Genomic DNA, 46,024 nt, shown 5'->3' with positions numbered 1-46,024 from the left:
CGTGTTAGCGCCGATGGTAGTGTGGGAGTTCCCATGTGAGAGTAGGACATTGCTAGGCTTCTATTTAGAGAAACCCGTAGCTGACGCTACGGGTTTTTTGCTTTCTGGGATTTGATAAATAAAGCTTGAGATTTGAACATTAACTTGCTGCAATCTCAAAGCTTACAAAGCTTTAAGAAAACCCTCCAACCTCAATCAATAGCTGGTTTTGAATATCTTATATCAAGATATTAGTGCAGAATAACTTGATTATTTAAGTACTAATTTTTATTATGTATCGTGATTATTTAAGCGCTATTTTTCAATATAAAAAAGTACATCAAAATAGTTTTATAGTCCATATAACCTATGTAAATGACGTTCTTCTACGTGAAACTTCTCAATGAAAGTATTATATTGTCAACTTTATGAATAAAATTTTAACTCCTGAACATCCATTTATAAACTCAAGTGTAAAAGTCGGTATTATTGGTGGCGGGGTGGCGGGCTCAACTATTGCCTTACGTTTTGCTGAACTAGGCATCAACACTACGTTGATAGAAAAAGGCAAAAGTTTGGTGAATGGACCACCTTTTTGTCATTTGCATGCCGGTGGTAATTTATATCGAGAGATTTCTGAACAACAATGTATAACACTGTTGGATCAGTCGATAGACACGGTAAAAGTTTTTCCGCATAGTGTTAACTATCGCCCAACCATTATTGCCTTACCGAAAACAGATCAAGGTGAGGTCATTGATCTATTACCTCGCTTAATTAAACTGCGTGAACGTTACGCTGAACTCGTACAACAAAATATTAGTAATAAAGTGCTGGGTGATCCTGAGCAATATTTTCTGTTATTTGACCGCAATGCTTTAGAGAGCTTAGCGAAACGAGTTTTACCAACTCAGATTAAAGCCAATGAAGACTGGTTGGTGGCTTTTGCTCAACAAGTGGATTTAGACAAATTAAAATTTCCCGTTCTGCTTGTGCAAGAATACGGTTGGTCTGCTTTTCGTATGGCTGCTATTGCCACACTCGCTATTGAAAGGTTAGCTTGTTGTCAGTTAAAACTTAATAGCCAAGTCATCAATATTGAACACCAAGCTAGCGTAAATAAGTGGCGTATAACTTATAAAAACCCTCAAGATGACAATCAACAACAGACTGATTTTGATTATGTTATTAACGCCTGTGGCTTCAAGAGTGGTGAGATTGATGACATGCTGCATGCTAAGCGTGAACGCATGGTTGAATTTAAAGCTGCATATGTTGCTCATTGGGAACAATGCCAAGGCTTGTGGCCGGAAGTGGTTTTTTATGGTGAACGTGGCACACCCAATGGCATGGCACAGCTAACGCCTTATCCTGATGGTTATTTTCAATTACATGGTATGACACAAGACATTACTTTATTTGACAAAGGTTTAGTGGCCAGTGTCGAGCAGAGTGCACAGCCTAGATTGTTGTCGCGGTTTATTAAAAAAATTGAGCAACAATGGCCTGAACAGTTAATAAATGATAGAACAGTTGGCTCTATTGAATACCTTGCACAATACATAACTCATTTTTCGCAAGCAAAGGTTGCGGCTAAGCCTATGTTTGGTGCACAACAAATTCCTGGCGATGATGCCACCTTACGTGCGGCAGATGTTTCTTTTCATGGTAAGCATTATGCTCGTACCGAAATAGTAAAAGCATCTTCTGCATTGACAGCCGCTGATGTTATTTTACAAAATTTGCTTGATGTTGGTTTAGTTAGCTCAGCGCAAGTGGGCGAGCATTTATATGAGCATTATTTTCCTGTCACTTTACAATGTTCAGAAGCAGAGGTGACTAATAAAGCGATTATGTTTGCTCGTCAACGCGATTATCCTGCAGCCTTAGCAAAAAATTTTATGTTAGCTGATTTGATGTTATCTGAGTAAGTCTAACAACTCAGCGAAAGTATCTAAGCACCAGTTAGGCTGGTTTACTCTAATATCTTCGCCATAGTTATATCCATAAGTTAAGCCAATGCTTTGTATGTTTGCCGCCTTTGCCGCCAAGATATCGTTTTTAGAGTCGCCTATCATTATACATTGCGCTACTGAGACTTTTAATGTTTCACAGGCATGTAAAAGTGGTAAAGGATGCGGTTTGCGTTCGACTAAACTGTCGCCACCCAGTTGTAACTCAAATAAACCCTTAAGTCCAAAACCTGTAACAATAGGTTCGATAAACTCTTTGGGTTTATTGGTGATAATCGCTAACCGATAGCCCTGACTCTTTAAGGTTAATAAGGTTTCTCTTACTCCCTTATATAAGCTTGATTCAACGCATAAACACTGTTGGTAGTAATTTAAGAAAATCGCCAAAGCTTTGTTTACTTTTGCTTCACTTAAGCTTTTATCTAAAGCTGCATTGTTGTTCAAAGAGTGATGTAAAGCACGTTCAACTAAGGTTTTTGCACCATTACCTACCCAACCACGGATAATTTCTTGGGGAAATGTCGTTAAGTTTAATGCTAGCAGCATTTTGTTTATCGCTGCAGCAAGATCGGGAGCACTATCAACTAAAGTGCCATCAAGATCGAATAACAGTACGGTTTTATTTTCTGGGCTCATCTGAACCTCTCCTGTAATAAAGTGATTTATCGCGCTGATGCATCACTTTTTATATAAAGATGTGTTTATTGATCAATGTATTATTTGATTTTCACACGGATTACTTCTACTGATCTCTCCGCTGTATTGATTTTCTTAAGTTATTGGCCACTTGTACCAGTTAAAGTTATCCAAAGCTGCATTGAAGCAAAGTTACAATTAACACTTCTGTACATAAACAGAGTTGATGAGTGTAGATATATCTTTAATTATGTAGTTTACTAACTCAATGGTCGCAAAGCTTTATTTTAACCAAATTCGAGGGTATCGATTACCCTTCTCGCTTCCGCTATTGTGCAGTCGGTGCGTTGCATCAGCTCAGAGACTGTTATCTCAGGTTTTTTTTGAGCAATAGTTAATAACATGTCAAAGCCTAAATTTTTACGCTGCTGGGATAGGTGTGTTGCTAGCCATTGCCAACTTGTTTCTTCACTTTGTTCTATCAGGCTAATGGTTTGCTCTAGTTGTTGAAAAGTTGCTTTTAACTGCCAGTTCCTTGAGCGACCAATACGGCTAATTTCGCAGCCTTGCTCACGGATTAAGGCTTTAAGTGCGTAGGCCTTTAGCACCCGCCGCAAAAAAGAGGGTAGTGCAATATAAGGGAGATGATTTTTTGGCGTTTTCATCAGAAGTTAGTAATAACAACGGGTATTGTTGACAGCTGTTTGCCACAGATAACAGATTACCATTTTTTCTTTGGTTGAAATAGTAAGTCTAAGTCATCTTCTTCTTTTTTGGATTTTTTAGCGGCATCTTTAGCATTTGTATTGTTCAACGAAGAAGTAATATCATCTAGTACGTTTTGTATTTCCTCACGCTTTTTAAGACAGTACTCAGTTTGAATAGAGCTTTCTGATATCGTTTGTAGGCCTTTTTCTAAATATTGTCTTGCCGACCCCAGCATTTCTTTTTGATAGGCTATTACGCCACGTTTTTGCAAGGTTTCTACGCCAATTTTAAGTTGCATAGCGGATAATTTATGCTCTTCTTGAGCAAAGGTTTGTGCATCTAGATTACCTTTTGACTGTTCTGATTTTAATATCACTCGCAATTTTTTTATGCATTGCAAAGAGGCGACCAATTGTTGCTCATTGTCAGGCAAAATAAAGACTTGCTCACCCGCTTCATGGCTAGTGTTAGATGTGCTAGTACTGACGCGTTCTTGCATTTCTCTGATGCGTTTAATTAACGGCTTATCATCTGGCAATATTTTCGCCATAGATTTTGCTGCATTTAAACTGCGGTTATTAAGAATCAGAACTAAATGAGGATTATTTGGTAGGTTGGCAATACTTAACAGTAATTCTTCCGTTTCATCGATTATGGCTTTTTGTTTTGCTGCTTTAGTTCGCTTTTCTCGTTGTACTTTTTCTTTGTGCTGTTGAATTGCACCCAGTACCACGACAATGATAATTAAAGCGATAATTAAAGCGAAGATAATACCCATGTTTAATTCTCTATTATGATAAATATAAATTACTAATACGCCAGTCTACAAAAATTGTTCGATGATGCAAAGGATAAAGCGGCTTCTTTTAAGTATTTGGCTACATTAGCTTGTTTGTTACATTTTAAGTGCTCGATTCTACTGACCGATTAGCGGCTTATTTTGTGAATAAATGGATAATCAGTAAGTTATTTGTATATAATGTAAAAAATAATATGGAATAAATGTCTATTTAAGTATATATTTTTCGTCTAAGAAAATTCTGAATGGTAATTATGAAGCTGCAACAACTCCGCTATATCGTCGAAGTACTTAATAATAACTTAAATGTTTCCGCCACCGCTGAAAGTCTTTTTACCTCGCAACCTGGTATTAGTAAGCAAGTACGAATGCTGGAAGACGAGCTCGGCATTCAAATTTTTGGTCGTAGTGGGAAACACTTAACTCATGTTACGCCTGCGGGTAATGAAGTGATTAACATAGCGACAGAAATTTTGTCGAAAGTTGAAGCGATTAAAGCGGTTGCTCGAGAACATACGCAACCCGATGAGGGCAAGCTACGTATTGCAACGACTCATACTCAAGCGCGTTACGCTTTGCCTGAAGTTATTCAAGGCTTCATGAAGAAATATTCAAAAGTTTCATTACATATGTACCAAGGCACACCTTCTCAAATCAGCGATGCGGCAAGTAAAGGTAATGCTGACTTTGCTATTGCGACCGAGTCTTTGCATTTGTACAACGATTTAGTGATGCTGCCTTGTTTCCATTGGAATCGCAGTATTATTGTAAAAGCGGATCATCCACTCGCTAGTAAACAAAATATCACTATTGAAGATATCGCTCAATACTCGTTAGTGACTTACGTTTTTGGCTTTACTGGCCGCTCAGAACTAGACGCCGCTTTTAATGAAAAGGGTGTCGAACCTAAAATTGCTTTTACAGCAACAGATGCTGATGTGATTAAAACTTATGTCCGGCTTGGTGTAGGTGTTGGAGTTATTGCCACCATGGCGATGGATCCAAAAATAGACCATGATTTAGTGACTATCGATGCAAGTCATTTATTTAGTCCAAGTACGGTTAAAATTGGTTTTAGGCGTGGTACTTTTTTACGGGGTTACATGTTTGACTTTATTGAGCGTTTTGCGCCTCACTTAAATCGAGATTTAGTCACCAAAGCTATTTTATTGAAAAATAATGCTGAGATAGATGAAATGTTTGCCAATATTAAGTTACCTATGCGTTAAACGTTAAAGTAGCTATAAAAAAACCGTATTATTTAATACGGTTTTTTTGTTTTTAAGAGCTTATTTTTACATGAAAATGAATACTAACACTCGGTAATATTAACTGCTAAGCCACCACGAGAGGTTTCTTTATATTTAGTTTTCATATCATTACCTGTATCCCACATGGTTTTGATCACTTTATCCAATGATACCTTTTGCTTACCTGTACCTCTAAGCGCCAATCGAGAAGCGTTGATTGCTTTTACTGAACCCATGGCGTTACGTTCGATACAAGGAACCTGTACTAGACCTCCTACGGGGTCACAAGTTAATCCTAAGTTATGTTCCATACCTATTTCCGCGGCATTTTCTACTTGCTCTGGTGAGCCACCCATAATTTCTGTTAATGCACCGGCTGCCATTGAACATGCAACACCTACTTCTGCTTGGCATCCGCCCTCTGCACCGGAAATAGTAGCATTGGTTTTATATAAAATACCGATGGCGGCCGCGGTTAATAAATAACGAATACAGTCTTGGTCATCTACGGGTTTAATAAATTTATCATAATAGGATAATACCGCAGGAAGTATTCCTGCCGCGCCATTGGTTGGCGCGGTTACCACGCGACTGCCGGCTGCATTTTCTTCATTTACCGCTAAGGCAAATAAATTAACCCAATCCATGGCTGACAGTGGATCGGTATTTTTTTCAACGCATAGTGCTCTATGTAAAGCGGGAGCTCTTCGGATGACTTTTAAACCGCCAGGCAATATACCTTCGGTGACTATGCCACGTGCAATACTTGCTTTCATGGCATCCCATATTTCTATGAGACCCGAGCGAATACTGGACTCATCTTGCAAACACTTCTCGTTATCCATCATGATGGTACTAATACTTAAGCCTTTTTCGTTGGCTATTTCTAACAGCTTATCAGCACTAGAAAAGTGGTGAGGACGATCAATGTTGGCATGGATTGATAAGGCTTTGTCTTTTTCTTTTTCAAAATCGCAATCTTTAACAATAAAGCCACCACCAATGGAGTAATAGGTTTCTTCAAAGATCACAACATCACCACTATAAGCAAAAAATGTCATAGCGTTAGCATGTGCGGGCAGGGATTTTCTGCGATGGTAGATAATGGCATTCGCTTTAGGAAAAGCGACAAAACTTTGCATATTCAGGTTTATTTTTTCGCTCGCTACAACCTCAGCTAAAATAGACTCTATAGAATCAACTGGAATGGTTTCAGGGCTTTGCCCAGTTAACCCTAGAATAACGGCTTTACCGGTACCATGACCAATACCTGTTTGACCTAATGAGCCAAACAGTTCACATTTTACGCGATCTGTCTTAATTAATTTATTATCTGCTATAAGATTTTTAACAAACAATTTTGCTGCTTTCATTGGGCCAACGGTATGAGAACTGGATGGGCCAATTCCGATTGAAAACATATCAAATACACTAATCATAAGAAAACCTGAATAAATACTGTTATAAGTGGATGGAAGTAAAATTTTGTTCGGTTATTGTAGCTGAAAGCTTTCAGTATGCAACACAAAATATCGCTTCAATGCGTACAACTATAGCTAATGTTTTTATCGCTTGGCTCAAGAGTGATACGTATTAATTGACTATTCATTTAATGCGTATCACGCTAGTTTCTTTGGTTTAATAAAATACTCAAGTCATGCAACATAGCGGCGGTTGCCCCCCAAATATTGTAGTCTTGATAAGGCATATAGTGCACATTGTGTTGTTTGCCTGCATGATAAACTGGCACTTGAATATGATGTTGTCGTTGCAAAAAGTGTGATAAAGGCACATGAAACACTTCTGAAACTTCATTTAGGTCAATTTGATAGCTGCTGTTATTTGATATAATGGCGACAATCGGCGTTACTTCATAACCTGAAATAGTTTGGTAAGGCTTAAGTTGCCCAAGTACATCAATGCAGCTAGCGTGTAGGCCTATTTCTTCTTGTGTTTCACGCAGTGCCGTTGCGATCATATCATCATCATAGCGCTCTACTTTGCCACCTGGAAAACTGATTTGTCCTGGGTGATGGGTAAGATGACTGGCACGCTTGGTTAACACCACTTCAAGCTGGCCTTGATGACTGGCAATGGGGATCAACACCGCGGCACTTTTAAGCTTATGTTGGTAGCGAAATTTATGTGCTGAAGCGGGTAACGCTTGCAGTTGAAAGCGCTGTATAAATTCTTCTCTAGTCATACACACCTTAACGTTACTTTAAAAGTGCCTAGTTCTCAGGGGCTACTTGGCGTTCGGGGGGACTTTATGTTGGATACTCGAGCCTAGATTATACCAAGTTTAGTTGGCTTAATACTGGCAAAATTTTACGCACTTTATCGTAAGTTTCTTGATACTCGCTGTCAACATTTGAATCGGCGACTAAGCCACCACCAGCCCAACAATGTATTTGCTGATTGTGACAAACTAAAGTGCGAATGGTGATGCTAGTATCCATATTACCGCAAGCTGACAAATATCCAATGGAGCCGCAATAAATACTACGTTGGTGAGGCTCTAATTCTTCTATGATATCCATGGCTCTTATTTTTGGCGCACCGGTAATAGAACCGCCAGGAAACGCTGCACGTAATAAATCGCTGCCATCATACTGTGGGTCTATCTTCCCTTCAACCGTGCTAACTAAGTGATGCACAGCTGGAAAGCTTTCAATGGCAAAAAGTGCTGGCACGGTTACTGTACCGGGTAGACAAACACGACTAATATCATTACGTAACAGATCAACTATCATCAGGTTTTCGGCTTTATCTTTACTGGCCTGCTGCAGTTCAATAGCATTAGCTTGATCTTGGACTGTATCATCGCTGCGTGGGCGCGTACCTTTAATCGGCTTACTTTGTACCTTATTATCCACCAATTGTAAAAATCGCTCAGGTGAAATACTTAAAATAGCACTCTCCTCAAAACGTAAAAAAGCTGAGAAAGGAGCTATGTTTGCTTGTCTCAAGGCGCAATACGCTTGATATTCGCTACCGGCATACTGGGCGGTAAAACGCTGGGCTAGATTAATTTGATAACAATCGCCAGACAGCAGGTAGTCATGCACTTGCTTAAATTTATCACGATATTGTTCAGGCGCCATATTTGATTGCCACGGCGTAGTTAACTTGAAATTATTTTCTGGCGCTTTTAGCTCAACGACTTGTTCAGTAGCTTGCGCTTTATTTTGTAAAAGGGCGCGGTTAAAAAATGCAATAAAATCCGCTCTTTGTTCATCAAGACATAACAACCAAAATTGTTGTAATTTTCGATCATAGATTACCGCATGTTGGTAGATACCAATGGCCATTTCAGGTATATCAATATCTTTACTGTTTTTCTGTTTTATGGCCTCAAAACGTTTACCTAAATCGTAGGCGAAATAGCCGACTGCACCGCCTTTAAAAGGCAAGTCGTGTTCAGTAATGTCGAAATGACTAAAGCTCGCCTTTTGTTCACGTTTCAATAACAATAATGGGTCGTCATGACTATGATACTCACTGTTGTCGATTTTATGGATAATGTGAGTCACATTACCCACAGTGGTTAGTGTGGTATTAGGTTGCCAAACCATAATGTCATAGCGGCTATCAACATGGCTGCTTTCACAGGAGTCTAGCCACATTGCCCAAGGTTGCTCAGCAAGTGTGGCAAAAAGTGACTGACTATCAAAGCTTAGATCAAGCTGAAGTAATTTAGCGGATAGCTGCGTTGGGGAATTAGTCGGCAAAATATTCTCACAGGTTTTATGTTAAGTCATTATATTCAAACTACCTTGAGTTATTCAATGCTGCAGTTCGAAGTGGGGTTGCTATATTTGATCGCTATTATTAGACCATTTGATACTAGTAGGTCTTTAACAAGCAAGGTATGATATCGGCAAATTTATAACTTTCAACTCTTCTCTCGCCCAATTAATAAAAAAGAGACCGTTATGGCCATTATTAAACAAAAAGATTTAATCGAAAGTGTTGCAGACGCGCTGCAATATATTTCTTACTACCATCCGCTAGATTTTATTCAAGCACTTGAAAAGGCTTACCACAAAGAAGAAAGCCAGGCAGCTAAAGATGCCATTGCGCAAATCTTAATTAATTCGCGTATGTCGGCTCATGGCAAGCGACCTATTTGTCAAGATACCGGTATTGTTACCTGTTTCGTCAAAGTGGGTATGGCTGTGCAGTGGGATAACACGGATATGACAGTGCAGCAAATGGTGGATGAAGGTACTCGTCGTGCTTATCTTAATCCGGATAACCCATTACGTGCATCTATCGTTTCTGACCCGGCAGGTAAGCGCATCAACACGAAAGATAATACGCCAGCGGTTGTGCATATTGAGATGGTGCCAGGTGATCAGATAGACGTGATGATCGCGGCCAAAGGCGGCGGCAGTGAAAACAAATCTAAAATGGCGATGTTAAACCCAAGTGATTCTATTGCCGACTGGGTTGTTAAAACTTTACCCACTATGGGCGCTGGTTGGTGTCCGCCCGGCATGCTGGGTATAGGTATTGGTGGAACGGCTGAAAAAGCGGGTGTATTAGCTAAAGAAAGCTTAATGGAACCCGTAAATATTCAAGACCTTATCGACCGTGGTCCAGAAAATGCGGAAGAAGAATTACGTTTAGAAATTTACGATAGGGTAAATAAACTCGGTATTGGCGCGCAAGGCTTAGGGGGTTTAACAACGGTTGTTGATATCAAAATCATGTCAGTGCCGACTCATGCGGCGTCAAAACCCGTAGTGATGATCCCAAATTGCGCGGCAACTCGTCATGTACACTTTCATCTTGACGGCTCGGGTCCTGCCGACTTAACGCCACCTAAATTAGAAGATTGGCCAGAAATTACCTGGGAAGTGGGTGAAAATGTTCGTCGTGTTAACGTTGATGAGTTATCAAAAGCGGATATAAGTAGCTGGAAAACCGGCGAAACCGTTTTACTTAGCGGCACCATTTTAACCGGTCGTGACGCGGCCCATAAACGCATTCAAGACATGTTAGCTGCCGGAGAGAAACTGCCGGTTGACTTTACTGATAAATTTATTTATTACGTGGGTCCGGTTGATGCGATAGGTGATGAAGCAGTAGGCCCAGCAGGACCAACAACAGCAACCCGTATGGATAAGTTTACTGAAATGATGCTAGCAGAAACGGGTTTGCTAGGCACTATCGGTAAAGCCGAACGTGGCCCTGAAACCGTTCAGTCGATTAAAAATCATAAGTCGGTCTATTTAATGGCGGTGGGCGGCGCAGCCTATTTAGTTTCTAAAGCTATTAAGAAAGCAAAAGTAGTGGCTTTTGAAGATATGGGTATGGAAGCTATTTACGAATTTGTGGTTGAAGATATGCCAGTCACTGTCGCCGTGGATAGTTTAGGTGAATCAGTTCATGTTACTGGTCCAGCAATTTGGCAAGTAAAAATTGAAGAGCTAGACAGAAAATCAAAAGAAAAATAACCCGTTAGATTAGTCTAAACGCCCATTAGGGCGTTTTTTTTGGTCAAAATAAAGGCAACTTAATATCAATACAACTAGCCAAAAACACCAAAATTTAAACGTGTCTTTTTAGGTTATTGATAAATTGTTTATATTGGCTAAAGATGTCTTCATTAACTGACCCGAGTTGATGTTAAATAACGATTAACCTTATTAATAAAGTATGCTTTAATAACTGTTAATATTTACAGTATTTGGCTTTACAATGAATTCACTATCCAACTCTTCACTCACTTCTTCACTTAACCCGCCACTTAACTTCCCATTCAATTCACCTTGGTTAGCTTTAGATAATTTTCCTGTCTTGGTTTTGATGGTGTTAGTGTTAATTATTAGTTTAATTATCAGTGTTTTAGTTTTATTTCGCCAAGTAAAAAATAGCCAAGTATCCTCTTTAGCACAGCAGCAACTTTTGCAGCAGTTAGTTGAAAAAGTAAACCTTAGTTATGAAGTTAACGGCAATAATCAGCAGCAACTACAACAACAATTAAGTTTTAATCATCAACAATTAGCTCATCAGCAAAGTGAATTGAAAACTTACTTTGAGCAGCAAATTTCCGATTTTAAATTAAAATTATTACGCCAACATGGTGAGCAAGGTGAAAAACAAGCGCAGCAACTGTATAGCCATAGTGAGCAACTTAAAAAGACCTTATATGAACACCACGTTACTTTTAATGATAATCAACGCAACGCCACAGAACAATTATCTAGCCAACTTACAGCAACCTCTAAACTTGGCCGAGAAGAAATGGCAAAATCACTGCATTTATCCAGTGAGCAAATGGCTAAAAGAATTGATGAATTAACGATTTCAACTGATAACCGTCTAAAAGATATTAGTGGTCAGGTCGAAAAGCGTTTAGCCGACGGCTTCGAAAAAACCACCAAAACCTTTAATGACATTTTACAACGATTAGCCTTAATTGATGATGCACAGAAAAAAATTACTGAACTGTCCACTAATGTGGTGAGCTTGCAAGAAGTACTGTCAGATAAACGCTCACGTGGTGCTTTTGGCGAAGTACAGTTAAATGCTTTAATTCGTAACGTATTACCGGAACAGCACTTTTCACTGCAACATACCTTGTCAAACGGTAAAATTGCTGACTGTATTTTATTTCTACCTAAGCCAACCGGTAATGTGGTGGTTGACTCCAAGTTTCCGCTAGAAAGCTATAAAAAAATGGCTGACAATACCTTAGGTGAATTTGAGCGCAAAGCAGCAGAGCGGCAATTTAAAATTGATATTAAGAAGCATATTAATGATATCAGTGATAAATATTTAATTGAAAAAGAAACTGCCGATGGCGCAATAATGTTTATTCCAGCAGAAGCTATTTTTGCAGAAATACATGCACACCACGGCGACTTGGTTGATTATGCCAATAAAAAACGCGTTTGGTTAGCCTCGCCAACGACACTTATGGCAATTTTAACCACCGCACGTTCAGTGTTAAAAGACGAAGCAACCCGCAAACAAATACATGTTATTCAAGCGCATTTATCGCATCTTTCGACTGACTTTTCTCGCTTTAAGGGCCGTTTTGCCAATTTAGCAAAACATATTGATCAAGCGGCAAGTGACGTAAAACAAATCCATACCTCAGCGGATAAGATCAGCAACCGTTTTGATAAAATAGAGCAGGTAGAATTAAAGCAAGAAGAAACTGAAAAAGAAGCCGAGGAAGAGGAGAGTGTAGCGATAACATAGAATTAAATAAGACTATAATTTCAGTGTTCTAGCAGCAGTAGGTTAATGCTCAATCAATATCAGGACTATAAATTATTTGCTCATGGCTGACAGTAAGTGTTAACAGTGAACGCTAAATACCAAGTTGCCCTCGTCGATATTTTACTTCGGTATTATGCCTGGGCAATAATCTTAAAGCTCAATACTCAACAAAGTGTAAAATTAGCCAAGCCAGTATTATACCAACCAGTAAAAATAGCTTGAAATAATATGAGCCAATAGGTGAGCTAGTAAACGCTTATAGGTATATCTTTATATGCCTAGCGGGTTAACAAGGCTTTCAATGAAAATAGGCTTTAAGCCACATAAATTTACGGCATAAATACCGAGCTAGAGTTGGATGATGATGCTTTAAAAAACGCCCCTACAGCCGTGTATAGTGACGTTTTTTAAATGATGGTTTTACGCTAATAGCGCTAAAGTAAAGTTAATCGCGCCATTAGCATTTCATCTATTTGACTTAATTTAATATAGCCACATTGACAAATACGACCGTTAACAATAACGGACAAACAAAGCGTAAATAATTGCCCCATATGGGTAACCATTTCCTGCCTTCTTGCAAAGAAACATCGCGTAGCTTGTTACCGCGTTTCCATAACCAGCCAACAACAATAAAGTAAAACAAACAGCTCAGTGGCTGTAAAATAGTCGTAAGTACACGAATAACCATGCCAAACAGGCTATCAAAAAATGTGATTATGGTCATACTGGCGGTTAATACAATAGCTGATACCAACCAAGTTGCCTTAGAGCGGCTAAGATTTTTATCTTCAACAAGATAAGAAACAGGTACTTCTGTTGAAGAAATGGTTGAGGTGAGGGCTGCAATCGATAATAACGAAAAAAATCCTATGGCTACTACCATGCCTATGTTACCCATAGAGTTAAAAAGCTCAGGCAATATGTTGAAAATAAGTTGACCTTCACCAATTAACTTATCATCTTGAAATACTTGCTGTCCGGCGGCTTCGGCAACATACAGTGCTGGAATAATTAATAAACCAGCCATAAAAGCAATAAAGGTATCGAGTGCGGTAATAGAAATAGCGAGCTTACCTATATCGTCATCTTTCTTCATATAAGAGCCGTAAACCATCATGCCACCAACGCCAATAGAGAGTGAGAAAAAGGCTTGGCCCATGGCAGAAATAATTAACTTTGGATTGGTGACCTGTGAAAAATCGGGTATTAAATATGTTCTTAAGCCTTTTTCTGCACCAGGTTGTTGCAATATGTAAGTAATTAACGCGACTAGCATGATCAATAAAACTGGCATTAATCGCGCAGACCATTTTTCAATGCCGGCGTTAACCCCTTGATGAATAATAGCCGCGCCAAGTAATATAAAAACGGGTGTAAACAATAAATTTCTTAACGTGCTTGATGTAGCAAGCCACTGAGCAATGTCATGATAACCCAATAACTCTGCAAGTGGTGATATTGCATGTGCGAGCATCCATCCAGCTACAATGGTGTAGAAACTTAACATCATGATGGCGCCACCTAAACCAATCAGACCGGCATATTTACCAAGCCTTGGTTCGGTGTCGCGACAAGCATCTTCTAATGCTGAAACTGGATTTTTCTGTGCTTGATTACCAATATAAACTTCGGCATAAAGTGCCGGTAGGGCGAGTAATACGGTAACGACTAAATAAACAAATAAAAAGGCGCCACCACCATTATTGGCGGCTTGAGTCGGAAAACCCCAAATATTGCCTAAACCAATGGCCGAACCTGCGGCAGCGAGAACAAAACCTATTCTCGAATGAAATGAATCTCTGATATTACTCATAAATGATAATTATTATTGTGGTTGTTAATGCTTTGGTTTGAGCTTACCTAGTTCACACAGGTTAGCAAAGTTTTTTTAACGATTTGTTGGTTTTGATTTTATGTTTTTATCATTTTATTTTTGCAGGGTGACTTATGGGGTGTTAAGTAAGCAATAGTTAATAAAACGTTAAGGATTAAAGATTTTAAATGTACAATAATGGTAAAAGAACATAAACCGTTTTAAAAAATAAACTGCTAAGACACTTTTCTATTTCAGCATCTTATCAAAATCTATGGTTTGCAAATAGATAAAGTAAAACACAAAGCTCTTAATCAATAGCGATTAATAGCTTTGTGTTTTACTTAGTTCATCTTGTGCTTAGGATTAAGGACGAATTTGTCCTTGGCCAGCAACACGATATTTAAATATGGTTAGTTGCTCAAGACCTACAGGTCCACGTGCGTGAATTTTACCTGTAGCAATACCGATTTCAGCACCCATACCAAATTCACCACCATCTGAAAACTGGGTTGATGCATTATGCATCACTACCGCTGAATCAACTGCACGCATAAAAATTTCTGCTGTTTCTGCGTTTTCAGTAATAATAGCGTCAGTATGTTTAGACGAGTGCTGGTCAATAAAATCAAGCGCTTCTTCTAAGTCGGCTACAACTTTGACCGATAAAATAGCGTCAAGATATTCGGTGTCCCAGTCAGCGTCATTAGCGGGATTAATTCGTGCGTCACAGGCTTGAGCTGCAAGGTCACCTCGAACTTCACAATGCGCTAAGGTATTAAGCAATTTAGGCAAAAACTCAGCAGCTATTGCTTGGTTTACGACTAAACTTTCGGTCGCACCACAAACACCGGTTCTACGTAGTTTGGCATTTTTAACAATACTCAATGCTTTTGCTAAGTCGGCGTCTTTATCAATATAAATGTGGTTGTTGCCATCGAGATGTAACAATGTTGGCACTTGAGCTTCGTTTCTCACTAGCTCCACAAGGCCACGGCCACCACGAGGTATAACTAAGTCTACATATTCAGCACAACGTAGTAATGCAGCAACGGCAGAACGGTCATCGGTATCAACGAGTTGTATACAAGTGGTTGGTAAATTAGCTGCACGCAAGCCTTTCGCCATACACTCAACAATAATGCGAGTAGAATTAAGACTTTCAGAGCCGCCGCGCAATATTACCGTATTACCTGATTTTAGACATAAGGCACCGGCATCTGCACCAACATTAGGGCGAGACTCATAGATCATGCCGATAACACCGATAGGGGTTGATACACGGGTTATTTTTAGGCCATTGGGACGATCAAATTCTGCCAAGGCTCGACCAATAGGATCGGGTAATTTGGCAATGCTTTCTAAGGCGACAGCCATAGCTTCGACTCTTTCAGGGTTCAATTCAAGGCGATCAATAAATGACTCAGCTTTACCCGCTTTTCTAACACTTAAAACGTCTAAAGCATTTGCTTCGAGTAGTGCTGGCGTATTCTGACGTAACGCATCTGCGGCAACGGTTAATGCTTGGTTTTTTTGTTCGGTAGTGGCACTAGCCAGAATCTTGGCTGCGGCTTTAGCCTGCTTACCAAGATTTTCAATCATAGTTTCAGTATCGATAATTTTATTACTATTTGACATAAATGAGTTTCCTTTTGCTTATTTCGCTTCACTCTAAACTGTTTGGTAAATTCAAGATTATGGTATTGAATGGTTAACTTTTATTTTTATTGCCAATATTTATATTAAAAATAATATTAAAACAATAGTAAAAGTTCAGCTTAAAGCACTTAGTAGTATTCACTGTGCTCAATACTACTTTAGATGTTAATTTAATCGTTATTTATTTAACCTTGAGCCACTTCATCACCTTGGCGAAGAAGTATCAACGCAGCGCCACTGCATGCTGAATAGTGGCTAAAACGGTCGAGTTAATGAGTGTATCTCATTTGACATTTTGCTTAGACGCTGGCAATCCTGCTTCCATTGTACCATTTTTACGGATCACTTAGTTGCATCATATTTAGACGTGCTGTTCGTGCGTCATTACCAGTTCCATTGAACCACCAAGTGTATCGAGTACCCGTGCTTTGGTAGTGCGAGGTAAAAACCCCAGTGTTATCGCTGATTCAAGCCAGCAGCGCGCAATTTTAAAAGCATAACCGGAGCCGTTTTCTACCCATACTGTAACTTGGTTTAGCTCATCTTCGCTGGCAGCCAAATCCGTATAACCAAACCTTTCAGTTAATCCTAGGACAGTTTCTAATTGCGCTAACACCTCGACCAATTTGAGCCAGCACATTTTGCATCAAACAGTTAATCGTTTGTTTGCCAACCCGCTTTTCTATTGAGCATACCGAGTAACCCTCGGCGATAGAAATAAGGTAACCTGAATCAGCAAGGTAGCGACAATAGGCTAACCATATTTTTTCAAGAAGTGCGCTTTAATCGCCATAACGTTGATTAGACAGCTCTTTAATTGCTTGTGTGACACAATGCCGGGAGGCGTTTTGACTAAAGAAGGATTAATGATGGTCATTGTCTGATCAGTAGAAGTTACCCAGTGAGTCAACAATGAAGCACAATCGTCCGACAACCAATCATAATTAATGACATAAAACTCCAAATGCTTTTAGTTTGCTGTTGAATGAAATACAGCCTGTTTTGCAAGTGTTCAATATAATCTTAAAAACTTGTTTTACATTTGTTTTACATTCGTTTTGCATTCGTTTTGCATTCGTTTTGCATTCGTTTTGCAAAGGTGATTTTAAGTTCAATTGAAAAAATAGGGTTTTTAGTATATAATCTCCCAACTCATTTGTCGATTGTTGTCAAATTCTAACGTTTTTTTAAACGTTTCAGCAATTTTTTATCTATTATCCCCAAGGCAATATATTGCTAGCAAAACTGATGTTTTGATAATAAGATAATCGCACAACGACAAAAAATATTACGGAAATATCTGTAGACTTATGCACCAAGTTTTTATTGGTTCAGCCCAGATATTTAATTATATTAATCAGAAAACGGAGTCATTTTGCCCTCATTCGAACAACCAAAATCAGAAAAAGTTTCACGAATTAAACCTCGTATAGTCATTAAAGTTGGCTCGAGCCTTTTAGCAAACGTTAAGAATTTAACACCTAGTTTCGCCTTCATGCATGGCTTGCTTAGTGATATTTCTGCGTTACGTGATCAAGGATACGAAGTTGTACTTACGTCCTCAGGATCAGTTGCATTAGGTCTTAATACCGTTGGCTGCACCATTGAAAACGCCAGCGTTCAAGACAAACAAGCAGCAGCAGCTTGTGGACAACCCATCTTAATGCATGCTTATAAGCAAATTGCATTAGAGTATGGTTTTGATATTGCACAGGTATTAGTTACCTTAGATGATCTCGAAAATCGACGTCGCTTTCTTAACGTCAAAAATACGGTACACCGTTTGATAAAACAGGGTGTAATGCCGATTGTCAACGAAAATGATACCGTGACCACCGAAGAAATTCGTGTTGGTGACAACGATAGACTAGCAGCGAAAGTCGCTCAAATGATTGGTGCTGAGTATCTGTTTATTTTAACTTGTATCGATGGCGTTTATGACCGAAACCCTTCAGAAGAAGGTGCGATATTTGTTGAGTCTATTGAAGATGTGAGCAGTTACATGGAAGCGGCAAGCAGTACCAGTTCTTTAGGTACCGGCGGTATGCTAACTAAATTGCAAGCAGCAAATATGGCACAGAATGCCGGTTGCACCACCATTATTGCGAGAGGAACAATGGAAGATCCTGTTACTGCAATACTACGTGGCGAACGCAAGCACACCAAATGTATTGCCCATTCATCTCCTTCATCGGCATGGAATATTTGGTTAACAGATCGCTTACAAATGGCTGGTAGCCTAGTGATAAAACAAGATGTAGCTGACTCATTATATGGTGGTGACGATGGTTTTACCTGCCATGATGTTGTTTCTATACACGGAAACTTCGAACGCGCAGACGTGCTTCACGTCTATGATGAAAAAGGTGAAGAAATAGCACGTGGTTTGTGTAATTTCTCATCAGATGAAACGGCTATTATTTCAAGCCGTCCAGAAGAGACTGTTGAGAATATACTTGGCTACGCTGCATCACATCGTTTGATTAACAGTGAAAATTTAGTCGTATTGGCTGAACATCATCTTTCTTGGGATGAACCTGTTCAAGGTGAATAGTTAATCACTTAGATATAACAACAAGGGCCGCTGTTGAATACTACTTTCGCTATATCTGCGTTACTGTCGTATTTAACCGGCCTTATTTTAATTTAAAAATTTTTACTCCCCCCTCATTTATCTTCACTTCGAAAAATTTAATAAAATTGATATTTACTCTTAGCTCAAATGCTTCAGTGATAATTGGCATAACTGAGTTTAAGTTTTAGCTAGGCTGTTAAGCACTCTATTTTTTTTGCACAACAAGATCACAAACTTAATCAAACTGCTATAAACTGTTATTCTAGAATTTTTTATTAACGTCATCGTTAGTATCGATTTGATTAATGAGCAGCTCAGCTTTTTCATAACAGAAAATGAATAATTACTAGCCATAAAACTGAGTCAGTAGTTAGGCTACTTATCAATCTCATAACAGAGCAGCTGTTTATGTTGCCCCTTAAAGAGAGCAAGTAATTAATCAAATAAGTATATGTAGCTTTACTTATTTTAAGATCACCAGCACAGATCTCAGTTGACGTATTCCTTACTTTAATTGATATTCAATAACTCAACAGATGGCAATGGAGCTTAATATGCAAAATAACTCAGACCTTGGTTTACAAGATAGTCAGTTAGCTAAAAATTGTTCATACATTAATGGTAATTGGCATAGCAGTGAAGCTCAGATCATTGTGACCAATCCAGCTGATGGCAGTGAAGTAGCGAAAGTCAGTAATGCTGGTGTTGTTGAAACAGAATTGGCGGTAAATGCCGCTAAAGGCGCATTAAAAATGTGGTCGGAAAAATCGGCCAACGAACGAGCAAGCGTAATGCGTAATTGGTTCAATCTGATGATGCAACATCAAGACGATCTTGGGCGAATACTAACCTTAGAACAAGGTAAGCCACTTGCCGAAGCTAAAGGCGAAGTAGCTTATGGCGCGGCATTTATTGAATGGTTTGCAGAAGAAGGCAAGCGAGTTTATGGTGATACGATCCCAGGACCGTCAGGGGATAAACGTATTATAGTGATTAAACAACCGGTAGGTGTTGTTGCCTCGATCACACCATGGAACTTCCCCAATGCTATGATCGCCAGAAAAGCAGCTGCTGCACTAGCCGCCGGTTGTACCTTTGTTGTTCGTCCGGCAACACAAACACCACTTTCAGCTTTAGCTATGGCTGAGCTTGCCGAGCGAGCAGGCATTCCTGCAGGGGTATTTAATGTGGTTGTTGGTGACGATGCTAGTGGTATAGGCAAAGTGTTAACTCAGCACCCTGATATTGCCAAATTTACTTTCACAGGGTCAACGCCGGTAGGAAAAACTTTGTTGAGCCAATGTGCTACAACCGTGAAGAAAGTCTCAATGGAGTTGGGTGGCAATGCGCCTTTTATTGTTTTTGCCGATGCTGACATTGATGCGGCTGTACAAGGGGCGTTACTTTCAAAATATCGTAATGCTGGCCAAACTTGTGTTTGCACTAATCGTATTTTCGTTCAAAACCAAGTGCTGGAAGAGTTTACTGAAAAATTCACTGCTGGTGTGGCCAAATTAGCGATAGGTAATGGTTTAGATGACGGGATTATCATTGGTCCTATGATTTCTAGCCAGGCGGTTAATGACGTTGATAAATTAGTGCAAGCATCTATTGCCGCGGGCGCGAAAGTCATTTTGGGTGCTAAAAAAGACCCCGCGGGCGAAAACTTTTACCAACCGACAATTTTGAGTCATGTTACCCATGATATGCCCGTTGCTAAAAATGAAATATTTGGTCCAGTTTCTCCCATTATCGCCTTCGATAATGAAGCCGAGGTCATCGCTATGGCCAATGATACGGAATTTGGTCTAGCCGCATATTTTTATGCCAGAGATATTGGCAGAATTTGGCGTGTTGCTGAAGGGCTTGAGTACGGCATGATTGGTATTAACGAAGGCATTATTTCTAATGCTGCTGCGCCATTTGGTGGTGTTAAGCAATCAGGTAGTGGCCGTGAAGGCTCGAAATATGGCTTAGATGATTATTTAGAAATTAAATATTTATGCTTAGGTGGTTTAGATAAATAGCGCTATTGTGCCAGTATTATCACTTGCTTTATTGATAATGACGCCGCTGATATTCACTGGGTATTAACGATTTTCAGCCATGTAAAGTAGGGTTTGAATAGTTAAAAAATAGGGTTGAATTTGGTGTTACTTGTAGTAACATCAGATTTTCATGTTATTTATCTTGATAATTAAAAGTTGTCAATAAAGTTATCAGTTTGGCTACGCGCGTTAACTTTTAACGCGCGTAGCCAAAAGTCACTTAACTAGTGACCCTTTTTGTTATCCAGCTGCAAAATAAGTGTTTTTAATTCTGTTATCTCTTGTTTTAAGTCACTCAACGTTGGCTGATTTTTGTTCTTTACTTTTGAGCGCTCTTCTTCCATCACATTAACCACAATGCCAATGACCATGTTGAGAAAGGCGAAGGCGGTAAAAAAGATAAAGGTCATGTAGTAAATCCAGCTATAAGGATAAATTTCCATCGTCTCATATTGAATGTCGGTCCAATCTTCAAATGTCATCACCCTAAAAAGTGTTAGCATGGATATAGCAATGTCACCCCATAATTTAGGGTTAATGGTATTAAACAAAAAACTACCAACAGCCGCATAGATATAAAAAATAATAAACATCAACAACACGACATAGCCTAATTGAGGCATGGCCTTAACCAGTGAATTAATGAGTATTCTAAGTTCAGGCACAACAGATACCATTCTCAAAACACGAAAAACTCTAACTAATCTAGCCAATAAAGCCATTTCAGAATCATTTATCGGGATAAGGCTGATAACAACGACTAGCGTATCGAAGATATTCCAAGCTGATTTAAAAAAGTTTATTTTCTTTTCTTCTGTCAGAAAGCGTAACGAAATTTCGAATAAGAAAAAAAGAGTGATGAAAGTATCGAGCAGTGAGGTAATAGAAATAGCTGTATTTGAAAGCGGGAAAGTCTTAGCGCCAATTTCAAGTGCAGAAATTATAATGACACAGATAACACTTAATTCGAAAAATTTATTGTTTTTTAACTGGGTGAATGCAATTTTAGTTTTCTGATACATTGAGATAACTTTAATCATGGATTATGGGGATATTTAACCTCGGATTATAAGCCTTTTGTCACGCTCTTGGCTAAGCTTTTAGTAAAAGTTTTTAGTCACTATTTATGTTGAAATAACAGCTGGTTTTCTGGAGCTATTGTCGAGGTCGTACAGCTCTTATCTCAAAGTAAGTCAAGGTAAGACAATAAAATAAAATATAATAAAATATAAGGCAATGTAAGATAAGGTAAAAATCAATTACCCTTTGCATTGTGAGTAGAATAGTAAAATGCTATAACTAGCAAGCTCATATACTTTAATCAATTGAAATAATAGATTAAAGTATATGAGCTAATATAAGCATTCACTTGATAGTAAACAATCAGCGTATTTTAAGGTGTTATCGATGACGGTTCCCAACCGAACGTTGTTATTATTTTTCTTGATTTTATTTGCAAATCTACTCATCGGCTTTACTGTGCAAAGTAAAAGTCAAAGCCAAGACCCAAGCCAAGACGACGATAAAAATTTCGGTCAGAAGCTATCGACAATCGAAGCCATGGTGGATCAACACCAAGCTTTAGATTTAATCACCTTACTCAGAGCAGACAAAACCTTATCAACCTTAGATAAACTTTCCGCTTTAGCCAGTCAAAGTAGAATATATCATCAATTAGGTCAACTTGAGAACGCCATTGAAACTGCTCAAAAAGAGCAGCAACTTGCCAATAAATTTGACTTAAAAAGGCTTGCTGCTAATGCTTATAAAAGAGTGGGCGTTTATGCCTATTATAACGGTAAAAATAGCTTGGCTTTATACTCATACCAACAAGCACTTAATTATTACCTTACTCTCGACGAGCCTATTGCCCAAGCCAACTTATACAACAACATAGCTTTGGTTTATGGTAGAACAGCCAAAAATGAGCTTGAGCTAGCGATATATCAAAAAATTCAACCTATTTATCAGAGGTTTGGCAGCAAAAAAGATCAACTTGACGTCTTAAATAATATTGCCAATTTGCATTTGCGCTTAAAGCGCTACGATGCATCAATTCCAATGTTTTATGACATTATAGAAAAACGCAAAGAAATTTCAGATAAAATTGGTCTAGCAATGGCGTATAGTGATTTAGGCTCCTCCTATAAGTATGCTGGCGATTATCAACAAGCTGAACACTTCATGAAATTGGCACTGAGTTTACATCGTCAAAATAAAGATGATTATAATGCCGCGTCTACCTTACATAACTTGGCCGAACTTAATAATTCCCTTCACAACATCGACCAAGCGATAACTTATGCTAAGGAAGGTGTTCACTTAAGTGTTGAACAGGGACACAACAATGCCTATGTGGGAGTAAAATATAGCTTAGCTAAAGCTTATTTTTATCAAGGAAAGTATGATCTAGCATTGCAGCATCTTGAACAATCTACTGAAGTGATCAACCAAATCGGCAATAAAGAACAACTTAAGCACAACTTATCACTACAAGCCCTTATATATGCAGCGCAACATCATCCTTTGAAAGCCGTTAAAAGCCTAGGTGATTTTATGCAAACACAACTTGAATTAGCCAATAACCAACTTAACTCGCAATTAGCTATTTTTGATTCTGAGCAACTAAAGCAACAAGTTGAGCAGTTAAAGCAGCAAAAACGTTTACAAGTACTGGAAATGAGCCGTTCGTCACAAGTGCTTATTATTATTATTATTATGATTATTGCCATCTTACTGATTGGTTTTTTAATTGCACGTCGACTAATAGAGCAGCGCTCAAAGCAAGCACTTGAATCAAAAGTCAAACAAAGAACCACAGAACTTGAATATTTAATGCAAGAGCTACAAAGTGCTAACAAGATTAAAAGTCAGTTTTTAGCGAACATGAGTCATGAAATTAGAACACCTTTAACCACAGTTATTGGTCAAGCTGAGGCGATAATGGGTGGCGATGTTGAAGAAGAGTTTATTGGTAAAGAAGTTAAAATTATTCATGGCAATAGCTTACATTTACTCGAACTGACTAATAACATTCTCGATTTAAGTAAAATTGAAGCCAATAAAATAGAACTTGATATACAAACACAAAACTTGCACGACATTTTGCAAGAACTCGCGAATATGTTCAGCTTACAGGCAAGTTCTAAAGGCTTAACTTTTGACATTATTCATTGTTTGCCAGTGCCTTTTTTAATCAAGATGGATGGTTTTCGAGTTAAACAAATTTTGATTAACTTATGCGCTAATGCGGTTAAATTCACCCCAAAAGGGCATGTAGAATTAAACATTAGTCAAAGTGAAAATAACTTAATGTTTAAAATTACTGACAGTGGCATCGGCATGAGTAGTTCGCAGCTGCAAAGCCTATTTGAAAGCTTTACCCAAGGAGATAGCAGTATTAGCCGACGCTTCGGTGGTACTGGCTTAGGGTTATGTTTATCAGACCAGTTAGCTAAAATCATGGGCGGTAAAATTGAAGTTGAAAGTGAGCTAAATCAGGGCAGTGTTTTTGCCTTTAGCTTACCTTGTGCAGCCAGTTTCAGTGAGCAATGCAGTGAAAGTAAAATATCGTCCGCCGAAGTGACTATTGAGGAAGAATTCCCAAAATTGCAGGGCACCATTTTACTGGCGGATGATCACAACGATAACCGACGACTTATTGCTCGGTTATTAGCGTCATTGGGGTTAGAGGTGTTAACCGCCCGTAACGGTTTAGAAGCGGTCGCTTTATTTGAACAACACCAACCCGAGTTGATTTTAATGGATATTCAAATGCCAGAAATGGATGGTATTGAGGCGTTTAATATTTTGCGGCAAAAAGGCTGTAAAACCCCGATTATTGCCTTAACAGCAAACGCCATGTCGCATGAAATAACGCATTATTTATCCTTAGGCTTTAGTGGCCATTTATCTAAACCCATTGAACGAAATATTTTTATACCAACAATTATAAAATTTTATGACGGTAGCCTTTCGCACGAAAAAGCTAATGACATTTTCAGTAACCTTGATATGTCAGACTTAGTGCAAAAATTTAAATCGAACCTAGTGTTAGAGCAACAAGATTTAGTGTTACACATTAATAATAATGATCTTGAACAACTAGGTAAACTGTCACATCGCATTGCTGGAGCCGCGCAAATGTTTGGCTTTGCTGAGCTATCTAAATGTGGCCTGCAATTAGAAACAGCCATTAAAAACAATCAAAACAATCAAAGTTCGAGTGTTAGCCATCACATCCAAGAATTATTGAACGAGATAGACCAAGTACTATGGTAAACATATCTAAATAAGCTTTGTTATGTAAAATAAACGCTATTTTTTAACAAGTAATTTGTTTTTTATTGTTAATTAAATGTTGGTTTTATATCTGGTTAAGGCAACAAAAAAAATCACTTATCCTCAGCGTTGTTAGTCGAATACTAAAATGCTATAAGTAGCGGCTAAATAATATATTTATCAATCGAAATAATAGACTAAAGCTAAATGAGCAAAAAGAGCAACTTACTTGTTAGTAAAAAACACGCGTATTTTATGCTGTCATCGAAAGTAATTTTCAAGCGAATATTGTTATTACCTTTATTAATTTTATTGACAAATGTATTCACCAGTTCTATTGCGCAAAGTCAGAACCAAAGTCAATATATAGGTAAAAACTTTGGCCAACAGCTATCGGTAATCGAAGTTATGGCCGACAAAAAAAAAGCCTTAGTATTAATTACCTCGCTCAGTAAAGATAAAACCTTATCAACCTTAGATAAACTCTCGGTTTTAGCTAGTCAAAGTAGAATACTTCATCAATTAGGCCAACTTGACCATGCCATTGACGTTGCGCAAAAAGAGCAACAACTTGCTAAGGAATTTGACTTAAAAAAACTTGAAGCTGACGCCTATAAAAGAGTGGGAGTCTATGCCTACTATGAAGGTAAATATGCTTTGGCTTTACATTCCTATCAACAAGCACTTAATTATTATTCTATCTTCGATGAGCCCATTGCCCAAGCAAATTTGTATAATAATATTGCCTTAGTGCATGCAAAAACCAGTGAGTTTGAAAGTGCGCTGTTGAGCTATCAACTAGCGGAAAAAATATATCAAAAATTTGGTAGTGAAACCGATAAAATTGATGTGAAATTTAATATAGCCGATTTTAATTTAGAGCTAAAACGCTACGATATAGCGATATCTATGTATCATGAAGTAATAGAACGTCGGATAAAGATTTCAGATAAAAAAGGTATCGTTATGGCATATAGTGATATAGGTAAGGCTTACAAATATGCTGGTGATTATGAAAAAGCTGAGTATTACATGACACTGTCGCTTAACTCTTCCCGCAAAAATAAATATGATTTTTATACTGCCACTGTGTTATATCACTTAGCCGAACTACATAACGAGCTTCATAATATCGACCAAGCGATAACTTATGCCACAGAAGCTCTTCGCTTAAGTATTGAGCAAGAACACGACAATGCTTATGTAGGTGCATTATATAGTTTAGCTAAAGCCTATTTTTATCAAGGGAAATATGACTTGGCATTACAATATACTGAGCGTTCAAGTGAAATGGCTGAAAAGAGGGACAATAAAAATCAAATACAATATAACTTTTCACTACAATCACTGATATATGCCGCGCAGCATAAAAACTTTAAAGCAGTTAAAAGTCAACGTGATTTTTTGCAAGTAAAATTTGAATTAGATAATAACGAACTTAATTCAAAATTAGCCTTATTTAACTCTGATCAATTAAAACAAGAAGTAGAACAATTAAAGCAACAAAAACGTTTACAAGCGCTCGAAGTGGAGCGGTCTTCACAAACGCGTATTATTATTATTATTGTGATTGTTGCCAGCTTACTGATTAGTTTTTTAATTGCACGTCGACTAATAGAGCTGCGCTCAAAGCTAGGACTTGAGTCAAAAGTAAAACAAAGAACCACAGAACTCGAATACTTAATGCAAGAATTGCAAAGTGCTAATAATATTAAAAGTCAGTTTTTAGCGAATATGAGTCATGAAATCAGAACACCATTAACCACAGTTATTGGTCAAGCGGAAGCGATAATGAGTGGTGATGTTGAAGAGGAGTTTATTGGTAAAGAAGTTAAAATTATTCATGGTAATAGCTTACATTTACTCGAACTGACTAACAACATTCTAGATTTAAGTAAAATTGAAGCCAACAAAATTGAACTTGAAATACAAACACAAAATTTGCACGATATTTTGCAAGAACTCGCGAATATGTTCAGCTTGCAAGCAAGCTCGAAAGGTTTAACTTTTAAAATTATTCATTATTTGCCCGAGCCTTTTTTAATCGAGATGGATGGTTTTCGAGTTAAACAAATTTTGATCAACTTATGCGCTAATGCGGTTAAATTCACCCCAAAAGGGCATGTAGAATTAAACATTAGTCAAAGTGAAAATAACTTAATGTTTAAAATTACCGACAGTGGCATCGGCATGAGTAGTTCGCAGCTGCAAAGTATATTTGAAAGCTTTACCCAAGGGGATAGCAGTATTAGCCGACGCTTTGGTGGTACAGGCTTAGGACTTTGTTTGTCAGACCAGTTAGCCAAAATTATGGGCGGTAAAATTGAAGTTGAAAGTGAGCTAAATCAGGGCAGTGTTTTTGCTTTTAGTTTACCTTGTACAGCCAGTTTCAGTGAGCAATGCAGTGAAAGTAGCATATCGTCTACCAAAGTCACTGTTGAAGAAGCGGCTGCGCCATTACAGGGCTCCATTTTACTGGCTGAAGATCACAACGATAATCGACGACTTATTGCTCGATTATTAGCGTCATTGGGGCTAGAGGTGTTAACCGCCCGTAACGGTTTAGAAGCGGTCGCTTTATTTGAACAACACCAACCCGAGTTGATTTTAATGGATATTCAAATGCCAGAAATGGATGGTATTGAGGCGTTTAATATTTTGCGGCAAAAGGGTTGTAAAAGGCCAATTTTTGCCTTAACGGCAAACGCCATGTCGCATGAAATAACGCATTATTTATCCTTGGGCTTTAGTGGCCATTTATCTAAACCCATTGAACGAAATATTTTTATACCAACGATTACAAAGTTTTACGATGGCAGTTTTTCGTACGAAAAAGCGAGTGAAATTTTCAGTAACCTTGATATGTCAGATTTAGTACAAAAATTTAAATCGAACTTGGTATTAGAGCAGCAAGACTTAGTGTTACACATTAATAATAATGACTTTGACCAACTGGGCAGACTGTCGCATCGCATTGCTGGTGCCGCGCAAATGTTTGGCTTTGCTGAGCTATCTAAATGTGCCCTGCAACTAGACATGACAATTAAAAACAATCAAAACAATGAAAGTTTGCTGGTCAATCATCACACCCAACAATTGTTGAATGAAATAGACCAAGTGTTATGGTAAGGCGTATTTAAGCAAGCTTATTAGTATTTAAACAGGTTATTTAAACCGTGTTTCTAAGGGCATATTTAAGTCTGGCCCTATGTTCAATTTGAGCGCTAATGACCGCGAATATTTTTCAATCACACCTATAGTTTGTTACCAGAACCCGAGCATGTCAGCCAACATTTGTTATGTGATGCTATCGCTCTTAAGCGCTGTTGTTGCGAGTGTGCTATCAAGTCTACTATTTTAATTGTATGTTGGATGGCAAGCTCAATCCTGCTGAATAATATTGTGCTATATTCAAGTAAACTAAAGCCAAGTAAACTATATCCAAGTCAACTATATCCAAGTCAACTAAAGCCAAGCAAAAAATCCTTAGAACTTAAGTTTACCCATCAAGATGTCTTTATACATAACCCAGTCACCTAACAGGCTATACCAAGGATAAGTGAAGGTCGCTGGTTTATTCTTCTCAAAGAAAAAATGACCAAGCCAAGCAAAGCCATAACCCAGAAAAGGTAGGGTCCAGAGCAAGGGCCAAGCAGCATTAATCAAGACATAGGCCAGAGTGATTATCATTAAACTAGAGCCAATAAAATGCAACCTTCTGCAGATAATATTTTCATGTTGGCTTAAATAAAACGGATAAAACGACTTAAAGTTTTTATATTGTTTAACGGGTGTATTTGTCATGAAAATCACCTAATTTATTTTGCTGACCCATACTTTTAAGCCGATTAAAATCATAACACCACCAAGTACACGGTCTATCCAATGACCTAAGCGTTGAAATTTTTCATTAACACTTGGCCGAGAAAGTAAAACCACTACGGTAGAAAACCACAGCAGCTGTAATATCATCATCCATATACCGTAAATAACCAAGTGTAATAGCGGTAAATTGGGTGATAAAACCACAGTAAACAAAGCGACAAAATATATTGGCGCTTTTGGGTTTAAGGCATTACATAAAAAACCTTTCGCAATCGCGCTTAAATGGGGATGTTTTTTCAGCACCTTTTGCTCGCTGACTTTGCCAATAGGGTCAAGGTTACTAACCGGTTTAGCGCTTAAACCTTGCACACCTAAGTAGATTAAATAACCACCACCGATAATTTTTATCGCCCACAACGCGGTTGCTGAGTTAGCGATAACAGCAGCTAAACCTAGCGCAGAATAAATAATATGCACCGACAAGCCCAATGCAATACCAATACTGACCATAAAGCCTGTTTGTTTGCCGTTAGACAAAGTTTGCTGCGACACCAAAACAAAATCAGGCCCTGGTGATGCTGCCGCCAACAAATGTATGGAGGTTATTAATAGTAAGCCTTGCATTAAATCCATGAGTATTCCCTAAACAGCCACCTGAACGATATTCTCGTAAAATAGCCTAAAAAGCGACTAATAACACTTATGTCGATAACATGATAAAAACTCATCACTAAATTAACACGGTTAAAATATAGCTGAAAATATTAGTTTAAAAAGAATAAGTTATTGATAAAAATAATTTTCTTTATCAATTAGCCGTTATGAAATGCATAATAATACCTCTAACTAGGTGGCCAAATTAACTATGTCACTTCGATGAGTATGTTAGCCAATATGGCTTTTACGGGTAATAATATAGCGTTGAGCAATTTTTTGTAGATCCCACTTAAGTCCATCAACCGCTAAGCCGAGCTTAATGTGATGGGCCCAATATGTATAGCCAAGTTAATTTCATCTGAGACAAGAATAATTAACGATAACAGAGCAATTAAAACGGATACATCGTCAGAAGTTACCTTGCTTGAAGTTCAACACAACACGGCCTTTGTCGCTAAATCTGTCTAGATATTTCGATTTTATGCCATGGGTAAAGAGTTAATAAAAACACGTATGTTACAGTGCAGGTATTATTTAATATTATTGCCAAAAACACTCAAAATTTGTGACACGTACTTGGCCAATAAGTAAATAAATCTGATGCGCAGTTGAGACTTTATCAGCTATAAAATAAGTCTAAGTTATTATTTATATTGAGAAGTATTATGATGAAAGATACAAAAAATGAAGTTACGGATGAAATTAAAGCAAAACTATTGTATTGGCGTAATATAAAAAGTAAGAGAAATAAAACCTTGCTCATTGTTTTGCTTTTAAGCTTGGTTGGCTTAAAGGTATTTACCACAGTGTTAACCTTTGAGTGGCTAGCGGGTTTATTTAACTCGGTATAAAGTAATATTTAAAATAGCTGAGTAATAGCCCAGCTTAAGTGGTGTTAGTTATGCTTACTGAGCCTTATTTTAGTCAGAGATATTTAAGTTAGATATATGTAATCGATGAATTTATATCAAGTTGATTATTTGCTGTTAAAGAAATTTAAGTGCTTATTCAAGATGATTAACCCGAGTTAATTAAGCAAAATACCTCGACAGTTTTTAAATATGTAAGGCAATATCAATGTTGAACAGCTTGTCACTAGTGGAGTAACTCGGCTACTTTCATATCGTTAATTATTTTAAATTATTTTAACTTGTTTTAATTTCAGCTGAGCTTAATTTTACACTCAAATAGGTGCTAACAGCTTAAGGAATATAGTGATTTCAAAATTACCCCGATGGGTAGAATACGGTGCATTTGTACTTGCTTTAGTGGCAGGACTTATTAATGCGGTTGGATTGTTAGGCTTTAAACATCAATCGATTTCGCACTTATCTGGCACGGCCACACTGCTTGGCACAGGAGTCGTAAACTCGACATTTACTGATGCTTTTCATTTGCTGCTTATTCTATTTAGCTTTTTAATAGGGGCGGGTATATCGGGCTACTTTATACGCGGTGGGGCCTTAAAGTTAGGCCGCAATTATAGTGGTTTGCTTTACCTAGAAGCGGCATTGCTTTTTGGCGCTATTTATTTCTTAACAAAAGATTCTTTAAATGGCCATTATTTGGCCTCAGCCGCGTGTGGATTGCAAAATGCATTAGCCACTACTTATAGTGGTGCAGTGATCAGAACAACTCATGTTACAGGTATCTTTACTGATTTGGGTATTATGTTGGGTGCAAAATTAAGGGGAGATACATTTGATAATAGAAAGGCATTATTATTTTTGTTAATTATTATAGGATTTGTTGTCGGTGGGAGCTTAGGTACTTATTTATTTATTTTATTTAAATTTTACGCGTTATTTGTACCCGCAGGTATTTGTATTTTATTAGCCTTAATATATTCAATCTATAATGCGAAAGCGAAAGCTAGGGGCTAGCACTTTTACCATTTTTCAGCTTGCCAAGGTTGAGGGTAAATTTATCACTAGTCTATTAGGTCGCTTTATTGATGCTTCACCAGATAGTGTTTGTTGCAAAGGTGGAGTTATCGATGAAAGCCCCCATATCAACTCATGTGATCATAAAATCATCGTGCTAGCTTTCATATAGGAGAGGTAATGCAAGACTTGAAGCAACAATTAGATTTTATTTTAGAGTTAGACCGTCTTAAAGCTGTCTACCGAAAGGTGATGGTAAAGGCGGATAAGAATAGACCAGAAAACAGTGCCGAGCATAGCTGGCATATTGCCATGATGGCGCAAACCTTACATGTTTATGCCGCAGAGCCAGTCAATGTTGCTCGAGTTACTAGCATGTTACTTATTCATGACATAGTAGAAATTGATGCCGGCGATACTTTTGCTTTTGCTGCACAAGCCGAACTTGATGCGCAAGAAGCCAAAGAGCTTGATGCGGCAAAGCGTATTTTTGGTTTGTTGCCTGAAAAGCAATACTCAGAAATGCTAAACTTGTGGCTAGAGTTTGAAGCGGCAGAAACAACCGATGCTAAATTTGCCAAAGCAATGGATCGCGTATTACCTTTACTGCAAAATATGAAAAATGATGGAGGGAGTTGGGCTAAGCATAATGTTAGCCGATCTGAAGTTATTGCGCGTAACAATCTCTTAGATGGTTTAGCCCCAAAATTATGGACTTATGTTGCTGAGCAAATTGAGTTTGCCGTAGAAAAAGGCTGGTTACGCAACGCGTAGCGGTAATAAAACTTCTAGGTATTTATAGCAATGCCTTAGTGGCTTGTTAATATATAAGTCAACAAGCCGCTAAGCTTCTATCTTTTAAATTTAAGAATATGACCTTTGAAGTCTTGTTTAATGTAATCGGTATGCTCAGGTTTAATATGGGTAGAGCTAAAACCAAAATCTAGCATTTTTGTACTTAATTTAGTTTTGCGCCCGCGACCCGGATCAACAAGAATAACTTCACAACTTTTGTTTGCATGGGCTTGGATGAAGTTGGCAAGCAATTCAATATGTTCATTTTCATATAATAGGTCACTACCTATGATTAAATCAAAAAGTCCTAAGCTATCTTGTTTATTTGACCAATTAGTTTGCTCATAGTTAATCGGACCGTCTTGATTAAGCAGGGTGTTTCTCAGTAAAAATTTTCCTACTTCGGGGTGGTAATCTGTTGCGGTTATATCCGCTTTTTGTTTGTTTAATAGTAAGCTACTAAGCGCTATGCCACAGCCTACTTCTAATACCCGTTTTGTGCCAACGGGGTATTGCGAGATAAAATGTGCCAGCACTAAGCTTGATGGCCAAATAACACCAAATAAAGACCAAGTTGCCGATGAAATGCCTAAGTTTTGGGCAATGTCTTCAGGGTCATAAAATTCTTGTTTATCACGTAAGGTACAAAGATGGATATCAGTATTACCAAACTCGATGGTTTGATAACTGTAGCGAAGGTTTGTCATTGTGCTGCCTAGGTAGGCGCGGAGCCAAGTCTCTTAAGACAAATGGCAAAGTGCGCGAGTCGGCTAAGATTACAGTGTTTAGCTTAAATGACAATATATTTCGCGCGCTATAATTTAGCTTGTACAGGTTTTTTGTCGCGAATTTTTTTGGCAACTAAACGATAAACGACTAAAGCAGATTAAAATGTTTAGACGTCTATACGTTTAGAGGTTGACATAGCTAGCAATCCAAGTCACATTGTAGGTAAATATAAATGGTAAAGAGCAATACTGTTTTACAGTGTTATTTTATAGCGATCACAGATATAACGAATTACCCGACATTAGGTTATTACTATGCCCATAAAAATCCCCGATGAATTGCCCGCTTTAACGATTTTAGACAAAGAAAATATTTTTGTTATGTCTGAACGTCGCGCTGCAGATCAAGAAATTCGCCCAATGGAAGTAGCTATTCTTAACCTAATGCCCAATAAAATTGAAACTGAAGTGCAAATTCTGCGCATGTTGGCCAATACACCATTGCAAATTAATGTTGAATTTGTCCGCATACATGCCAATGAATCTAAGAATACGCCGCAAGCACATCTAGATAATTTCTATCGCTTGTTCGACGATATAAAGCATAAACAATATGACGGTTTAATTATTACCGGTGCGCCGCTGGCGTTGTTGGATTATCAGCAAGTAACCTTTTGGGACAAAATTTGTCAAGTGTTTGACTGGGCAGAAAAAAATGTGACTTCAACCATGTTTTCTTGTTGGGCAGCACATGCCGCGCTTTATCATCATTATGGTTTGAAGCGACATTTGCGTAAAAAAAAGCTCTCTGGCGTCTATCACCACCATTGTTTGAAACCAGAAGAGCAGTTAACCCGAGGCTTCGATGAAAGTTTTAATGTGCCTCATTCTCGCTATGGTTATATCGATAAATCGGATTATCAAACACTGGAACATCTAGAAATATTAGCGGAATCAGCTGAGGCAGGGGTGTATTTATCTGCGAGTAAAAATAAGCAGCAAGTCTACCTTACTGGCCATCCAGAGTATGACGCAACAACCTTGAGTGAAGAGTATTTTCGTGATCTTGAAATGGGCCGTACCACGTCAATGCCTGAGCATTATTTTACTGAAAATGATCCCCATTCAGCCACAGCAAACACCTGGCGCAGCCATGGTAGTTTACTTTTTACCAATTGGTTAAATTATTACGTTTATCAAATTACGCCGTATCAATTAGATGCAAACCATATTAAAGCCATTCATCCAGGGAAATCTCGTGTCTAAGCAAGTAAATACTCAATCAAAAGCACCTGTGGTGCAGTCAGTTTCTTATGGCCGATTACAAGCCGAATTAAAAAAGCGCATTCTTATTTTAGATGGTGCTATGGGCACTATGATCCAAGCGTATAAATTTGAAGAGCAAGATTATCGTGGCGAGCAGTTTGCTGATTGGCATAGCGACGTTAAAGGTAACAACGATATGTTGGTGCTGACTCAACCTGAGGTTATTAAAGCTATTCACCGCGAATACCTTGTTGCCGGTGCTGACATTCTTGAAACCAATACTTTTAACGCCACCACTATCGCCATGTCTGATTACGATATGGCGGAGTACAGTGCTGATATTAATTTCGCTGCGGCGCAATTAGCACGTGAAGTGGCTGATGAATTCACCGCGAAAAATCCAGATAAACCCCGTTTTGTGGCTGGCGTGTTAGGGCCAACAAACCGCACTTGTTCAATTTCCCCTGATGTTAACGATCCAGCGTATCGTAATGTCACCTTTGATCAGCTCAAAGACGCTTACATTGAATCAACCAACGCCTTGATTGACGGCGGCAGTGACATCATTTTAATTGAAACAATATTTGATACCCTCAATGCTAAAGCCGCTATATTTGCCGTTGAAACCGTATTTGAAAGTCGTGGTGAACGTTTACCTGTGATGATTTCAGGCACGATTACCGATGCCTCAGGGCGAACGTTATCAGGGCAAACCACCGAAGCGTTTTACAATTCTTTACGTCACGCTAGACCGATTTCATTTGGTTTAAACTGTGCGCTTGGCCCGGTTGAATTACGCCAATATGTGGAGGAATTAAGCCATATTTCAGATGTGGCGATTTCTGCTCATCCTAATGCGGGTTTGCCTAATGCTTTTGGTGAATATGATTTTACCGTTGAAGATATGGACAAGCATGTTGCTGAGTGGGCCAATGCGGGTTTTTTAAATATTATTGGTGGCTGTTGTGGCACCACGCCAGCGCATATTAAAGGCATGGCTGATGCCGTAGCGAATATCACACCTCGGGAAATTAAAGCGAAAGAAATAGCTTGTCGTTTATCCGGCTTAGAAGCACTGACCATCAAAGACGATAGCTTGTTTGTTAACGTAGGTGAACGTACTAATGTGACAGGATCTGCGGTTTTTAAACGCTTAATTACTGACGAAAATTACGACCAAGCCATCGCAGTAGCCTTACAACAAGTTGAAAACGGCGCGCAGATTATCGATATCAACATGGATGAAGGCATGTTGGACTCACAAGCGGCCATGGTTCGATTCCTGAATTTAATTGCGGGTGAGCCAGATATCGCCAAAGTGCCGATTATGTTGGACTCTTCTAAATGGGGTATTTTAGAAGCGGGTTTAAAATGTATTCAAGGTAAGGGCATTGTAAACTCAATCAGTTTAAAAGAGGGTGAAGACAACTTTCGTGAACAAGCTGAACTGCTGCGCCGTTATGGTGCTGCGGTGATTATTATGGCGTTTGATGAAAAAGGCCAAGCTGATACTCGTGAACGTAAGTATCAAATTTGTCAGCGCGCTTATCATATTTTGGTCAATGAAATTGGCTATCCCGCTGAAGATATTATTTTTGATCCTAATGTTTTTGCGGTGGCTACTGGCATCGACGAGCATAACAATTATGCGCGTGACTTTATTGAAGCGGTAGGTGACATTAAGCAAAACTTACCCCATGCCATGATTTCTGGTGGTGTCTCTAATGTCTCGTTCTCATTTCGCGGCAATAACCCAGTGCGCGAAGCGATACATGCGGTTTTTCTTTATCATGCGATAAAAAATGGTATGGACATGGGTATAGTTAATGCCGGCCAGTTAGCGATTTATTCTGACATCCCCGACAACCTGCGTCTAGCCGTTGAAGACGTGATACAAAACTCTGATGATGGCGCTACTGAACGCCTACTCGATGTGGCACAAGAATATCGTGGCCAAGCGGGTAGTCAAAATAGCAAAGCTGATTTAACCTGGCGTGAATTAGAGGTGAATAAGCGCTTAGAATATTCGCTTGTTAAAGGTATTAATGAGTTTATTCTTGAGGACACTGAAGCGGCTAGATTAGTCGCTAAACGGCCATTAGATGTTATCGAAGGGCCGTTGATGGACGGCATGAATGTGGTCGGTGATTTATTTGGAGCTGGCGAAATGTTTTTACCGCAAGTGGTAAAATCTGCCCGCGTAATGAAACAAGCGGTCGCGCATTTAAACCCTTTTATTGAAGCAGAAAAAACTGAAGTAAGATCTAACGGTAAAATATTACTGGCAACGGTGAAAGGCGATGTTCATGACATAGGTAAAAATATCGTTGGCGTGGTTTTACAGTGTAATAATTATGAGATTATCGATTTAGGTGTGATGGTGTCATGTGAAGAGATTTTACGTGTTGCCCGTGCTGAAAAGGTGGATATTATTGGTTTGTCAGGGTTGATCACTCCCTCACTTGACGAAATGGTGCATGTTGCTAAAGAAATGAAGCGCCAAGAATTTAACTTACCCTTGCTTATCGGTGGTGCCACAACCTCTAAAGCGCATACCGCCGTAAAAATTGAACCTCAATATCAACATCCTGTGGTTTATGTGCCTAATGCTTCACGTTCGGTTTCTGTGGTAAGTACACTACTTTCTGATGAGCATAGAGCGGCCTTTGTTGAGCGCCAAACCGCTGAATACGTTAAAGTGCGTGAACGCCATTACAAAAAAGGCCCACGTTCAAGTTTGATTTCCTTGAAAGACGCACGCGCCAATGCGGTGCCGATTAACTTTGATAACTATACCCCTAAAGTGCCAAATAAATTAGGTGTTACTGTACTTGATAATATCGACTTAAATATTGTTAGGCACTATATCGATTGGACACCATTTTTTATGACTTGGCAGTTATCTGGTAAGTATCCCTTAATTCTTAAGCATGAAGTCGTCGGCGTGGAAGCAACTAAGTTATTTAATGACGCTAATGCGATGTTAGATGATGTTATTAATAATAAAAAATTAACCGCAAAAGCGGTATTTGGTTTGTTTCCAGCGAATCGTGAGCAAGACGACTTACAACTTTACACCGACGACTCGCGTACTGAACCCTTAATGAAATTGCACCAATTACGTCAACAAAGCAAAAAGCCCACGGGCCAATATAATCGTTGCTTAGCCGATTATGTCGCTGATAAAGCCTCAGGTGTTGATGACTACATTGGTGCATTTGCCGTGTCGGCTGGTTTTGGTGTTGAGGCGTTAGTGAAAGCCTTTAATGCCGATCACGATGATTATAATAGTATTTTAATTAAAGCGGTTGCCGATAGACTAGCTGAAGCCAGCGCTGAATATTTACACCAGCAAATTCGCAAAGAATATTGGGGCTACGCGCCAGATGAAACCTTGGATAACGATAGTTTAATTCGTGAGAGATATCAGGGTATTAGGCCTGCGCCAGGTTATCCTGCCTGTCCAGAGCACACAGAAAAAGGCTTGCTTTGGACCTTACTTAATGTCGAAGAAAACATTGGTATGGACTTAACCTCAAGTTTTGCTATGTGGCCTGGTGCCGCAGTAAGTGGTTGGTACTTCGCGCATCCGGAGTCTAAATATTTTGCCGTGGCAAAAGTGGCACAAGACCAAGTTGAAAGTTATGCAGCCCGTAAAGAAATGACTATGCCACAGGCTGAACGTTGGTTGTCGGCTAATTTAGATTATGAACCTTCGTAAATGATAAGCTTTAGCTTGAAGTGACGAGGGGGATATTTTTATTTGTTTATCTTATAGCGCAGAAATAACCGTAAAGATATGGCTATAAAAAACGCTATAAAACCTAAAAAGCGCTATAGCTACATAAGCTATAGCGCTTTTTTGATATTGGTGATCAGCTTTATTTTTGCGCAGATAAGGTCGTAATATTCAGATTATTGTGTGCTTAATCTTCGTTATACAATAACGAAGACATCCTTAAGTGAACCTGTGTTGGAGCTTAATTACTTTAAGAGACAATTTGGCTTTGATCATATCAATAGTCATGATAGGTAAATAATGTTTTGTGATATTTTAATAAACATTATATTTACGCTTTCAAATTATTTAAAATTGTGAAATATTATTCAGCAGTAAATAAATATTATGGATCAGACATTAGTGAGAAGTCTGCATAATATTGTCAGGGTTTCAATCTACTGATCATGATAAAAATGGGGTTAACTCACTATGTTTGAATTGCTTTATACCAGTATCTCTCCTGCAGGCTTATCAGAGGTCGAATTAATGCGTATGCTAAAACAATGGCGATTAAAAAACCAAGCACTCGATATAACCGGAATGCTGTTATATCACGACCGTGAGATCATGCAAATTCTAGAAGGAGAAGAAGATAAAGTTAAAGCACTGTTTCAAACTATTCTTCTGGATAATCGACATAGAAATATTGAAGTGATCTATGAAGGGAATATCAAAGATAGAGCCTTTAGTGAATGGTCTATGGCATTTAAGCTCGTTGACGAAAATATCATAAAAATAATTTCAGCTGGTTATGAGGAATTTAACCTAAAAATGTCTCCTATTGCCATGATTAAAGAGAGTCCGAACCGCGGAAAAAACACATTTTTATCCTTACGAGACATGCTTTAAAGTAGAATTAGCTGCTACATATAGTCACCAGCGCTTAAAGTTTGACCGCAAAATCTCTAGTTTTGCCGTAACTGAAGCAGGCGTTAGCAATATAATATTTAATCAAAATCAAAATCAAAATCCCTCTCAATTTTTCAATTTGAACCGTCGCTATCGTATTAAAGCTATCGTTAAACAAAATGATTTTTATCACAATGTAGTGCACTTTGTCGCATTAGTACCAATTGATCTAATGCTATTTTATGCCATTTACTGTGCAATAATTTCGCTAACTATGTCTGTTACATAGGCGCTATTTAATCAGTTCAATTAACTCATGAATAGTTTTTACTGGCGATATTTTAGCGCCTAAGCCTTCCATCGATTTATGATAATTTCGAAATGGAATAAATATTTCAGTAAAGCCATGTTGAGCCGCTTCTTTAACGCGCGGCACACCACTGTCAATTGGACGCACATCACCATTTAAGCTCAACTCACCCATGATGCAGGTGGTTCTTGGGATAACAAATTCATTCAAGCTGCTTAATAATGCTGTAACTAACGCAAGATCAATACAGGTTTCTGACTCGTCTATTTTTAGACCGCCGATAATATTGAAAAATGTATCATGATAAATTTTGGTTTTGGTATGTTTGCGTAAAATTCCGGTTAACATCTTAATACGGTTCATATTGAGGCCAACACAAACGCGTTGTGGAAACTCAGCTTCGGTTTCTGTGGTGAGACACTGAATTTCTAATAATAAGTTTCGATTGCCTTTGCGAATACAAGTAATGGCTGAGCCAGGTGATTCAGTGCTCGAGCCGGATAAAAATATTTCACTGGGATTATCAACACTGAGCATACCGCGTTCACACATTTTAAAAATGCCCACGGTATCAATGTCACCAAAGCGATTTTTATTCGCTCTTAAGGTGCGTATTTGGCCATCATTAGTGTCGATATGTAGTAAGGCGTCAACAATATGCACTAAGGTTTGAGGTCCGGCAATTTCATTGTTTTTATTGACATGGGCAATCAGAAACATGGTGACGTTATTTTGTTTACAGTATTGCGTTAACAACTGAGCGGCACCTTTTACCTGTGATGGTGAGCCTGGGCTACCATTGGCATTGTCGGTAACCACAGCTTGAATGGAGTCAATAACGGCAAATTTGATTTTCTTTTGCTCTAGCTCCTCAATAATGGCTTCAACACTGGTTTCTGACAACAAGTACAATTCGTCTGGATTATACTCAAGCTTCAAACGTTGGACCCTATTTTTGAACTGCGAAAGCGACTCTTCGGCAGTACAATAAAGTGACGGCATTATTTTTGACATACGGGCAACTAAATCGGATAGTAAGGTCGTTTTTCCCGCGCCTGGATCACCTGATACGATATTGACAGAGCCTGTGGTAACGCCGCCACATAATACTCGGTCAAGCTCACCTATGCCGGTTAATTGCTTTTCAGCCTCAGTAGAGGCTATTTCATTGATTTTTTTAGAGCCACCGCCAGTACCACCGGCATAGCCGCCGGTTGAGATACGACTTTTTGTTGGGTTTTTACTTTGACTGGCGGGGATTTTCATCTCAGCTAAGGTATTCCATGCCCCGCATCGGCATTGTCCCTGCCAACGAGGGTAGTTCATGCCGCAATCGGTACAAACGAATTCTAATTTTGCTAACTTTGCCATTTGGCTGCCTATTGTCTAAATTTAAATTTTTTAACCTCTTGCTATGCAATTAGTCAAAATTATGACAAAACATCAAGGTAAATTACTTAAATGCTGTTTGTCAGGAAAATTATTATGCTTTATATTCAGGGTTTTAGTTGAACTAATGTCAGTATTTAGTTTATGGTAAACAAAATTTTTTAGTTCTACTGCTTTTATAGCAAGTTAACCGGTATAGTTATTGCAGTAAAATAAAAACAGTTAAAGATAAATTGTTTACTATTCAACGTTGAATATAGTGTTGTGGTGTTAATTTTATAACATGGTACGGATACTAAGTTAATATACGATGCGTAGTTGGCTTTATTGTAAAGATATTGAAGCGTAAATGAATAAAGATTTTTCAAAATATAAAAAAATTATTGATGAATTTAGTGGCCAAGTCTTAACTAGTGACTTTGAAACTAAGTTTTATGCTGTCTCCAAGAGCCTTCCGCAGACTGAACGTTTTCTCTTAAAAATGGAATTAAAACGTCTTGCTGCACCTTGTACTCGTTTGATTGATTTACGAGGTCATGTCGATGGTGAGTGTAAGATTTTTCAACACGAACAAAGGATACATTTTTTAGACAATGTTGCCAGTGTGGTTTTTACAGAAGCATTTACGCGTTATGGCGGCTACAGTTTGGGTGTCTACGAAGCAACGATGAATACCGAAAATAACTTTCGGGTTATTTATCAAAAAGAGAAAGCTCAGGTCAGTAAAGGCTCGCCAGAAGCCAGTACTAAAATATTTGAAAAATCACAATATCCAGCAAAATTTTATAGCTTTGGTCCTTATCATAATCGCATTGAAGAGCGGATGAATTTTGTCATCTCGATTCACGTCACAATCGGTAATGATCCAACATTTAAATGTACGACTTTAGACTTAAGTGTCAGTGGCTGTAAGTTCAAAGTGAATGACCTAAGGCCTATGGGTATTGGTCAAGAAATTAGATTACGCTTCAGTGGTTTGGAAGACCAGTGTCAACTAATGGCTGAAAACGACTTTACTTATGAAGTTAAAAGTTTGACGGTTTTAGATAACATGCAACTGGTGGGTGTTAAAAGAACTCATCAAGACAAGTTTGGCCCCGATAGTTTTGCACAAGATATGCTTAGCTTTATTCAAGGGAATAAACGTCGCTACAAAATCAATTTAGATAATAGTATTAGTGCGTTGCAAGCTCGCAGTTTTGAACAATATGTGCTACCTAAATCTAATGAACTACCTGTTTTTATTGAAAAAAATAATACTAGTTTAACGCCAAAGTATGCGCTGACTTGCCCTAATAACCAAGGTCTTTATCAGTATTGGCAGGATGAAAAACATGATTCGACATTATTTTGTTTAATGACACCAGAACGCATCACTCAACTTAAAAAGTTAGCGCTATCTGGACAGTCGCTATTAGTGTTTAGTTTTATTCATCAAAACCAAGGTAAGTCATATTTTTATACTGCCGATGAACTACAGCTTGGCGATGATCCTGAGTTTATGACGCAATTTTTGGCTTTTGCAGCGGCCAAAGAAAACTTCTTAATTACCCAACTCACTTTGTTGGATGTAGTACCAAGTCGCGGCCAGTCAAACTTTACTTTATCTAATAGTATGACCCAGAAAAACGCGTATTTAAATGCGCCAATATCTAATGAAATTCAGGCATTATTAGCTAAAACACCTTATATTGTTGTGGTAAATGATGTGACAAAAAATGAAAGCATTCAGGCATATCAATCATGGTCTTATGAGGGTATTAACAGCGTTAAATTGAAAAAATTTGGTCATAAACGTTTAAGCTTAAGTGAAAAGTGCAGTGTTGATAACATCGCCATAAACTATAGAAATAAGCGACAAGAGTTACGTTTTACTTATAAAACGCCAGTTCATGTTGAAATTAATCAGCTTATCTTGACCGGTATTTCTCTTGATTTTTCTCCCTCCGGATTGAAGGTTTCACTCGATAAAACAACCATGTTGCTCAAGGGTGACATGGTTTACTTAAGTTTCCCTAAGCTACAAAAAATAACTTCAGCGTTTGATTTAACTGACTTACCCTATGAAGTTGTGCGGGTAAATAGTGCAGAAAATATTATTAATTTACGGATTTTTGTTCAGCAGCATCAACATATTGGTCGTAAGTTTTTTAAAGCTTTGATTGATAAAAACAGTGATAAATTAACCTCTGACGAATATGACGCCTTTAGCCCCGACCTAGCCAGAGCCTTGCGTAATATCTACAGTGCAAGTTCAACCGTTCCTGCGCTTGTTATGCAAACGAGTGGCAGTCGTTATAAATCAGAGGTTATTGCCGGTGGAGACTGTCATAGCAACTTAATGTCAGCAATGCAGCAGTTAAGTGATGGGAATTTATATTACAATTTATATCCTATTTTGGGTCACGCGGATATAATGCCAAGCTTAAGTGTTAAGCTAAAAAAAATGCAGCAAACGGACTCGCCAAGTTGCCATGTACTTTATATTGCGCTTAAGGCTAGTGTTGACACGGTAGACAAAGCGGTCAGTATAAAATTGTCTTCAGAGTTAAACAGTGAAGCATTAAAACAAGGCTTTATTCATCAGGCACTGAAAAATGGGCAATTTTTCTGTCTGATGATAAAGCTATCACGCGTTGGCGAACCTGACATGAGCTACCTTCATCCTGAATTAAGTTATATTAGTGCTTATGCACTTCATCGCGGTAAACAAATTGAACAAAATATTTGGAGTGTTTTGGGCATTGCACAAATTTTTGATATCACCCAAGAAGAGGTTTTTCGCTATCGTTTAACGCGCAACGCTTAAAATTTTATTGCTAAGCCTGAGACCCATTTGATTAATTAAGTGATCAGATTTTTCATTTTAATCATTAAAAATAAGCAGATAATTCATCAACTGGCCATAACATATTAACGCTGAAAATTTTGGCGCAGTTAGCTAAGGGCTAACTAACAGCACCTGAAGATCTACTTAAGCCAATGCAATAAACAATCTAGGCCTGAGGTGGTAATACAAGTATCTGCTTGCGCTAGCACTAAAGGCTTAGCGTGAAAGGCAACACCTAAGTGTGCTGCGGCCATCATGACCAAATCGTTGGCACCATCGCCCATAGCAACTGTTTGTGTCGGCGCAATATTAAATTCATTTTTTAGCTTTATTAAGCAATCTGCTTTTGCTTTTGCGTCAATAACTTCACCTAGCACTTTTCCGGTTAAAAGATTATTTTTTATTTCTAAAACGTTAGCCACAGCAGCGTCAAGTGATAACATTTCTTTTAAGTGGTCGGCAAAATAGGTAAAGCCACCTGAGGCAATAGCAACGCGCCAGTGATGTTTTTTCAGTTCGCTAACTAAGGTTTCTAAGCCTTCCATTAAGGGTATGTTACTGGCGACTTGTGCCAAAATTTTTTCAGGTGCATGCTCAAGTTTAGCAACACGTTGATGTAAACTCTGGCTGAAATCTAGCTCTCCTAACATGGCCAGTTCAGTCACTGCTGCTACTTCTTCACCAACACCCGCCAGTGCCGCTATTTCATCGATACATTCAATTTTTATGGTGGTTGAGTCCATATCCATGACCAATAAGCCAGGTATTGAAAGTGTTGGCGCATTCAGTAATAACGCCGATTCAATTTGTTCACTAATATTAAAGCTAGCGAGGCGATCTCGTGCCTGTTTAATATCCTTTACTTGTACGCCGAATCGGTAGCTTGTGGCGTTATTACGTTGATTAATTTTATGCAGACAGTGCAGCGTTAATTCACACTCGCTCAGTAAATTGACTAAGGTCATAATTTTAAGATCACCAAAAACAATAAGCTCTAGGGTTTCTGATGAATTTGTTGGGGTTGATAAGTTGTTATTATCAAATAAAACAAAAGCTTGTTGTGCTTTTTCAAAAGCAATGGCGATATTGTTCGAACTTGCGTCAACCGGTAACCATTGTGTTAAATTTAAGTGCTGAATACTGTCTAAAGAAACTGATTTTTTTTGGATCGTCACGATACTGCCTTATATGAAAAACACGATTTAAAATAACTGTCCTAGTATAAAAAGTTGAAATATGGTTCTATAATACAGTTATAGAACTATAGGAAGTAATTCGTTTGATGAAGCAAATAGAACAGCCTTTATACCCTAAATTATCACCGATTTATAATAAAATATTACAATTAGCACTCGCTATTGTATTGTTGGTATTTTTGATGGATTTTTGGGTAACTAGTCGTGATAGTCAGCAATTACAGATCCAAGCTCATGCCAGTAAAATGGGCAAGCTTTATTTAGCACAAGCAGCAACAAGCACCTTGCCTTATTTGGCGCAAAACCCTAGCCAGTTACAGCAATATACCGACAATTTAGTACAGCAGCCGTTAGTAAAGAGTGTGCACATTTATGGTATTACTGGGCAAAACATCGCCAGCTCAGAGCAAGCAGAGTCTATTAATGATCTTTTTGGTCTTAGTCTGCGAAAAATCAACCAAACTGATGATGTGATCCCTTTCGTGCAGGAACTGCGCACAGATAAATTGCACGGCTATATTCGACTCTCGCTTTATCGCTCAATATTAGCCGATGAACTGATTAACAATAGCCGTGATCAATACGATATTATGCGTTTGTTGATGATGGTGGCAGGTGTTATCGGCTTTCTCTTAACTCGTGGTTTAAATCGTTTTAGCCGTCAAGGTTTCAGACCACCTAGCCGTTAGCGTAAAGCATTTTTTAACACTGTTTAGTAATGTTTTAATTTATGTTTTACTTAGCTTTTAGCGAAAGCTAAAACAGTGTTTATATTCGACTCCAATGCATGGGCAAGTTCACTCGCTGATTCAGAGCGTATGCCCACCAGTGCTTGAAATACTTTGATCAGCTGTAAGGGCGAATTATCTTGGCCTTGAAAACCATATAATGGCATTGACGGTGCGTCTGTTTCCAACACTAAGCTTGCTAGGGGTAGTCGTTTTATGGCTTTAATGGTTTTTTCCGCGCGTGGATAGGTAATTGTGCCGCCGATACCTAGCTTAAAACCTAAATCAATATACTGACATGCTTGCTGGTAACTACCTGAAAAAGCGTGGATAATTCCACCTTTAGTGAGTTTTTTTTGTCGTAGCATAGCGACAATATGCTGATGCGATTTGCGATGATGAACAATAATGGGTAACTGGTAGGATTTTGCTAAGGTAAGTTGATGTTCAAAAATTTGAATTTGCTGCGCTAAATTATTTTCTGCTTGAGCAATAACGCCATCAATGCCCGCTTCACCGATAGCCACAATGTCATTGCGGTGGTTGTTAACTAAGTGCTCTAAAACAGTTAGACTATCAGCATGTAAGTCATTCAAAAACCAAGGATGAATACCTAAACACGGATGCAATGTTAGTGTTTCACTAGTGTGATTTTTTGCTAGTGTGAGTGTCTTATGCCAGTTTTTAGGGCCAATGCTGGGTATAACGATATGATGAATATTCGCTTGCTGGCATTGCTTAAGTAAGTCGGGTAAATTGGCAGAAAAAGCGTCAAAATCAAGATGACAATGGCTGTCGGTAAAGCTTAGCATGTCTGTCATTTGCTC

The 46,024-nt window shown here is 38.4% G+C and carries 32 protein-coding genes; 16 read left to right on the top strand and 16 right to left on the bottom strand.

The features are described 5' to 3' along the window. Positions 1-407 precede the first annotated feature (407 nt). Positions 408-1,910 carry an FAD-dependent oxidoreductase gene (locus H4J54_RS09675; RefSeq protein ID WP_182190665.1) on the top strand — a complete coding sequence of 501 codons (1,503 nt, stop codon included), beginning with the start codon at positions 408-410 and terminating at the stop codon, positions 1,908-1,910. Here the strand turns inward: H4J54_RS09675 and H4J54_RS09670 are convergent. The 3 genes from H4J54_RS09670 to H4J54_RS09660 all read right to left on the bottom strand — a co-directional run bounded on the left by H4J54_RS09670 (position 1,899) and on the right by H4J54_RS09660 (position 4,074). Continuing rightward, positions 1,899-2,588, bottom strand: a complete 690-nt coding sequence (locus H4J54_RS09670; RefSeq protein WP_182190664.1) for a phosphoglycolate phosphatase — start codon at positions 2,586-2,588, stop codon at positions 1,899-1,901. The two genes, H4J54_RS09675 and H4J54_RS09670, sit on opposite strands and share 12 nt — an antisense overlap. 287 nt (positions 2,589-2,875) lie before the next feature. Continuing rightward, complete coding sequence (locus H4J54_RS09665; protein ID WP_182190663.1) at positions 2,876-3,253, bottom strand: ribosome recycling factor family protein; 378 nt, start codon at positions 3,251-3,253, stop codon at positions 2,876-2,878. Positions 3,254-3,309: 56 nt separating this feature from the next. Beyond that, positions 3,310-4,074 (bottom strand): hypothetical protein, encoded by a 765-nt coding sequence (locus tag H4J54_RS09660; protein ID WP_182190662.1) that lies wholly within the window; start codon positions 4,072-4,074, stop codon positions 3,310-3,312. Between the two features lie 275 nt (positions 4,075-4,349). Here H4J54_RS09660 and cysB point away from each other — a divergent pair, with 275 nt between their 5' ends. Continuing rightward, a complete protein-coding gene (gene cysB, locus H4J54_RS09655; protein WP_182190678.1) occupies positions 4,350-5,324 on the top strand; it encodes an HTH-type transcriptional regulator CysB in 975 nt (324 codons plus the stop codon). An 83-nt stretch (positions 5,325-5,407) separates the two neighbouring features. Here the strand turns inward: cysB and H4J54_RS09650 are convergent, their stop codons facing one another. The 3 genes from H4J54_RS09650 to pabB all read right to left on the bottom strand — a co-directional run bounded on the left by H4J54_RS09650 (position 5,408) and on the right by pabB (position 9,076). Continuing rightward, positions 5,408-6,784 carry an L-serine ammonia-lyase gene (locus tag H4J54_RS09650; RefSeq protein ID WP_182190661.1) on the bottom strand — a complete coding sequence of 459 codons (1,377 nt, stop codon included), beginning with the start codon at positions 6,782-6,784 and terminating at the stop codon, positions 5,408-5,410. 185 nt (positions 6,785-6,969) lie between these two features. Continuing rightward, positions 6,970-7,548: a CoA pyrophosphatase gene (locus H4J54_RS09645; RefSeq protein WP_182190660.1), complete on the bottom strand. Its 579-nt coding sequence runs from the start codon at positions 7,546-7,548 to the stop codon at positions 6,970-6,972. Positions 7,549-7,636: 88 nt separating this feature from the next. Then, the gene (gene pabB / locus H4J54_RS09640) at positions 7,637-9,076 is read right to left on the bottom strand and encodes an aminodeoxychorismate synthase component I (RefSeq protein ID WP_259367136.1); all 1,440 of its coding nucleotides are present in this window, start codon (positions 9,074-9,076) and stop codon (positions 7,637-7,639) included. Between the two features lie 204 nt (positions 9,077-9,280). Here pabB and H4J54_RS09635 point away from each other — a divergent pair, with 204 nt between their 5' ends. Both H4J54_RS09635 and H4J54_RS09630 read left to right on the top strand, forming a co-directional pair. Further along, positions 9,281-10,807, top strand: coding sequence for a fumarate hydratase (locus H4J54_RS09635; protein ID WP_182184241.1), 1,527 nt, complete (start codon positions 9,281-9,283; stop codon positions 10,805-10,807). Between the two features lie 244 nt (positions 10,808-11,051). Next, positions 11,052-12,560, top strand: coding sequence for a DNA recombination protein RmuC (locus H4J54_RS09630; protein WP_259367135.1), 1,509 nt, complete (start codon positions 11,052-11,054; stop codon positions 12,558-12,560). Positions 12,561-13,059: 499 nt separating this feature from the next. Here H4J54_RS09630 and H4J54_RS09625 read toward each other — a convergent pair whose 3' ends face one another. From H4J54_RS09625 to H4J54_RS09615, 3 genes are all read right to left on the bottom strand, one after another. After that, complete coding sequence (locus tag H4J54_RS09625; protein WP_182190659.1) at positions 13,060-14,397, bottom strand: sodium-dependent transporter; 1,338 nt, start codon at positions 14,395-14,397, stop codon at positions 13,060-13,062. 366 nt (positions 14,398-14,763) lie between these two features. Next, positions 14,764-16,035 carry a glutamate-5-semialdehyde dehydrogenase gene (locus tag H4J54_RS09620; protein ID WP_182190658.1) on the bottom strand — a complete coding sequence of 424 codons (1,272 nt, stop codon included), beginning with the start codon at positions 16,033-16,035 and terminating at the stop codon, positions 14,764-14,766. 382 nt (positions 16,036-16,417) lie between these two features. Continuing rightward, complete coding sequence (locus H4J54_RS09615; protein WP_182190657.1) at positions 16,418-16,696, bottom strand: hypothetical protein; 279 nt, start codon at positions 16,694-16,696, stop codon at positions 16,418-16,420. Positions 16,697-17,431: 735 nt separating this feature from the next. Here H4J54_RS09615 and proB point away from each other — a divergent pair. Beyond that, the gene (proB, locus tag H4J54_RS09610; RefSeq protein ID WP_182135614.1) at positions 17,432-18,610 is read left to right on the top strand and encodes a glutamate 5-kinase; all 1,179 of its coding nucleotides are present in this window, start codon (positions 17,432-17,434) and stop codon (positions 18,608-18,610) included. Positions 18,611-19,185: 575 nt separating this feature from the next. Beyond that, positions 19,186-20,658: an NAD-dependent succinate-semialdehyde dehydrogenase gene (locus tag H4J54_RS09605; protein WP_182190656.1), complete on the top strand. Its 1,473-nt coding sequence runs from the start codon at positions 19,186-19,188 to the stop codon at positions 20,656-20,658. Positions 20,659-20,903: 245 nt separating this feature from the next. Here H4J54_RS09605 and H4J54_RS09600 read toward each other — a convergent pair whose 3' ends face one another. Then, on the bottom strand, positions 20,904-21,701 hold the full coding sequence (locus H4J54_RS09600; RefSeq protein ID WP_182190655.1) for an ion transporter: 798 nt from the start codon (positions 21,699-21,701) through the stop codon (positions 20,904-20,906). A gap of 385 nt (positions 21,702-22,086) precedes the next feature. On the opposite strand from H4J54_RS09600, the gene H4J54_RS09595 reads away from it, so the two are divergent. After that, positions 22,087-24,960 carry a response regulator gene (locus H4J54_RS09595; RefSeq protein ID WP_182190654.1) on the top strand — a complete coding sequence of 958 codons (2,874 nt, stop codon included), beginning with the start codon at positions 22,087-22,089 and terminating at the stop codon, positions 24,958-24,960. A 312-nt stretch (positions 24,961-25,272) separates the two neighbouring features. Next, positions 25,273-28,089, top strand: a complete 2,817-nt coding sequence (locus H4J54_RS09590; protein WP_182190653.1) for an ATP-binding protein — start codon at positions 25,273-25,275, stop codon at positions 28,087-28,089. A 357-nt stretch (positions 28,090-28,446) separates the two neighbouring features. Here H4J54_RS09590 and H4J54_RS09585 read toward each other — a convergent pair whose 3' ends face one another. After that, entirely contained in the window at positions 28,447-28,764 is a 318-nt protein-coding gene (locus tag H4J54_RS09585) for a DUF962 domain-containing protein (RefSeq protein WP_182190652.1), read from the bottom strand. 9 nt (positions 28,765-28,773) lie between these two features. After that, complete coding sequence (locus H4J54_RS09580; protein ID WP_182190651.1) at positions 28,774-29,418, bottom strand: LysE family translocator; 645 nt, start codon at positions 29,416-29,418, stop codon at positions 28,774-28,776. 689 nt (positions 29,419-30,107) lie between these two features. On the opposite strand from H4J54_RS09580, the gene H4J54_RS09575 reads away from it, so the two are divergent. The 3 genes from H4J54_RS09575 to H4J54_RS09565 all read left to right on the top strand — a co-directional run bounded on the left by H4J54_RS09575 (position 30,108) and on the right by H4J54_RS09565 (position 32,099). Further along, the gene (locus H4J54_RS09575) at positions 30,108-30,293 is read left to right on the top strand and encodes a hypothetical protein (protein WP_259367134.1); all 186 of its coding nucleotides are present in this window, start codon (positions 30,108-30,110) and stop codon (positions 30,291-30,293) included. Positions 30,294-30,656: 363 nt separating this feature from the next. Next, on the top strand, positions 30,657-31,325 hold the full coding sequence (locus H4J54_RS09570; protein ID WP_182190650.1) for a YoaK family protein: 669 nt from the start codon (positions 30,657-30,659) through the stop codon (positions 31,323-31,325). A 180-nt stretch (positions 31,326-31,505) separates the two neighbouring features. Continuing rightward, positions 31,506-32,099: an HD family hydrolase gene (locus H4J54_RS09565; RefSeq protein WP_182190649.1), complete on the top strand. Its 594-nt coding sequence runs from the start codon at positions 31,506-31,508 to the stop codon at positions 32,097-32,099. Between the two features lie 77 nt (positions 32,100-32,176). Here H4J54_RS09565 and H4J54_RS09560 read toward each other — a convergent pair whose 3' ends face one another. After that, positions 32,177-32,827: a methyltransferase gene (locus H4J54_RS09560; protein WP_182135623.1), complete on the bottom strand. Its 651-nt coding sequence runs from the start codon at positions 32,825-32,827 to the stop codon at positions 32,177-32,179. A 336-nt stretch (positions 32,828-33,163) separates the two neighbouring features. Here H4J54_RS09560 and metA point away from each other — a divergent pair, with 336 nt between their 5' ends. The 3 genes from metA (at position 33,164) to H4J54_RS09545 (ending at position 38,744) form a co-directional block, all read left to right on the top strand. Beyond that, positions 33,164-34,114 (top strand): homoserine O-succinyltransferase, encoded by a 951-nt coding sequence (gene metA, locus H4J54_RS09555; RefSeq protein ID WP_182190648.1) that lies wholly within the window; start codon positions 33,164-33,166, stop codon positions 34,112-34,114. A 28-nt stretch (positions 34,115-34,142) separates the two neighbouring features. Continuing rightward, positions 34,143-37,835, top strand: coding sequence for a methionine synthase (gene metH, locus H4J54_RS09550; protein ID WP_310650161.1), 3,693 nt, complete (start codon positions 34,143-34,145; stop codon positions 37,833-37,835). A gap of 489 nt (positions 37,836-38,324) precedes the next feature. Continuing rightward, the gene (locus H4J54_RS09545) at positions 38,325-38,744 is read left to right on the top strand and encodes a BLUF domain-containing protein (protein ID WP_182190646.1); all 420 of its coding nucleotides are present in this window, start codon (positions 38,325-38,327) and stop codon (positions 38,742-38,744) included. Positions 38,745-39,036: 292 nt separating this feature from the next. Here the strand turns inward: H4J54_RS09545 and radA are convergent, their stop codons facing one another. After that, a complete protein-coding gene (gene radA, locus H4J54_RS09540) occupies positions 39,037-40,425 on the bottom strand; it encodes a DNA repair protein RadA (protein WP_182135627.1) in 1,389 nt (462 codons plus the stop codon). A gap of 367 nt (positions 40,426-40,792) precedes the next feature. Here radA and H4J54_RS09535 point away from each other — a divergent pair, with 367 nt between their 5' ends. Then, positions 40,793-43,252, top strand: coding sequence for a PilZ domain-containing protein (locus H4J54_RS09535; protein WP_182190645.1), 2,460 nt, complete (start codon positions 40,793-40,795; stop codon positions 43,250-43,252). A gap of 161 nt (positions 43,253-43,413) precedes the next feature. Here H4J54_RS09535 and serB read toward each other — a convergent pair whose 3' ends face one another. Beyond that, entirely contained in the window at positions 43,414-44,448 is a 1,035-nt protein-coding gene (serB, locus tag H4J54_RS19690; RefSeq protein ID WP_310650159.1) for a phosphoserine phosphatase SerB, read from the bottom strand. Between the two features lie 107 nt (positions 44,449-44,555). Here serB and H4J54_RS09525 point away from each other — a divergent pair, with 107 nt between their 5' ends. Beyond that, positions 44,556-45,158: an AhpA/YtjB family protein gene (locus tag H4J54_RS09525; RefSeq protein WP_182207989.1), complete on the top strand. Its 603-nt coding sequence runs from the start codon at positions 44,556-44,558 to the stop codon at positions 45,156-45,158. Between the two features lie 50 nt (positions 45,159-45,208). Here the strand turns inward: H4J54_RS09525 and H4J54_RS09520 are convergent, their stop codons facing one another. Further along, on the bottom strand, positions 45,209-46,018 hold the full coding sequence (locus tag H4J54_RS09520; protein ID WP_259367133.1) for a TatD family hydrolase: 810 nt from the start codon (positions 46,016-46,018) through the stop codon (positions 45,209-45,211). Between the last annotated feature and the right edge of the window lie 6 nt (positions 46,019-46,024).

The organism is Colwellia sp. MB3u-8 (genome assembly GCF_014076985.1).
GTDB lineage: Bacteria > Pseudomonadota > Gammaproteobacteria > Enterobacterales > Alteromonadaceae > Cognaticolwellia.
The sequence above is the reverse complement of the archived record's forward strand: the minus strand, read 5'-3'. Positions and strand labels throughout refer to the sequence as shown.

Coding starts and splice junctions, on each gene's coding strand:
- H4J54_RS09580 (WP_182190651.1), bottom strand. CDS start 29,418: ATGGATTTAATGCAAGGCTTACTATTAATAACCTCCATACATTTGTTG.
- H4J54_RS09660 (WP_182190662.1), bottom strand. CDS start 4,074: ATGGGTATTATCTTCGCTTTAATTATCGCTTTAATTATCATTGTCGTG.
- H4J54_RS09620 (WP_182190658.1), bottom strand. CDS start 16,035: ATGTCAAATAGTAATAAAATTATCGATACTGAAACTATGATTGAAAAT.
- H4J54_RS09665 (WP_182190663.1), bottom strand. CDS start 3,253: ATGAAAACGCCAAAAAATCATCTCCCTTATATTGCACTACCCTCTTTT.
- H4J54_RS09675 (WP_182190665.1), top strand. CDS start 408: ATGAATAAAATTTTAACTCCTGAACATCCATTTATAAACTCAAGTGTA.
- H4J54_RS09615 (WP_182190657.1), bottom strand. CDS start 16,696: ATGTGCTGGCTCAAATTGGTCGAGGTGTTAGCGCAATTAGAAACTGTC.
- metA (WP_182190648.1), top strand. CDS start 33,164: ATGCCCATAAAAATCCCCGATGAATTGCCCGCTTTAACGATTTTAGAC.
- H4J54_RS09565 (WP_182190649.1), top strand. CDS start 31,506: ATGCAAGACTTGAAGCAACAATTAGATTTTATTTTAGAGTTAGACCGT.
- H4J54_RS09625 (WP_182190659.1), bottom strand. CDS start 14,397: ATGAGTAATATCAGAGATTCATTTCATTCGAGAATAGGTTTTGTTCTC.
- H4J54_RS09600 (WP_182190655.1), bottom strand. CDS start 21,701: ATGTATCAGAAAACTAAAATTGCATTCACCCAGTTAAAAAACAATAAA.
- H4J54_RS09545 (WP_182190646.1), top strand. CDS start 38,325: ATGTTTGAATTGCTTTATACCAGTATCTCTCCTGCAGGCTTATCAGAG.
- H4J54_RS09520 (WP_259367133.1), bottom strand. CDS start 46,018: ATGACAGACATGCTAAGCTTTACCGACAGCCATTGTCATCTTGATTTT.
- H4J54_RS09575 (WP_259367134.1), top strand. CDS start 30,108: ATGATGAAAGATACAAAAAATGAAGTTACGGATGAAATTAAAGCAAAA.
- H4J54_RS09645 (WP_182190660.1), bottom strand. CDS start 7,548: ATGACTAGAGAAGAATTTATACAGCGCTTTCAACTGCAAGCGTTACCC.
- H4J54_RS09630 (WP_259367135.1), top strand. CDS start 11,052: ATGAATTCACTATCCAACTCTTCACTCACTTCTTCACTTAACCCGCCA.
- H4J54_RS09605 (WP_182190656.1), top strand. CDS start 19,186: ATGCAAAATAACTCAGACCTTGGTTTACAAGATAGTCAGTTAGCTAAA.
- H4J54_RS09595 (WP_182190654.1), top strand. CDS start 22,087: ATGACGGTTCCCAACCGAACGTTGTTATTATTTTTCTTGATTTTATTT.
- H4J54_RS09635 (WP_182184241.1), top strand. CDS start 9,281: ATGGCCATTATTAAACAAAAAGATTTAATCGAAAGTGTTGCAGACGCG.
- radA (WP_182135627.1), bottom strand. CDS start 40,425: ATGGCAAAGTTAGCAAAATTAGAATTCGTTTGTACCGATTGCGGCATG.
- H4J54_RS09585 (WP_182190652.1), bottom strand. CDS start 28,764: ATGACAAATACACCCGTTAAACAATATAAAAACTTTAAGTCGTTTTAT.
- H4J54_RS09560 (WP_182135623.1), bottom strand. CDS start 32,827: ATGACAAACCTTCGCTACAGTTATCAAACCATCGAGTTTGGTAATACT.
- H4J54_RS09535 (WP_182190645.1), top strand. CDS start 40,793: ATGAATAAAGATTTTTCAAAATATAAAAAAATTATTGATGAATTTAGT.
- H4J54_RS09670 (WP_182190664.1), bottom strand. CDS start 2,588: ATGAGCCCAGAAAATAAAACCGTACTGTTATTCGATCTTGATGGCACT.
- H4J54_RS09650 (WP_182190661.1), bottom strand. CDS start 6,784: ATGATTAGTGTATTTGATATGTTTTCAATCGGAATTGGCCCATCCAGT.
- cysB (WP_182190678.1), top strand. CDS start 4,350: ATGAAGCTGCAACAACTCCGCTATATCGTCGAAGTACTTAATAATAAC.
- H4J54_RS09525 (WP_182207989.1), top strand. CDS start 44,556: ATGAAGCAAATAGAACAGCCTTTATACCCTAAATTATCACCGATTTAT.